Annotated in this window: 17 protein-coding genes and 1 pseudogene (2 of these 18 cut by a window edge); 4 read left to right on the top strand and 14 right to left on the bottom strand. The window is 74.2% G+C overall.

Annotated features, from left to right (window positions below):
• The 5 genes from GVV04_RS26605 to GVV04_RS26585 form a co-directional block, all read right to left on the bottom strand.
• Nucleotides 1–1515: the 5' end (the start) of a type I polyketide synthase gene (locus tag GVV04_RS26605; RefSeq protein WP_161691674.1), read on the bottom strand. It extends 13416 nt beyond the left edge of the window; 1515 of the gene's 14931 nt are visible here — the first part of the coding sequence; it begins with the start codon at nucleotides 1513–1515; its stop codon lies beyond the left edge, outside the window.
• 43 nt (nucleotides 1516–1558) lie between these two features.
• Nucleotides 1559–11794, bottom strand: a complete 10236-nt coding sequence (locus tag GVV04_RS26600; protein ID WP_407938839.1) for a type I polyketide synthase — start codon at nucleotides 11792–11794, stop codon at nucleotides 1559–1561.
• A 518-nt stretch (nucleotides 11795–12312) separates the two neighbouring features.
• Nucleotides 12313–13536, bottom strand: a complete 1224-nt coding sequence (locus GVV04_RS26595; protein WP_161691670.1) for a helix-turn-helix domain-containing protein — start codon at nucleotides 13534–13536, stop codon at nucleotides 12313–12315.
• On the bottom strand, nucleotides 13523–14017 hold the full coding sequence (locus tag GVV04_RS33535) for a hypothetical protein (protein ID WP_161691668.1): 495 nt from the start codon (nucleotides 14015–14017) through the stop codon (nucleotides 13523–13525). The genes GVV04_RS26595 and GVV04_RS33535 overlap by 14 nt, the downstream gene beginning before the upstream one ends.
• Nucleotides 14010–14441, bottom strand: a complete 432-nt coding sequence (locus GVV04_RS26585) for a DivIVA domain-containing protein (RefSeq protein WP_161691666.1) — start codon at nucleotides 14439–14441, stop codon at nucleotides 14010–14012. Before GVV04_RS26585 ends, GVV04_RS33535 begins: the two co-directional genes overlap by 8 nt.
• A 186-nt stretch (nucleotides 14442–14627) precedes the next feature.
• On the opposite strand from GVV04_RS26585, the gene GVV04_RS26580 reads away from it, so the two are divergent.
• Nucleotides 14628–14849: a FadR/GntR family transcriptional regulator gene (locus GVV04_RS26580; protein WP_161691664.1), complete on the top strand. Its 222-nt coding sequence runs from the start codon at nucleotides 14628–14630 to the stop codon at nucleotides 14847–14849.
• 1224 nt (nucleotides 14850–16073) lie between these two features.
• Here GVV04_RS26580 and GVV04_RS26575 read toward each other — a convergent pair.
• Both GVV04_RS26575 and GVV04_RS26570 read right to left on the bottom strand, forming a co-directional pair.
• Nucleotides 16074–16469 carry a hypothetical protein gene (locus GVV04_RS26575; RefSeq protein WP_161691662.1) on the bottom strand — a complete coding sequence of 132 codons (396 nt, stop codon included), beginning with the start codon at nucleotides 16467–16469 and terminating at the stop codon, nucleotides 16074–16076.
• A gap of 1 nt (nucleotide 16470) precedes the next feature.
• A complete protein-coding gene (locus GVV04_RS26570) occupies nucleotides 16471–17805 on the bottom strand; it encodes a transcriptional regulator (protein ID WP_161691660.1) in 1335 nt (444 codons plus the stop codon).
• A 450-nt stretch (nucleotides 17806–18255) separates the two neighbouring features.
• Here GVV04_RS26570 and GVV04_RS26565 point away from each other — a divergent pair, with 450 nt between their 5' ends.
• Entirely contained in the window at nucleotides 18256–18801 is a 546-nt protein-coding gene (locus GVV04_RS26565) for a GNAT family N-acetyltransferase (protein WP_161691658.1), read from the top strand.
• 126 nt (nucleotides 18802–18927) lie between these two features.
• Here the strand turns inward: GVV04_RS26565 and GVV04_RS26560 are convergent, their stop codons facing one another.
• The gene (locus GVV04_RS26560) at nucleotides 18928–20151 is read right to left on the bottom strand and encodes a glycosyltransferase (protein WP_161691656.1); all 1224 of its coding nucleotides are present in this window, start codon (nucleotides 20149–20151) and stop codon (nucleotides 18928–18930) included.
• Between the two features lie 709 nt (nucleotides 20152–20860).
• Here GVV04_RS26560 and GVV04_RS26555 point away from each other — a divergent pair.
• Both GVV04_RS26555 and GVV04_RS26550 read left to right on the top strand, forming a co-directional pair.
• Complete coding sequence (locus GVV04_RS26555) at nucleotides 20861–21196, top strand: SH3 domain-containing protein (RefSeq protein WP_161691654.1); 336 nt, start codon at nucleotides 20861–20863, stop codon at nucleotides 21194–21196.
• A 429-nt stretch (nucleotides 21197–21625) separates the two neighbouring features.
• Nucleotides 21626–22402 carry an alpha/beta fold hydrolase gene (locus GVV04_RS26550; RefSeq protein ID WP_161691652.1) on the top strand — a complete coding sequence of 259 codons (777 nt, stop codon included), beginning with the start codon at nucleotides 21626–21628 and terminating at the stop codon, nucleotides 22400–22402.
• Here GVV04_RS26550 and GVV04_RS26545 read toward each other — a convergent pair.
• The 6 genes and pseudogenes from GVV04_RS26545 to GVV04_RS33525 all read right to left on the bottom strand — a co-directional run.
• A complete protein-coding gene (locus GVV04_RS26545; RefSeq protein ID WP_328822586.1) occupies nucleotides 22366–24456 on the bottom strand; it encodes an iron ABC transporter permease in 2091 nt (696 codons plus the stop codon). The two genes, GVV04_RS26550 and GVV04_RS26545, sit on opposite strands and share 37 nt — an antisense overlap.
• Nucleotides 24453–25511 (bottom strand): ABC transporter substrate-binding protein, encoded by a 1059-nt coding sequence (locus GVV04_RS26540; protein WP_161691651.1) that lies wholly within the window; start codon nucleotides 25509–25511, stop codon nucleotides 24453–24455. The genes GVV04_RS26545 and GVV04_RS26540 overlap by 4 nt, the downstream gene beginning before the upstream one ends.
• Nucleotides 25508–26407, bottom strand: coding sequence for an ABC transporter ATP-binding protein (locus GVV04_RS26535; RefSeq protein ID WP_161691649.1), 900 nt, complete (start codon nucleotides 26405–26407; stop codon nucleotides 25508–25510). Before GVV04_RS26535 ends, GVV04_RS26540 begins: the two co-directional genes overlap by 4 nt.
• A gap of 875 nt (nucleotides 26408–27282) precedes the next feature.
• Complete coding sequence (locus GVV04_RS26530; RefSeq protein WP_161691647.1) at nucleotides 27283–27645, bottom strand: hypothetical protein; 363 nt, start codon at nucleotides 27643–27645, stop codon at nucleotides 27283–27285.
• 738 nt (nucleotides 27646–28383) lie between these two features.
• Entirely contained in the window at nucleotides 28384–55932 is a 27549-nt protein-coding gene (locus GVV04_RS33530) for a type I polyketide synthase (RefSeq protein WP_407938838.1), read from the bottom strand.
• 81 nt (nucleotides 55933–56013) lie between these two features.
• Nucleotides 56014–57671, bottom strand: a pseudogene (locus tag GVV04_RS33525) (type I polyketide synthase) (its annotated part continues 1148 nt past the right edge of the window); the annotation flags it as partial.

Here is a 57671-nt window from a genome sequence, read left to right as displayed (position 1 = left end):
GAGCAGCACCGGGGCCGGCGGAAGCACCACCGGTCCGCCTGCCCGAGCGGCGTCGGCGGGCGGGGCGGCGGCGGACGGAACGGCGACGCGCGGGGCGTCGGCGGGCGGAGCCGCGACGGGCGGGGCGTCGGCCGGGGCCTGCTCCAGGATGACGTGGGCGTTCGTACCGCTGATGCCGAAGGACGACACGGCGGCCCGGCGCGGCCGGTCGGACGCCGGCCACGGGCGGGCCTCGGTCAGCAGCGAGACCTGGCCGGCGGTCCAGTCGATGTGCGGGGACGGCTCGTCGACGTGCAGGGTGCGCGGCATCGACCCGTGCCGGATCGCCTCGATCATCTTGATCAGCCCGGCGGCGCCCGCCGCCGCCTGGGTGTGCCCGAGGTTCGACTTGATCGAGCCGAGCCACAGCGGCCCGCCCTCGCCCCGGTCCTGCCCGTACGTGGCGAGCAGCGCCTGCGCCTCGATCGGGTCGCCGAGGGTGGTGCCGGTGCCGTGCGCCTCGACCACGTCCACGTCCGCCGGGGAGAGCCGGGCGTTGGCCAGGGCCTGCCGGATCACCCGCTCCTGGGAGGGGCCGTTGGGGGCGGTGAGGCCGCTGCTGGCGCCGTCCTGGTTCACGGCGCTGCCGCGCACGACGGCGAGGATCCGGCGGCCGTCACGGCGGGCGTCGGAGAGCCGCTGGAGCAGCAGCACGCCGACGCCCTCGGACCACCCGGTGCCGTCGGCGGACGCCGCGAACGACTTGCACCGCCCGTCCGAGGCGAGGCCGCGCTGCCGGGAGAAGTCGGCGAAGGTGCCCGGGGTGGACATCACGGTCACGCCGCCGGCCAGCGCGTAGTCGCAGTCGCGCTGGCGCAGCGCCTGCACGGCGAGGTGCACGGCCACCAGCGACGACGAGCACGCGGTGTCGACGGTGACCGCCGGTCCCTCCCACCCGAAGGTGTACGCCACCCGCCCGGAGACGACGCTGCCGGAGTTGCCGGTGCCGATGTACCCCTCGACGCCGTCGGGCAGGTCCAGCACCCGGGACGCGTAGTCGTGGTACATCACCCCGGCGAAGACGCCGGTGCGGCTGCCGCGCAGCCGCTGCGGGTCGAGGTCGGCGTGCTCGATCGCCTCCCAGGACGTCTCCAGCAGCAGCCGCTGGTGCGGGTCCATGGCCAGCGCCTCGCGGGGGCTGATGCCGAAGAAGCCCGGGTCGAACTGCGCCGCGTCGTAGAGGAACCCACCCTGGCTGGTGTACGAGGTGCCCGGGTTGTCCGGGTCGACGTGGAACAGCCGCTCCAGGTCCCAGCCCCGGTCGGTGGGGAAGTCACCGACCCCGTCGCCGCCGGAGTCGACGAGGTCCCACAGCTCCGCCGGGCTGGACACCCCGCCCGGGAACCGGCACGCCATCCCGATGACGGCCATCGGCTCGCGGTCCTTGGCCTCCACCTCACGCACCCGCCGGCGCGCGTCGCGCAGGTCGGCGGTGGCGCGTCGGAGGTAGTCGAGGAACTCAGCCTCAGTGGGCATCGGGGCTACTCCGTATCGGGGATCGGGGTGCGGAACATGCCGGTCAGGCCGAGCCGAGTTCTTCGTCCAGGAAGCTGAAGATCTCCTCGGCGGACGCCGAGGACAGGCTCCCGCCGTCGTCGCCGGCGTCGTGGGCACCGGAGCCGGTGTAGGTCCACAGGGAGAGCAGTTCGCGCAGCCGGTCGCCGACGGCGACCCGGTCGGCGTCGCCGTCGGCCACGGTCCGCATGACGTGTTCCAGCTTGTTCAGCTCGCCGAGCACCGTCAGCGCGGACGTGCTCCGCTCGGCCAGCAGCTCGCCCCGCAGGTGCTCGACGAGGGCCGCCGTGGTGGGCCGGTCGTAGATCAGCGTGGACGGCAGGCGCAGGCCGGTGGCCGCGTTGAGGCGGTTGCGGAACTCGACGGCGGTGAGCGAGTCGAAGCCGAGTTCGACGAAGCCGCGCTCGACGTCGATGGACCGGATCGAGGCGTACCCGAGGACGGCGGCGGCGTGGGTGCGGACCAGGTCGGAGAGCACCTGGTCGCGGTCGGCCTCGGCGGTGGCGGCGAGGGTGTCGCGCAGCGCCGCCGCCGGGTCGCGCTCGGCGGCCCGGGCCGCGCCCGTGGTCGCCGGGCGGACCAGCGACCGCAGCACCGGCGGCACGGCGGCGGGCCCGTGCCGGCCGATCAGGGCGAGGTCGAGGTTCACCGGTACGACGACGGGATCGGCGAACCGCAGCGCCTCGCCGAAGAGGTCCATGCCCTCCTCGGCGGCGAGCGGGACGAAGCCGCCCCGGTTCATCCGGTCCTCGTCGACGTGCCCCGGCTGCCCGTCGCCGGTGTCGTTGGCCCACGGCCCCCAGGCCATGGACGTGGCGGGCAGCCCCCGGTCGTGCCGGTGCTGGGCGAGCGCGTCGAGGAAGCAGTTGGCGGCGGCGTGGTTGGCCTGCCCGGGGCCGCCGAACAGGCCGGCGGCGGAGGAGAACAGCACGAACGCGGCCAGGTCCAGCTTCTCGGTCAGCTCGTGCAGGTGCCAGGCGGCGTCGACCTTGGGCCGGAGCACAGCGTCGAACCGGTCCGGGGTGAGGGCGCCGAGGATGCCGTCGTCGAGCACGCCGGCCGCGTGCACCACGCCGGTGAGCGGCCGGTCGGCGGGGATCTGGTCGATCAGCAGGGCCAGCGCGTCGCGGTCGGTGACGTCGCAGGCGGCCACCCGGGCGGTCGTGCCCAGCTCGGCGAGTTCGTCGACGAGGGCCGCCACGCCGGGGGCGTCCCCGCCGGTGCGGCTGACCAGCAGCAGGTGGCGTACCCCGTGCCGGTCGGCCAGCCGGCGGGCGACCAGCCGGCCCAGCGCGCCGGTCGCGCCGGTCACCAGGACGGTGCCGGCGGCCAGGTCGGGCTCGGGCCGGTCGGCGGGCGGCGGGCCGAGCCGGGTCAGCCGGGGGACCCGGAGCTGGCCGGCGCGCACCGCGAGCTGCGGCTCGCCGGTGGCGAGCGCCGCCGGCAGCAGGTCGGCGGCGGCCCGGTCGTCGTCGACGTCGACGAGCACGATCCGGTCGGGGTTCTCCGACTGGGCGCTGCGCAGCAGCCCCCACGCGGTGGCGGCGGGCAGGTCGGCGATCCGGTCGCCCGCGTCGACCCGGACGGCGCCTCGGGTGACCACCACCAGCCGGGCGGTGGCGAGGGTGTCCTCGGCGAGCCACTGCTGGGCGAGCGCGAGGGTGCGGTGGCTGACCCGGTGGGCCAGCCGGGCCGGGTCCGGCTCGTCCGGGTCCGGCCCGCCGCAGGTGACGACCACCGCGTCGGGGACGGCGGCCCCGGCGCGCACCCCGGCGACCAGGGCGGCGAGGCCCGGGAACCGGTCGGCGGCGGGCCAGTCGTCGCCCAGGGCGGCGAGGTCCGGGGACCGGTCGGCGGCGGGCCGGTCGTCGCCCAGGGCGACCAGCCGGTACGGGCCGGCGGCGCGGGCCGCGTCGGGGGTGACCCAGTCGAGGCGGTGCAGGGACCGGGTGGCGGCGCGGCGGGCCGCGCTGAGCTGCTCGCCGGAGATGGGCCGCAGGACGAGGCCGGTGACGGAGGCGACCGGCGTCGCGCCGGTGTCGGTGACCGTCAGCGCGACCGCCCCGGAACCGGTGGCGGTGAGCCGGATCCGCAGCTCCCGGGCGCGGGTGGGCCGGATCGTCACGCCGGTCCAGGTGAACGGCAGGCCGGGCCGGATCTCGGGGCCACCCGTCGCGGGCGGCGGGGCTGCACCGCCGTCGGGGCCTGCTCCGGTTTTGGCGCCGGCTTGGGCTCCGGCACCGGCACCGGCACCGGCACCGGCGCCAGCGCCAGCTCCGGCATCGGCTCCGGCGACGCTGGCGCCGATGGCGTGCAGCGCCGCGTCCAGCAGCGCGGGGTGCACCGAGAAGGCGGTGGTGTCGGTCGCCGCGTCGGCGTCCAGGGCCACCTCGGCGAGGATGTCGGTGCCGGAGCGCCACGCGGCGCGCAGGGATCGGAACACCGGGCCGTAGTGGTAGCCCTGCTCAGCGAGGCGGGTGTAGAGCCCGTCGAGGGCGATCGGCTCGGCGTCGGCGGGCGGCCACACCGCCGCCGGGGCGTCGGCCGGGTCCTCGGTGGCGGTGAGCAGGCCGGAGGCGTGCCGCTGCCACTGCCGGGACCCGTCGGTGGCGTCGTCGGGCCGGGTGTGCACGGAGACCGGGCGGTGCCCGGTGTCGTCGGCCGGGCCGACCCGGACCCGCAGGTCGACGCCGCCCTCGGCGGGGATCGCCAGGGGCGCTTCCAGGTTCAGTTCGGCCACCGACGCGGCGTCGGCGTGCCGGCCCGCCCAGGACGCCAGCTCGACCAGCGCGGTGCCGGGCAGCAGCACGGTGCCCAGCACGGCGTGGTCGGCCAGCCACGGCTGGGCGGTCAGGGAGATCCGGCCGGTGAACAGCAGCCCCTCGTCGCCGGGCAGCTCGGCGACGGCGCTGAGCAGCGGGTGGTCGACGACGTCGAGGCCGACGGCGGGCAGGACGGCCCGGTGGGCGCCGGTGCGCTCCAGCCAGAACCGGTGCCGCTCGAACGCGTACGTGGGCAGGGCCACCGGGTCGGCCCCGGCGAGGATCCGGCGGTGGTCGACCGGCAGCCCGACGGCGTGGGCGGCGGCGAGGGCGGCCAGCAGCCGGGTCGGCGCGTCGCCGTCCCCGCGCAGGGTGTCCAGCACCTGACCGGCGACGCCGGCTGCGGCGAGCGCCCCGATCAGCTCGGCGGTCGACGCCGGGTCCGGCGACAGCGCCACGAAGGTGACGTGGCCGGCGGCGACGGCGGTCCGCAGGGCGGCGTCGAGGGAGCCCGGCCGGCGGACCCCGTCGGCCCAGTGGCCGGCGTCCAGGGACGCCGGGTCGACCCAGTCTCCGGTCACGGCCGACAGCAGGCGGGCGGTGCCCGGCTGCGGGGCAAAGCCGGTCAACTCAGCACGGAGGCGGTCGGCGACGGCATCGGCCGGGTCGGCGGCGGCGGTCCGGTCGGCGGCGTCGGTCCGGTCGTCGTTGGCGGCCGGGCCCGCGACGGCCCGGGCCCGCAGGGCGACCACGCGGGCCGCGTCGGGCAGGGACAGCACGCCGGCCACGCAGGCGGCGGTGACCTCCCCGTCGGCGTGGCCGAGCACGGCGGCGGGGGTGACCCCGGCGTGCCGCCACACGGCGGCCAGGGCGACGCCGACGGCGAAGGCGACGGGCTGGGCCAGCTCCGGCCGGTCCATCCAGGACCGGTCCGCGCCGGTCAGCAGGGCGGCCGGGTCGACGTCCAGCCAGGGGGCGAGGGCGGGACGGCAGTCGGCGAGCGCGTCGTCGAGGACCGCGCACCGGCCGACCAGCCCGGCCACCGCGTCGAGGGCGGCGCGGGCGTCCGGAAGGACGAACACGGGGCCCGACCCGTGGCCGGCGACGGCGCCGGTGAGCAGGTTGCCGGCCGGGGTGCCGGCGGCGAGCGCGTCCAGGCCGGCCAGCAGCTCCGGGGTGCCCGCGCCGAGCACCGCCGCCCGCCGGTCAAACGCCGACCGGGTGGTGGCCAGCGACCAGGCCACCGCCGCCGGGTCGAGCCCGGGGTGTTCCCGCACGTGCCGGGCCAGCCGGGCGGCCTGCGCGGCCAGGGCGGCCGGGGAGCGCGCCGACAGCGGCCACACCACCGTGTCGGCGGCGAGCAGGCAGGGGTCGGGCGCGGACGCGGGGGCCGCGTCGGCGTCGTCGGCGGCGGCGGGCAGCTCGACGACCACGTGGGCGTTGGTGCCGGAGATCCCGAACGAGGACACCGCGGCCCGGCGCGGCCGGTCCACGGCCGGCCAGGGGCGGGCCCGGGTGACCAGCTCCACCGCCCCGGACGACCAGTCGATGTGCGGCGACGGCTCGTCGGCGTGCAGGGACGCCGGGACGAGTCCCTCCCGCATCGCCAGCACCATCTTGATCACGCCGGCCACCCCGGCGGCGGCCTGGGAGTGCCCGATGTTCGACTTCACCGAGCCCAGCAGCAGCGGCTCGCCGCCGTCGCGGCCCTGCCCGTACGTGGCCAGCAGGGCCTGCGCCTCGATCGGGTCGCCCAGGACGGTGCCGGTGCCGTGCGCCTCGACGACGTCCACGTCGGCGGTGGTGAGCCGGGCGCTGGCCAGGGCCTGCCGGATCACCCGCTGCTGGGACGGCCCGTTCGGGGCGGTCAGCCCGTTGGACGCGCCGTCGGAGTTGACCGCCGAGCCCCGGACCACGGCAAGGATGCGCCGGCCCTCGCGCCGGGCGTCGGAGAGGCGCTGCACCAACAGCATGCCGACGCCCTCGGACCAGCCGGTCCCGTCGGCGGACGCGGCGAACGACTTGCACCGCCCGTCGGAGGCCAGCCCGCCCTGCCGGGAGAACTCCTGGAAGGCGGTGGGGGTGGCCATCACGGCCACGCCGCCGGCCAGGGCCAGGTCGCACTCGCCCCGGCGCAGCGCCGCCCCGGCCAGGTGCAGCGCCACCAGCGACGACGAGCAGGCGGTGTCGACGGTGACGGCCGGCCCCTCCAGCCCGAGGGCGTACGCGACCCGGCCGGAGATCACGCTGTGCGCGGCCCCGGTCATCAGGTACCCCTCGACGCCCTCGGGGACCTCGGTCAGCCCGGTGCCGTACCCGGAGGTGGACGCGCCGACGAAGACGCCGGTGCGGGTGCCGCGCAGCGCGGCGGGGTCGACCCCGGCCCCCTCCAGCGCCTCCCAGGACGCCTCCAGGGTGAGCCGCTGCTGCGGGTCCATGGCCAGCGCCTCGCGGGGCGAGATCTCGAAGAACGCGGGGTCGAAGTCGGGCACGTCGTAGAGGAAGCCGCCGGCCGGGGCCGATGCGCCGTCGGGGCCCTCGGGGATCTCCCAGCCCCGGTCGGTGGGGAACGCCGACACGGCGTCGACGCCGTCGGCGACGAGCCGCCACAACTCCTCCGGCCCGCCGACGCCGCCCGGGTACCGGCAGGCCATGCCGACGATCGCCACGGGCTCGTCGGCGTGCACGACGAGCGTCTCCCCCGCGTCGGCCGCGTCGCCCCCGAAGACCAGCTCGCGCAGGTGCGCGGCCAGCTCGGCGGGGGTGGGATAGTCGAAGACGACGGTGGTGGGCAGGCGCAGGCCGGTGGCGGTGTTCATCCGGCCCCGGAAGTCGACGGCGGTCAGCGAGTCGAAGCCGAGGTCCTTGAACGGTCGTCCGCGCAGCTCGTCGGGGGTGGCGTGGCCGAGGACGGCGGCGGTCTGCTCGTTGACCAGCCGCAGCAGGTCGCGTTCCTGGTCGGCGGCGGAAAGGCCGGCCAGGTGGCGCAGCGGTTCGGCGACGGCGCCCGGCGCGGGCGCGGCGGACTCCTCGGCGTCGAGCAGGGCCCGCACCTGGGGCAGGTCGCCGAGCAGCGGGCTGGGCCGGGCCACGGTGAACGCCGGGTGGAACCGGGCCCAGTCGACGTCGGCGACGGTGACGCATCCGGTGGGCCGGCGGGTCGCCCGGTCCAGCGCGACGAGCGCCCGTTCCGGGTCGATCGGGGGCAGGCCCATCCGGTTGAGCTGCGCGGTGGCCACGTTCTCGGCGGCCATCCCGCCCTCCCCGCCCCAGGCGGTCCAGGACACGGCGGTGGCCGGCAGTCCCCGGCCGCGCCGGTTGACCGCGAGGGCGTCCAGCAGCGAGTTTCCGGCCCCGTACGCGCACTGGCCGGCGCTGCCCCACACCCCGGAGATGGAGGAGAAGAGCACGAACGCGGCGAGGGGGCGGTCGGCGAGGCACTCATCGAGGTGCAGTGCGCCGAGCACTTTGCCGGCGACGACGTGGGAGAACTCGTCGAGGGTGGTCCCGGTCAGCGGGGTGAGCTGGTCGGTGCCGGCGGCGTGCACGACGGCGGTCAGCCCGGGCAGCGCGTCCAGCAGCGCGGCCACCGACGACCGGTCGGTCACGTCGCAGGTGGCGGCGGTGACCCGCCCGTCGGCGCCGTACCGTTCGAGCAGGTCGGCCACGGCGGGGGCGGCGGCGCCCCGGCGGCTGGCCAGCACCACCTGCCGGGCGCCCCGGTCCAGCAGCCAGCGGGTGACGTGGCCGCCGAGCCCACCGGTGCCGCCGGTGACCAGGACGGTGCCGCCGCTCCAGTCGACGGCGCGCGCGTCGTCCACGGCGGCGGGGGCCGGCACGAGCCGGCGGGCCCAGACGCCGCCCGAGCGGACGGCCACCTGGTCCTCGCCGCCGTCGGCGAGCACGGCGGCGAGTCGGCGGGCGACGGCGTCGTCCACGGTGGGCGGCAGGTCGACGAGGCCGCCCCACCGGTGCGGCTGCTCGACGGCGGCGGCGCGGCCGAGGCCCCAGACCTGGTTCTGCAACGGGTGCTCGACCTGGTCGGCGGGGGCGGCGGCGACCGCGCCGCTGGTGACGCACCACAGCGGCGCCACCAGGTCGAGGTCGGTCAGGGCCTGGACCAGCGCGAGGGCGGTGGCGGCGGCGAGCGTGACGCCCGGGTGCTCCGGCAGCAGCCGGTCCTGGCCGGCGACGACGAGCAGCACGCCGTCGACGGGCCGTTCGTCGGTGGCCTCCCGCAGCCGGGCGGCCAGCGCCGCCCGGTCCAGGTCGGCCCCGCCGACGGTGAGCGGTTCGGCGTCGGGCAGCAGGCCGGCCAGCCCGTCGGCCCAGGCGGGGGCGTCGGCGGCGGGCAGCACGACCAGCCAGCGGCCGGTGGGTGCGTCCCGGTCGGCGACCGGCACCGGCTTCCAGGTCACCTGGTACGACCACTCGTCGGCCAGCGTCCGCTCCCGGCGCGACCGGCGCAGCGAGCTGAGCACCGGCAGGGCCGGCAGCAGGGTACGCACGGCGTCGTCGTCGGGGTCGACGCCCAGCTCGCCGCCCAGCGTCTCGGCGTCGGCGCCCTCCAGGGCAGCCCAGAACCCGTCGTCGCCGCCCGAGGCGGTGGCCGTGGCGGCGGCGGGCGGCGGCTCGGGCCAGAACCGCTGGCGGTGGAACGCGTACCCGGGCAGTGGCACCCGCGCGATGTCGGCGCCCGCGAACAGGGCGGCCCAGTCCACGTCGACCCCGCCGCCGTGCAGCTCGGCGAGGGCGGCGAACGCGGAGCCGGGTTCGGCGCGGTCGCGGCGCAGCAGGGCGGTCGCGGCCCGGCCCTCGTCCCGGCCGGTGGCGGCGAGGATGTCGCGGGTGAGCGCGGTGAGCACCCCGCTCGGGCCCACCTCCAGGAAGGTACGCACGCCCATGGCGCACAGCCGGTCCACGCCGTCGGCGAACCGGACGGCCTCCCGCACGTGCCGTACCCAGTATTCGGGGGTGCGCAGGGCGTCGGGGTCGGCGACCTCGCCGGTCAGGTTCGACACGATCGGCAGCGTCGGCGGGCGCAGCTCGACCCCGCGCAGCACGGCGGCGAACTCGTCGAGCATCGGTTCCATCAGCGGGCTGTGGAAGGCATGGCTGACCCGCAGCGGGCGGGTCCGCACCCCCTGGTCGGCCCAGCGGCGTTCGAGTTCCTCCACGGCGTCGGCGGCACCGGAGACCACCACCGAGGCGGGGCCGTTCACGGCGGCGACGGCGATCCGGTCTTCGAGCCCGGCCAGGGCGGCCCGGACCGCCTCGGCGGGGAGCTGGACCGACAGCATCGCCCCGCCGGCCGGCAGGGCCTGCATCAGCCGGCCCCGGGCGGCGACGACGGCGGCGGCGTCCGGCAGGGTCAGCACGCTCGCGACGTGGGCCGCCGCCAGCTCGCCGATCGAGTGGCCGAGCAGGACGTCCGGGACGACCCCCCAGCTCTCCAGGAGCCGGAACAGCGCCACCTCGACGGCGAAGAGCCCGGCCTGGGTGAACAGGGTCTGGTTGAGCAGCGCGGCGGCCTCGCCGCCCTCGGGCGCGAAGATCACCGGGGCCAGCGGCCGGGGCAGGTGGCGGTCCAGCTCGGCGCAGACCTCGGCCAGCGCGCGGGCGAACACCGGGAAGGCGTCGGCCAGGTCGCGGCCCATGCCGCAGCGCTGCGCGCCCTGCCCGGAGAAGAGGAACGCGAGCTGGCCGCCGCGCGGCCCGCCCCCGGTGACCAGCCCGGGCGCGTCGTCCCCGGCGGCGAGCGCGCGCAGCCCGGCGAGCAGTTCGGCGTGGTCGGCGGCGAACAGTACGGCCCGGTGCTCCAGCCGGGCCCGGGTGGTGGCCGACGACCAGCCCACGTCGGTCAGCCGGAGTTCGGGGCGGGCGTCGAACAGGTCGGCCCAGCGGGTGGCCTGCCCGGCGAGGGCCGCCGCGTCGCGGGCGGAGAGCAGCACCGGCACGAGGCCGGCCCCGACGACCGGCGCGGACCCGTCGCCGGCCGACGTAGCCGCACCGGCCCCGGCGGTGGTGGCACCGGCGGTAGTGGCCCCGGCCGTGGTGGCCGCAGCCGTGGTGGCCGCAGTGCGACCGGCGTCGCCGTCCGCGCCGGGCTCCGCCGGCCCGGGGGCGGCCTCGGCCGGCGCCTCCTCGATGATCACGTGGGCGTTGGTGCCGCTCATCCCGAACGACGACACGCCGGCCCGGCGCGGCTGCTCCCCGGCCGCCCACGGCTGGGCCCGGGTCACCAGCGACACCGCGCCGGCCGTCCAGTCCACGTTGGGGGTCGGCTCGTCGACGTGCAGCGTCGCCGGCACCGTCTCGTGCCGCAACGCCATCACCATCTTGATCACCCCGGCGACGCCGGCGGCGGCCTGGGTGTGACCGATGTTCGACTTCACCGAGCCGAGCCACAGCGGCCGGTCCGCCGGCCGGCCCTGCCCGTACGTGGCGAGCAGCGCCTGCGCCTCGATCGGGTCGCCGAGGGTGGTGCCGGTCCCGTGCGCCTCCACCACGTCGACCTGCTCGGGCGAGAGGCGGGCGCTGGCCAGGGCCTGGAGGACGACGCGCTGCTGGGACGGGCCGTTGGGGGCGGTGAGCCCGTTGGACGCGCCATCCTGGTTGACGGCGCTGCCCCGGACCACGGCCAGCACGGGGTGCCCGTGCCGGCGGGCGTCGGAGAGCCGCTCGACGAGCAGCAGGCCGACGCCCTCCCCCCAGCCGGTGCCGTCGGCGGCGGCGGCGAACGACTTGACCCGCCCGTCGGCGGAGAGGCCACGCTGCCGGCTGAAGCCGATGAAGGCGGACGGGGTGGACATGACGGTGGCGCCGCCGGCCAGCGCCAGGGTGCACTCCCCCTGGCGCAGGGCCTGGCAGGCGAGGTGCAGGGCGACCAGCGACGAGGAGCAGGCGGTGTCGACGGTGACGGCGGGGCCCTCGATGCCGAGGGCGTACGAGATCCGGCCGGACACCACGCTCGCCGCCGTGCCGGTGAGGATGTATCCCTCGGTGCCGGGCGGCGGCGGCTGGAGCAGCGACACGTAGTCCTGGCCGGTGGTGCTGGCGAAGACGCCGACCTGGTGGCCGCGCAGCGCGGACGGGTCGATGCCGGCGTGCTCGAACGCCTCCCACGACGTCTCCAGCAGCAGGCGCTGCTGGGGGTCCATGGCGAGCGCTTCGCGCGGCGAGATGCCGAAGAAGCCTGCGTCGAAGTCGGTGGCCGAGTCGAGGAAGCCGCCCTCGGAGGCGTACGACGTGCCGGGGTGGTCGGGGTCGGGGTGGAACAGCCGGGTCAGGTCCCAGCCCCGGTCGGCGGGGAACCCGGAGATGGCGTCCTCGCCCGAGGCGACGAGCTCCCACAGGTCCTCCGGGGAGCGCACCCCGCCGGGGAAGCGGCAGGACATGCCGACGATCGCGATCGGCTCCCGGCTGGCGGCCTCAAGCTCGCCGAGCTTCCTCCTGGTCTGGTGGAGGTCGGCGGTCACCCATTTCAGGTACTCCCGAAGCGTATCTTCATTCGCCATTGCCGCCACCTCTTCGGGCCGGAACGACCAGTCGACCCAATACCGTCCACAGACGCCTCAAGCCGCGAAAACCAGAGCCCATTAAGCCGACCAGAAATTGCCAGACAAACAGCGCTGCAGCGCAAACCAGGTCCTACTTACCGGAGGAAGGTATTTGGCCCCGGACGGCGCTGCCAACCCCTAGCAGGCCCCTAGCACTGCCCCTAGGAGCAGGGCCGCAGGCTGGGACGGAGCGCCCCTCGGACGGGCACCGGCCGGTGCCCGTCGACCGGCCGCCGGGCGGGTGCGACACCCGCCCCGGCCGGCTTCGCCGACCCCGTCGACACCACGCGCCCGCCGGCCTTTTCCACTGCGGCACATTGCACCATTCCGCGCAACGATGCGTGACGTCGCGCAGTGAGCAACTCCGCTACGGAGTTGTTCCTCTCACAGACCACCACTGTCCGGTCCGGCGGGTGGAGGAGGGGGCCAGGCGGTCATTATCCGATGCCGAGGGCCGTGGCGAGCCCGGCTACGTCCGCCGGGACCGGTCCGTGGCGGGCCAGGTCGGTGAGCAGCGTACGGGCCACCGGCCGCAACCGGACCTCGGCCGGTGCGGTCCGGTCCGCGTCGACCAGCGCGCGCCCGGCCGCGAGCGGATCGCCGACCCGGAGGTACGCGCGGGTGGCGTCGAGCAGGTACGCCGCCCGATGCTCGGCCGGTAATCGTCGCCAGTCGTCCGCGCCGACGACCCGCTCGTGCAGCACCACCGCCTCGCCACCGGCACCCAGCGCGACGGCGGCAGCCACCCGGGCCAACTCCACCGCAGTGGGCCCGAAACTGGTCCAGTGCCGGTCGTGGCCCTCGCCGATCTCGTCGGCGATCCCGGCCGCCCGGTCGAGCAGTTCCCGTGCACTGCGCTCGTCGCCGAACCCGGCGGCAGCCAGGGCGGCCTGAATCAGCAGCGTTCCGTGTAGCGCCAGGTCCGCTGGCGGGCCGTCGCGCCACACCCGGGGGACGATGCGGTACGCGGCGGCGATCGTGACGGTCAGGGCCGGCCGGGGGCGGTCGAGGGCGCGCAGTGCCTGCCCCAGCGGCACGGTGGCCGCCGCCGTCAGCAGCGGATCGCCGATGGCCACGGACATGGCCCGGTCGGCGGCGAACCAGCCGAGGTCACCCTCGCCGAGCTTCACCAACACCGAAGACGTGATCCGGTACGCCTGCACCAGCAGCTCCGCCGCGCCGTCCCCGTCCCCGCCGCCGCCGTTGGCGTGGGTGGCGTGGGCGTGTTGGGCGTCGGCGAGTAGTTCTGGCAGCGTCCGTAGTAGTTGGGGGTAGTCGGCGTGCTGGTATGTGAGCCAGGCGTGCCGTGCCCGCCGGCTCAGCTCGCCGGCCGGCGGTGCCGCCGGGGGGTTGCCGGGCACGTTCAGGGCGGTGTCGTAGCGGGCGAGGGCGGCCCGTACCCCGTCGACGCCGCGCACGGCGGCGCGGGCGGCCTGCGACGGTGGGGCACCGCGGCCGAGCAGCGCCACCGGGTCGACGCGCAGCACGTCGGCGAGGTCCTGGATGACGGTGAACCGGTCGAGGGCGCGGACACCTCGCTCGACCTTGTCGACCCAGCTCTTCGACTTGCCGAGCCGGTCGGCGAGCATCTGTTGGGTCATCCGCCGTCGGGCCCGTAGCCGGGCGATCCGGCGTCCTACCGGCAGGTCATGGGTGGTCACGACGCCACCGCCGGTCGGGCACCGCCCTGGTCGTGTCGTCCGCCGGTATCCGGTCCGCCTCGGCCTGCTGGAGCAGGCGTTGCCTCGCGGCCTCCCGTTCGGCGGCCTCGGCCTGCTCACTGCGGCTCTGCGCCGGGCTGTTGTCCGTGTCGCCCATGTCTGCCTGCCTTTCGATTGGGTAGGTAACGTCGGTGCCGGTCTTGATCTCCCGAGTAGGCGCGTGCTCCTGGGCCGCCCACATCTCCAACGGTCGGCCGCACCATCCGACGATGCGTTCGGTGATGTCAGCGGTGCTCATGCCGGTGATTTCGGCCTGGGCGTCCGGCAGGTACGCGGTCAGGTAGCGGGCGAGCGTGCGAATGTTGCACTGGCACAGCTCCTTGAGCTGGCGTTTGCGGGTGGGGCAGGGCCAGGGGTCCCCGCAGGCGAGGCAGTTCCAGTCCGGTCTGGACGGGCCGTGGATCGCCGGGTAATCAGCCATCGCCGCCCCCGTTTCCCGGCTGACGGTGGCAGCCCTGTTGGCGAGGGGAGTACGACGGCCACATGGGCGGACGCCGGTACTCACCGCGGGGCCGCTGCGCCCACGCCTCGCGAGGACGCCAGCGCTCCGCTCGCAGCTCGGTCGCGGCGTCGCGGTGGTGGCGGGCCTCGTCCCGAGCGGCGACGATCTCCTGGTAAAGCGTGTCCAGGTCGGCCTCTACCCGGCGGAGGAACCTGCCGACTGCCTCCGGGTCGAGGCCCCGCCGACCGAACCTGGTCAGCGGGAAGTCCTGCCACCGGACGTCGGCCGGCGTCAGCAGGTTTCGGCGGGACTGGTAGACCGCGCCGCCCCCAGGGGTGCCGCCGACGCCGATAGCAGGCCCGCCCCCAACCGGCTCGGCGGGTTCGTCTGTGCTGGGCTCCATGTGCCTCCGTCCTGCGCTGTCGAGATCGCTTCGCGGCCCGGCCGCTGAAACGACCCGGGTCGGGGTGGCGGGTGGGTTGATCGGGTCCGGTTCCTGCTGCGACTGGGCAACGGAGAACAAGCGGGCAGACAGTTAATGTGGCCTTTTGCAGGTGATCTCCTCGGGGTGCAACCCGAGGAGTTGCAGATGACCGCGAAGTACGTGCGGGTGGCAGAGGGCATCCGCGAGCAGATCCGTACGGGCAGGCTGTCCGTTGGGGACAAACTGCCCTCGATCAGCGCGCTACAGACCCAGCACGACGTGTCCTACGGCTCGATCCGTGGAGCCATGCTGGTACTCAAGGCCGAGAGCCTGGTCGAGGGCCGCCAAGGCGAGGGCGTCTACGTCACGGCCAAGCCGGCGGGCTGAATCCAGGGTCCCGGCAAAGTCGCGGAGTGTCCGGTACCGCGCAGATCGGAGCCGCGTACGTGGATGCCGCCGGTGCGGCGATCATCGCGCAATTCGGCTACTTAGTCCCGTCGCCGGCACCACCCCACCGAAGCCGTCCTGCCGCGCTGTTCCCCGCCCCCGCCGAACCTGCCCGCAGCCGTCCATGTAACGGGACTTACGTTCCGCTGCTTGGGATGACTGAAGATCTTGGAGGGAAGTGGCCCCTGGAGGGGCCACTTCCCTCCAAGATCTTCCATGCGGTCAGCCGTGTCGGAAATGGCGCTCATAGGCGTGACGCACGGCATGAGGGGCCGGGGTCTCGGTTCGAGAACTTCGACGATCTGCTGAAACCGCTCTGCCTGCGCTGCTCCCGCCAGCAAGGGCGCGTCTCCGCCAACCACCCCAGGCCGGAGACCCGCCCGACTTTGCCGGGGCCCTGGGGCTGAATCGCCTCCGCCCAGCAGTACGCCAGCCGCCAGAACGGACGGCACGAACGGCGCGGCTGATGATGGCAATAAGCGTTGCGCTCGTGGCGTCCATGTCGCTCCTCCCGCAACTCGGATCGTCGAAGTCCGCCGCGAACCTGTCGCCGGTGACCCCACTCCAAGTCGTAGACACGTAGCTTGTGCTGCTTCCACGATCGCGGTTCTTGCATAGCCCGGGAACACCGACCTAGGGGGAGAGTTGCGGGGAGACTTAACGGTTGCCGCGCGCCTGACCTGATGTTTCTGCGCGCGCAGGTGGCAAGATCGGGACTGGCCGTGATCGACGGAACAAGGGTTACGCTCTCGTCGCCGGGGTCCAGGCAGGATGGATCGCCGGTCCATTCACGTTTCACGCCGGAGGGCGACAACTACGTCGAAGTCGCCTTCGCGCTCGTCAGCACCATAGGAATGTGGGACTCGAAGGGCCGGACCAGTGCTGGAGTTCACCTTCGGAGGAGTTAACGGCGTTCATCGGCGGCATCTGAGACGGCGAGTTTGACGCGTACTGAACTGCCGCCTCGTCGGCGTGCCCGGGATCCCCGGGCACGCCACGCCGCCCCCGCCGACTTAAGTATCACCGTTTACAAACGCAGGTCTTCAAGCTGGCCGGCGGAGTGCCCGCCCCCTTCCCGCCAATCTCGCGCCGACTCCGAGAGGAGCCGGAGGCGAGGCGGGCATCGAGTGAAACGCTGTAGGTACTGCCGGCTCGCACCCCTGTTCAGCGCATCGAGATGAGCGTCTGCTCGATATGCTCGAAGATGTCCGAGTCCGTCTCTTGTTGCCACTCCGGCATGTTCGACCAGTCGGCTACGTAGGAAGCCTTCGGGTTTGGAAAGTGTCTGAATATCTGTGCAATCCAGCACAAGGCGACGAAGCGACCTTTCTGTTCACGAGTCAGCTTTGCGGTCGCGCCCTCGGCCACCTCGATGAACTGGTGGACCTGCTCATACACTGCGGCGGCGCTTATCCGTTCCCATTCGGGCGTGGCTTCCCAGGGCGTGACATAGCCCGGCTTCGGTTCGCCGGGATAGTACTTACGGACTCCGGCGATCCACGCCTCGCGGAACACACGTCCCGGTTCTTCGACCTGCACGCTCGCCCTCCCTGTGGTCACATCAATCCCTTGCCCTCATCAGGGCATTGATCTGGCTGTTGAGATGCTGCACGTGCGTGTCAGCAAGGAACGGCTGCAGGTGGTGCTGTAGTCGGTTTAGCTTGGCACCGACCACACCCGAGCCGCTCTGACGGGCAGTATCAAGAGCGGCGCCACCGTAGAGCACGATCTGGTGTGCTTCGCTACGCTGAACTCCGACCATGGCGAGATCTGTCAGGACGGCTCCGCGTCGACGCACGGAGAGGCTTTGCGACAAGGCGCCGGACAGTACCGGCTCGGCCAAATCTGGGCGCCCCAACTCGACGTAGCAGGCTCCGCGTTCCTCGGCGATCCGGGAACCGTCAAAGCGCAACCATCCACCGTTGTGGACCCGTCCGGGCAGGCGGTTGACCTCTTCGGCCTGGTCGAGCGCCCGCCGGCATCCGCCGAGGTCACCGAGGCCCGCGAGGGCCTGCGCCCGCACGGTATGCGCCCAGTGCCGGGTCGACAGCGCGCTGTTCCCGTTGCTGGCCAGGCCAGCGGCAACTTCAAGCATCGGTGCGGCCTGCCGGAAGTCACGCTCGTAGACGCTGATGAAGGCGTGGCGAATCATCGCGCACGCCCAGAGGTCATAGGCTGCGGCTTCTCGCGCGGCTGTTGCTGCCAGGACGTAGCAGTGTGCGGCCTCGCTGTACGCGTTCGCGTCGAAGGCGACCTCGCCGGCGAGCTGGAGCAGGTCGGCGGTGATCCCGCAGAGCCTGCGGTGTACAGATGTCGTGTGGGAGCGGCGTAGGTTGGCCGTGAGCGTAGTGAGCTGACGGTTGACCAGCGGCGACACGGCCATCTTGGACTCGGCCGCGCCGAACGTTGCCCACAACTGGAGGTTGAGACCCTCGTACTCGTCGAGGGTGGCTGGGTCTAGTCGCTTGTCCCCATCGCTGGAGGATTCGATGCGCGCCCAGTCGAGCTGGCCGCCCGGGACAGGCGCGGCCAGGAGCGCCCCTGTCAGGCTCAGCAGGCGTAGCAACTCGCGGCGGTTCATGTCGCCAGTGTCCGTGATCTGCCTGCCGGTCAGCCACCCGCCGCCGTGATCATCACCAGCGGTGAGCGGCTGACCCGGTGGCATCCAGTGCAAAACGGGGTCAGTATGGCGTTGGCCACGGGTGATGTAGAAGCCTAGGTCAGCGTCGCGAGAGGCCTTCAACACCGCACGGAATGCCTCCCGGGTCGCGGGCTTGGGCCAGCGGTGTTCCCCTCGTTCAAGCTTCCCGACGTGGTTGGCATCCAGGCTGGTTCTCGTGCCGTAGGTCTCCCACAGATAGGTGTTGACCGCCTCGGCGACTTCCTGCCGGGACATCCGTCGGCCTGAACCACTTGAGGACAGAAGTCGGCGACGGGCGTCACTGAGCAGGGTGTTGGGGCCATCCGACCGCCCGGGCTTTGGAGCCATCCCATCGCCGCCCTTCGAGACTCTCTGGTAGTCCTCTTGGGCAGCCCGCAAAGATCTTCGCCACCCTTACCCCCGGTCTGCTGGAACTTGGTCTTCGTCTCGCTGAACGGGTTCACCTGACGGTCCGGTTCGCCGGAATGCCACGCCAGGATGCCGGCGTTGGCACCTGATCACAAGACGCATCGCCGACGGGAAAGCTGTGCACCATCCGTGCGTGATGCTCGCGTGATTGCTGATCAAGTCGGCTGGCCGTCGAGAGCTATCCGTACGAACGACGCCCACGAACTCATCGATAGCATCGAACACTTCACCCACACCCCGGCCAACGCCCTCACCCGATAGGGCACCATCGGGGACATGGACCCGATCACCATCCCCGGCCGCGTCATCACCCTGCGCGACATGCGCCCCGATGACGCGGCCGGCGCGTGGGCAATCGTCGGAGACGACCGCGTCACCCAATGGCTCTCCTTCGACAGCCGGGACCAGGCCGCCGCCGTCGCCATGGTCGAAGGCACGATCCAACGCGCCCAACTCATCCCCCGCACCGAGTACTACCTAGCCGTCGCTAACGCCGCAGACCGGATGATCGGGTTCGCGCGGCTCGGCCTCACCGGCCACCAAGCCGCCAAGCTCGGGTACGCCATCGGCGCGGACCACTGGGGCCACGGCTACGCCACCGACGCCGCGCGCACGATCATCGACTACGGCTTCAACGTGCTGAAGCTCCACCGCATCACCGCGGCCATCGGCCCCGACAACGCCGCCTCCGTCGCCGTCGCCGAGCGGCTCGGCATGCAGTACGAGGGTCGGCTACGCGACCACGTCCACACCAACGGCGCCTGGCGCGACTCCCTGCTCTACTCCGCCCTCGCCCCCGAGTGGAGCCCTGCCGCCAGTTGATCGCCACCCGCAGTCAGCAATCTCGCGCCGACTCTGAGAGGACCTACACGACCTACAGAAACGTGGCCCTTTCGACCCGGCTCCGGCGCTGCGGCGCTGCCACGCGGTGGCCGGTAGCCGCCCCGCTCAGGCCCCCAGAGCCACGGTCAACCGCTCCGCGGCGACCTGCGCCGCGTCGGTGCGTACGACGCTGGCGAACTCGCGGGCCCTGGCGGCCACCTCCGGCCGCAGCGCGGTGCCGAGAGCCTCGGTCAGCGACTCGACGGCCGGCACCGTGCCGGAATGCACGGTGCCGATGCCGAGCGTGGACACCCGGCGCGCGAAGTAGTGCTGGTCGTACACCTGCGGTATGACAACCTGCGGCGTCCCCGCCCGCGCGGCCGTGGTCGTGGTGCCCGAGCCGCCATGGTGGACCACCACGGCCACCTCTTTGAACAGCGACTGCTGGTTCACCTCGCCGACCACCAGGCAGTCGGGTGTCCGGTCTCGCGACGAGAGCGGTGCCCAGCCTCGCGAGACGACCAGCCGGCAGCCGACCGCGCGCACGGCCTGCACGGCCGTCTCCAGCAGGCCCGGGGGCGCGACGACACTGCCGAATCCGACGTAGACGCACGGCCCGTCGGCCTCCAGGAAGGTCGTCAACTCGGCGGGCAGGGCCCGCTCATCCGGCAGGAGCCAGGCGCCCGGCTGGTAGACGGTCGAATCGGCGGCGTCCGGCCAGGGTGCCAGGGTCGGGTCGGTGGCCAGCCACGGCTGGTCGGTGTGGATGTGGTCGGTGACGTCATCCACAGTGTCCAGCCCCACCGCCGACCGCAGCGCGTTGAGCGGCGCGGCGAAGGTGTCGTTGACGTGCCGCAGGTTGGCGGCCCACAGGTCGCGGTTGTCGGCCGACGCGGGCGCCGGCACCTCCCCGAGCATCGGCAGCGGCAGCGGGGGGTGGTGCGGTGAGGGCAGGACCGCCGGGCAGAGCGCCACGAAGACGTACGGGATGCCGCGCTTCTCCGCCACGGTGCGGGCGGCGATCTGGAGGCCGGTCGACGCGACGAGGACGTCACAGTCCCGGGCGGCGGCCGACAGCACCTCGAACTGGATGCCGATGGAGGACTCGGCCAGCTGGCGGACCTGGGCGGGCGAGGGTTTGGGTACGGCGGCCCGCGACCTGGGCTCCGCCGACCTGCGCCAGGGCGGGCCGATGGGTACGAAGGGAATCCTGAAGGTGGCCACCCAGCGGGCGAAGTCGGGCGGGGCGCAGAGGCGGACCTCAAGGCCGAGGGCCTTCAACCGCAACGCGAGCGCCACCAGTGGTTGGACGTCGCCACGCGACCCGAGAGTCGACAGCAGTACGCGCATGATACTCGTTTTTCCGTCTCTTGCGGGTGGATCCGGGCGTGGCGGGTCGGCATCACCACGCTCAGCGCCGGGGAGATGGTGGGCAATGACATGGCGATCGTCTCCGTCAGACGAACTTGCCGTCGGAGGTCAGCGACGTCGTCAGAGGATAACGCTCCGCAAAGGGGAATCTTACTCATGAATAGGGGTCGATAGGGGTGCACTGTCCCTTCACGAGTTGTCGCCTCGGCCGGACCCACACCCACGCTCACGCGAAACCACACCGGGCGGGAACCGGCCGTCCGGGAACCACATCCGTCGGCCCCGGCACCGACGTCGGGCCGCCCCCGGCACGCCCCGCAACACCACCACCGGTGAGCTGACCTTCCGCCGTCTGACTGCCCGCCAGCGCCGCCCGCGCCTACGCCGCCCTCGACAATGCCGAGCAGGCCAAGGCCGCTATCACTGAGGCCGAGGACGCCTGGTCCCGCATACGGCCCGGCCAACGCCCTACCCCGAAAGGGCACCAGCGGAGGCATGGACCCGATCACCATCCCGGCCGCCCTCCCCGCTCAACGCTTAGTGCCGGACTCCCGGCCGCCGGCCTCGCGGACCGTGTCGCAAAGGCGACTCTTCGCTACAGTAAATTCATGATCACGAATATTGTTCGGGACGGTTCCACAATCAGCGGGAGGGAACAATCATGCGGTTACCACGTTGGATCACGGCTGTGGCGATCACGGGTGCGCTCGGGGTCGCCGTCGCGTCCCCGGTCTCGGCGGCGCCATCCGCCGGCACGGCCGAGCGGCTGAGCGGCGCGACGGAGGCCGACATCAGTCCGCAGCTGTTCTGCAGCACCAAGTTCATCGTGGACGGCGTGCGTATCCGCGCCGCTGCGAACACCACCAGCACGGTCCTCGGCCTTGGCTACAAGGGGCAGTGGTTCGACATCGACAAGTTCAACAACCCGGCGTTGAGCTGGGCCTACGGCACCAACAGGGCGACCGGGGTGAAGGGGTGGGTCAGTAACACCTCGGGATTCCTCGATGTTTCCCTGTGCCCGTGAAGATGTAACCCAGTAGGTGCAGGGGCTTCGGGATGCGCGCTGCCGACATCATCGGCCCCTGCCGGGCCGGCCTTCGCCGGGCCGGCCCTGACCGGGTGCGGGGCGTATTCGCCAGGCCGCCGCCCGACTGCCCGGTGTACGGGGCGGCATGGGGCGGCGACCTCTCGGGGCATACGCGGGAGAGGGGACATGGCTGAGGACCCGTGAGACCGAGGCCCTGGCCAGAATCAGTGAACGAACTGCTCACCGCAGGCCTCGGATGCGTCGCCACCGGCCCGGCCGCCGGGCAACACCGCACGGGAGGCGTACTCTGACCAGGCGTTCACCGCGCCCGGCCGCCACTCCACCTGGCCTACGCCGCTGAGCGCGGTGCCGCGTGGGCGCCGAGTTGTGCCGAATTCAGAACTCGGAAAATGGTGACGGGCGCAGATGGGCTACCTCCGGATCGGCGATGTCGACCTGTATTCGGAGGTCGCCGGCGAGGGCGATCCCGTCCTGCTGCTGCACGGTGGCTTCTGCTCCCTTGAGTCGATGCGGGCGCAGTCCGACGCGCTCGTGCCGGAACACCGGGTGTTCGCCTTCGAGCGTCCCGGGCACGGTCGGTCGGCCGACATCGACGGGGAGTACGACTACGCGCGCGGGGTCGCCGACACCCTGGCCTACCTCGATGCCGTCGGCCTCGAATCGGCGCACGTCGTCGGCTACAGCGACGGCGCGATCATCGGGCTGCTGCTCGCCCTCGACCACCCGGGGCGGGTGCGCTCGCTGACCGCCATCAGCGCGAACCTCGACCCGTCGGCGTTCACGGATTCGGCCTCCCCCGTCCTCGATGCGCTCGAACGCGAACAGGGACCGGACGTCGAGCGGATGCACTACGAACGCCTGTCGCCGGACGGGCCGGAGCACACGGACGTCGTACTCGCCAAGCTGTTCCGCCTCTGGAGGAGCGAGCCGCACATCGACCCGGCCGAACTCGCCCGGATCGCGGCGCCGGTGCTCGTGATGTCGGGCGACCGCGACACGATCCCGCCCGGCCACAGCCTGCTCATCGCCGCGTCGATTCCCGGCGCGCAGTTGTGCATCGTGCCGGGCACCACGCATGGCCTCCTCGCCGAACGCCCCGAGCTGGTCGGCGCGCTCATCCGTGCCTTCGTGCGGCAGGCCGCCGGTCAACCGCGTGAGCGACGCAGCAGCCAGACGAAGTAGGGCGCTCCGACGAGGGCCATCATGAGCCCGGCGGGGATCTGCGAGGGGGCGATGAGCGTACGGCCGAGGGCGTCGGCGACGCAGACGAGCAGGCCGCCGAGCAGCATGGCGACCGGGACGATGCGCCCGTGCCGAACGCCGACGAGGCTGCGGGCGATGTGGGGGGCGACGAGCCCGACGAAGCCGACCACGCCGACCGCGATCACGCTCACCGCCGCCACGACCGCCGCGATCGTCAGCAGGGTGAGTCGCGCGCCTTCCCGGCGGACGCCGAAGATCCGGGGGGTGTCCTCGTCGATCGCCAGGAGGTCGAGTTGGCGGCGCATGCCCAGCACCGCGGGGGTCGCGAGGAGCAGCACGAGCGCGACCGGCAGCACGTCGGCGAAGGACCGGCCGTAGGTCGTGCCCGAGAGCCAGGTGAGGATCCTCGGCGTGTCCCACGGATCGGCGCGCAGGAGCAGGAAGGTGCTGATGTCGCTGAGCGCGTAGCCGCAGCCGATGCCGATGAGCAGGAAGCGGTCGGGGAGCAGCCCTCCGCGCCACGCCAGCAGGGCGATGAGCGCGAAGGTGCCGAGTCCCATCGCGACGGCCGTGACGATGAGCGCGGGACGTCCGCCGGCCACGCCCGAGGTCACCACGATCACCGCGCCGAGGCCGGCACCGGCGGTGATACCGAGCACGCCCGGCTCGGCCAGCGGATTGCGTACCGTTCCCTGCACGACGGTTCCGGCCAGCGCGAGCGCCGCACCGGCGACGACGGCCGCCGCGACCCTCGGGGCGCGGTCGTCGAGTGCCCGGCCGATCAGGTCCGGCGCGGAGCCCTGGAGCCAGAGCGCGATGTCGCCGGCGCGGAGCCACAGGCTGCCGGCCAGCAGGCCGACCAGCACCGCCGCGACGAGCAGACCGGCCGCGACGACCACGACGGTACGGAAGCGGCGGCGCGAGCGGATGGCGACGAGGGCCCGGGGCGCATTCCGCGCCGCTCCCGAATCGCGCAGCCGGAGCGCCAGGATCACGATGACGATGGCACCGAGCAACGAGGTCGGGATTCCGGTGGGAATCGAGGCGGCCGCCTGGGCGCCGAGAACCGCCCGGAGCACGTCGTCCGCGAGGAGCACCAGAAGTGCCCCGACCAGTCCGCAGGCCGGGACCAGGAAGACGTGCCGGCTCAGCACACCGATGCGGCTGGCCACGAGGCGCACCACGACCGGCGCGGCGAGGCCGACGAAGGCGATGGGACCGGCCAGCGTCACCGAGAGGCTCGTCAGCAGGACGGCGCAGAGCACCGCGACGACCCGGGTCGAGCGGATCGGCACGCCGAGCGAAGCGGCCGTGTCGTCGCCGAGGCCGAGCACGTCGAGTCGCCGGGCCAGCAGCACGGCGACGGTGAGCACGACGACGATGACCGGGACGGCACGCATGGCGGCGTCTATGTTCAGCTGGGCGAGAGAGCCGCTGCCCCAGGCGTACAGGCCGGTGGTGCTCTCCTTGAACAGGATCAGCAGCATGGCGGTGGCCGCGTCGAGAGCCATCGCGACCGCCGAGCCGGCCAGGATCAGCCGCGTCGACCCGGCGCCCGAGGCGGTGCCGACGAGGCCGAGCACGAGTCCCGCGGCGAGCAGACCACCGGCGAAGGCCACGGCCCCCGAGGCCCACAACGGCACCGCGAGGCCGAACGCGGCGACTGCGCACAGCGCGAAGTAGGACCCGGCGGTGACGGCGAGCGTGTCCGGAGCCGCCAGCGCGTTCCGGGTGACCGACTGGAGCAGCGCCCCGGCCGCGCCGAGCGCCACGCCGACCGCGATCCCGGCGAGCATCCGAGGCAGGCGGGACCCGGTCAGTACGTCGGTGACCGGTACGCCGCCGACATCCTCGCGCGCCCCGAAGAGATAGCGCAGCAGGTCCCAGAAGCCCACCCCGGAGGTGCCCTGCGTCATGTGCCACAGCCCGGCCACGACGACCACGACGAGCAGGACGGCCAGTACGGCCGCCCCGCTCGCGCCGCGACCGAGCCCGACGCGGGGCATCGGCCGTGGCGCGGGGGTGTCGCTCACTTCCCGGTCAGGATCTTCACGTAGGCGTCGATCGCTTCCTCGTTCGACTTCGGGCCGCCGGCTCCCCAGACGCCTGCGGGGAAGGCGTACGCCCGGCCCTCCTTGACGGCCGGGAGCGCGGTCCAGATCGAGCTCTTGCGCAGTTCCTTGACGTAGCTGTCCGGGGTGTCGTCGTCGGAGTAGAACAGGGTCGCGCTCCCGACGGCGGTGAGTCCCTCGATGTCGGTCTGCGCGAGACCGTACGAGGGGTCGACGCCGCCGCTGCCGTATGCCGCGTTGATCTTGTCGGTCCAGGCCGGAACCAGGCCGAGCTGCTCGCCGAGCTCCGTGAAGAGGGCACCCTTGCCGTACGGGCGGATGACGACGTTGCCGCCTTCGATCCAGCCGTCGAAGAACAGGAAGTCCTTGGACTTGACGTTCGCGGCCTCGGCCGCCTTCTTGGCTTCGGCGAGGTGTTCGTCGAACTGCCGCAACACCAGATCGGCGCGCTCGGTGCGGCCGGTGGCCTGACCGATCATCGAGAACACCTTCTTCATGTTCTCGATCTGGCCCGAGGCGTCGGCCCCGACCGTGGCGAGCACGGGGACACCGCGCTTCTCGAGCTTGGCGATCTGCTCATCGTCGGCCTTGAACGCCTCCACGATGATCAAATCGGGGTTCGTGGCGTACAGCGCGTCGAGGTCAGGCTCGCCGCGCTCGCCGGTGTTGACGACGCTCGACGGGAGCGGCTCCGCCTTCACATAGGTTCCGTACCCCTTCGTGTCGGCCGCCGCGACCGGAGTGAGGCAGAGCGTGAGCAGGTCCTCGGTCTGCTGCCATTCCAGCACCGCGACCCGCTGGGCGGGCTTGGCCAGCTCGACCTTGCGGCCGACGCCGTCGGTCATCGACACCGGGCCGGTCGATGTTGTCGTCTTGTCGTCGGCGCAGGTCTGCGACGAGGGGGCGGTCGGGGTGGCGGCGGGTTCGTCGACCTTCGTGGTGCCGCAGGCCGTGACCGTCACGGCGATCGCGGTGAGCGTCGCGGCGGTGGCCGCGAGGCGGGTGGCAAGGATCATGCGAGTTCTTCTCCTGAGTTGACGTTCCGGTTCCGGGCGGGGTGCCGCCCGACCGGGTCGATGCGAAGGCGGCCGGTGCGGGGGTCGACCTCGACCTCCACGCGCAGCTGGTAGACCTCGCCGATGTGCTCGGCGGTGAGCACCTCGATCGGGTCGCCTGCGGCGTGAATGCGCCCGGCGTGCATGAGGACCAGCGTGTCCGCGACGCGTGCGGCGTGGTCGAGATCGTGCAGCACGACGCCGACGGCGACGCCGTGCTCGTCGACGAGATCCCGGACCAGGTCGAGCGTCTCGATCTGGTAGCGCAGGTCAAGATGGTTCGTCGGCTCGTCGAGGAGCACGACGCCGGTCTCCTGCGCCAGGCAGGCAGCCAGCCACACGCGCTGCATCTCGCCACCGGACAGCTCGCCGACCGGCCGCTCGGCCATGTCCTGCACGCCGGTGACCTTCATCGCGCGCCCGACCGCCTCCCGGTCCGCCACGCACGGGCCGGCGAAGCGGCGCCGGTGCGGATGACGCCCGAACGAGACGACCTCGTGCACCGTGAGCCCGTGGGGGGCCTGACGCGACTGCGCGAACAGCGTGACCTCCCGCGCGAACTGACGCACGCTGAGCAGCGACACCGGGCGCTCCGGCTGCCCGTCACGGCTGCCGAGCAGCACCTCGCCGCCATCCACGCGATGCAACCGGGCAAGGGCTCGCAGCAGCGTCGACTTCCCGCTGCCGTTCGGCCCGACCAGCGCCGTCACGCGACCGGGCGCCAGCACCACCGAGACGCCGTGGACCACCGCCGTCTTTCCGTAGCGCAGCACCAGCTGTTCACCACGCAGGACGGCCCCCGCCGCCGAGCTGGCGGCCCCTCGCCGAGCGGCGAGGGGCGCAATGGTCACGGGCATCGATCGGCTCCGAATCACGGGGGTGGCAGGCGCAGCATGCCCGGGTCGAGGCAGGCAAGGTTAGGGTTGCCTTGCCTAACGGAGGCTAGGTGATGTTCGGGGTGTCGGCAATCTTGCACCCAGGACAGGCCATCCGGATTCCGGACATCAAGCGCGATACAAGGGCAGCGGGCAGCCCGGGAGTCATCTTGATCACTCGCCGGAAAGCGGCGACGAACGTGCTCGGCTGGGAGCAGCCGGGCCCGACCCAGAGCCTCGGCACAGTCTTGAGGGCCTCCGGCTTGGCAGGTCCGGGGGGATACGTGCGCTACCGACATCGCCGGCCCCTGCCGGGTCGGCCTTCGCCGGGTCGGCCTTCGCCGGGTCGGCCCCGGCGGCGGCGAGCCGGTCGAGGGTGGCGTGCGCGGCCGGGGTGTGCGGCCGGGGGTGGGCGCGGCCGGGGTGCGCGGCCGGCGTATGCGCGGCCGGCGTATGCGCGGCCGGCGTATGCGCGGCCGGCGTATGCGCGGCCGGCGTATGCGCGGCCGGCGTATGCGCGGCCGGCGTATGCGCGGCCGGCGTATGCGCGGCCGGCGTGCGCGCCGCCGGGTCGGTCCACCCTCCGTCGATCCTTTGGAGCTGCCCCGTTTGTGCTACCGGCGGAGCGGGCGCGTAAACGGGGCAGCTCCAAAGGGGCCGACAGGCAGGTCCCCGACCGGATGCGGGGGCAATCGGCCGGCCGCCACCCGGACTGCCCGATGCACGAGGCGGCATGGGGCGTCAGGCGCCGGATCGGAACTCCGCCGTGGAAGGAGCTCGCATCTGAACGGGGTGCACGCTCATGCCGCTGACCGGGCGAGAATGGCGCGATCGTGCTCGGGCTGGTTTGCCGCCCGTCACGCACCGGGAACGATGTTGCTCTGTCTCTCCTCGCCGGTGTCGAAGAACCTTGTCAGGTAGGCCGGCGGCTCCAGCTCGCTCGCCCGAACCAATGAGAAGACCTCCGCCCCGTGCCCCGGCTCATCGAACAGCCAATACGCCTGGGCAAGTCCCACAAAGTCAATGCCGGGTTGCTCGGCCGCGTACCTGAGCGCTTCGTCCTCCGCCAGGGCAATCGCTTGGTCGAAACCCTGGGCTCGCCATAGTGTCAGCCGGTCCTCGTACAACTGGCTCGTCGGGTCAACTCCCAGTCGGAAAACGCATCGGACAGAGAACCAGTGGACCTCGTCCTGCAGCGCCCCATCGCGCAATCCTGCCATCCATACATCGTCCCGCTCTGGCCTGGTCCGCAGCGAACCGATTACGACGAGACAAGGCCTGCACTCGCCTGCCGTGGTGGGCGTGTCCCAGACCGTGAGGGCCTCCGCGACACCGCTTGAGGATCATGTCGCACATCAAGGTGGGACGTAAGCGTTGTCCCCGTCCCGCCGGCCGAACGGCTCGCCCGCGAGGTCACGCACGCGTGGACCACCTTCCAGCGCGCCCGCTACCCGCAGGCGATCAACCTGCTGCCGCAACCACTGACCGACGTGCAACGCACCGATCGGGGAGATCTTGGAAGATTTTGGCCCCTGGAGGGGCCGTTTGCTTCCAAGATCTACCGATTCCGGGGTCGGTCGGCCTCCCGGGGACCGGTGCCGGTTTGGGTGGGCGCGCGAAGCCGTTCGATCGTGGTCGCTGTGCGGACCAGGAACATGTCAGGGGTTCGCCGGGGCTCCTCCGCCCAGGGAGCAGACCTGACAGCCCGCAGCGGGCGGGCCCGGCGAACCCCGCGCGCCGAGCCGAGGTAGGCCGACTTCGACACAGGCCCCAACAGGCCGGAACGCCTCGGACGACGCCCGATCCGGCACGCTCGCCGCCGGCTCGGCACGAACTGCTCATCGCCATGGCCGACCTCGCGGGCCTGCCTACATCGCCCGAGACCGGCGCGCACGCCAGCGCCGCCGAGTACACGCGAGTCGCGCTGTCCGTTTCCCGCCGCAGACTGCTCTCCGTGCTCAGGGCGTCTCCCCGAAAGGCACCTCACCGCCGGGGCCGCCGAGTTCGCGCCGGATGAAGTCGAAGATCTCGGCGTCCGTCGCGTCGTCGAGGGTCTGGGTGACCGGTTTCTCCTCGGCCGGCGCGCGGTCGTCGCCCCACCGGGCGACGAACGCCTGCAACTGGACCAGCAGCTTCTGCCGGGTCAGCCGGTCCGGCGCGTCGGCCGCGAAGGCGGCGTCCATGCGCTCCAGCTCGGCCAGCAGCGGCGCGGACGTCGCGGTGCCGTCGTCGACGAGCTGGTCGCGCAGGTGCCGGGCCAGCGCCACCGGCGTCGGGTAGTCGAACACCACGCTGGGGGGCAGTTGCACGCCGCTGGCGGCGCGGAGCCGGTTGCGCAGCTCCACGGCCGTCATCGAGTCGAACCCGACCTCCCGGAACGCGCGGTCGGGTTCCAGCCCCCCGCCGTCGGCGTGGCCCAGCACGCTGGACGCCTGCGCGCACACCAGGTCGACGAGGATCACCTCGCGCTCCCCCGTACCGAGTGGGCGCAGCCGCTCCCGCAGTGCGGCAACCGCCTCGTCGTCCGCCGGCTGGCGGGCGTCGTCGGCGGGCAGCGCCTCGCGCGCCTCGGGGATCTCGGTCAGCAGCGGGCACGGGCGCATGGCGGCGAACGTCGGCACGAACCGTTCCCAGCGCACGTCCGCCACGACGACGGTCGCCTCGTCGCGGACCGCCCGGGCGAGCGCCTCGACGGCCAGCTCCGGGGGCAGGGCCGGCAGCCCGCGCCGGCGAAGCTGCTCCAGCTCCGGCGACGCCGGGTCGTCCTGCCACGGCCCCCACGCCACGTCGGTGGCCGGCAGCCCGGCGTGCCGGCGGTTCGCAGCCAGCGCGTGCAGCAGCGCGTCGCCGGCCGCCTGACCTGCCCGACCACCCGCGCCCCACACCCCCGAGATGGAGGTGCACAGCACGAAGGCGTCGACCCGCCGGTGGGCCAGCTCGTCGGCGTACCGGGGGATGTCACCCACGGTCGCGACGAGGTCCGCGGCCAGGGCCGCGACGGTGAGCTCGGCCAGTGGCACCGACCCGGTCTCCGCCGGGACGTGCACCAGCCCGGTGACCGGCCGGCTCTCGGCGGCGAGCTGCTCCATCAGGTCGGTGAGCTTGCCCGCCGCCGGCTCCTCCAGCGGCAGCACCTCGGCGCCCTGCCGGGCCAGCCACGCGCCGGTGTGCCGGGCCAGTTCGCCCGCCCCGCCGGTGAGCACGACGGTCCCATGCGGCGTGTACGCCCGGCCGGTGTCCGCCGGCCGGGCGGTGTCCCGCACGAGGCGTCGGGTGTGCACCTCAGCACCCCGGATTGCGAGCTGGTCCTCCCCCTCGACGTTGGTGAGCGCGGTGACCAGCGCGGCGTACGCCGCCTCGTCGGGGCGGCCGGGCAGGTCCACGACGCCCCCGAGGTGCCTCGGGTGTTCCAGCGCCGCGACCAGGCCGAGACCCCAGGTGGTCGCCTGCGTGGGGCGCGCGACCGGCTCGTCGTCGACGGCGACTGCGCCGGTGGTGGCCAGCCACAGCGGCACGGCCGGGCCGGGCCGCAGGGTGTGCGCCTGCACCAGCAGCAGGTTCGCCGCGAGGCCGGTCGGCAGGGCGGTCTGCCCGGGGTGCGGGGCGTCGTCCAGCGCCAGCAGGGACAGCAGCCCCGTCGGCAGGTGCTCCGCGCCGAGCCGGTCGAGGTCGGCGGCGAGGGCCTCGCGGGTGACGGTGGCCGGGTCGACCGGCAGCACGTGCACGGTCGCCCCGGCGGCGGTGAGCGCGGCCACGATCCCGCCCGGGTCCTGCTGCCTCGGGGTCACCACCAGCCAGGTGCCCGGGTCGCCGACGGTCATCGGCCGCCGCCGCCAGGTGACCCGGTACCGCCACCCGTCGAGGGTGCCGTCCCGGTGCTGGCGTCGCCGCCACGAGTCGAGTTCCGGCAGCACCTGGCGGATCGGCTGGTCCGGGTCGATGCCCAGCCGGCCGAGGTCGCCGTCGGTGACCGCCCGCCAGAACTCGTCGTCGACCGGGTCGGCGGCCGTGGCCGGGGCCACAGTCAGCGTCGGCCAGTAGCGCTGCGGCTGGAACGCGTACGTGGGCAGGTCGGGCAGGTCGCGGGGGGCCGGGCGGGGGCCGGCCAGCGCGCCGAGCACCGCCGCCCAGTCCACGTCCCGCCCGCCGGCGTGCAGGGCGGCGAGGGCGGCGAGCAGTGCGGCCGGCTCGGCCGCGCCGGCCCGCAGGGCCGCCACGGCCGCCCCGTCGGAGTCGGTGGGCAGCAGGCCGGCGGTGAGCGCGGTCAGCACGCCCTGCGGCCCGAGCTCCAGGAACGTGTCCACCCCGGCCGCCCGCAGGGCCGTGACCCCGTCGGCGAACCGGACGGCCTCCCGGACGTGCCGCACCCAATAGTCCGGCGTGCGCAGCTCGTCGCCCTCGGCGACCGCGCCGGTCAGGTTCGACACCACCGGCAGGAGCGGGGCGGAGAAGGTCAACCCCGCCAACACGGTACGGAACTCGGTGAGCATCGGCTCCATCAGCGGACTGTGGAACGCGTGACTCACCGTCAACCGGCGGGTGCGAACGCCCCGGCCCTGCCACGCCATCTCGATCTGGTCGAGGACGTCCACCGCACCGGACACGACGACGGCCAACGGGCCGTTGACGGCCGCGATCCCCACCCGCTCGGTGAAGCCGTCCAGGCTGGACAGGACATCCACTTCCGACGCGTTGACGGCCAGCATTCCGCCGCCGGCCGGCAGCGCCTGCATCAGCCTGCCCCGCGCCGCCACCAGGGCGCACGCGTCGGCCAGGGACAGCACGCCGGCCACGTGCGCGGCCGTGATCTCGCCGATCGAGTGGCCGCCGACCAGGTCCGGCGCGACCCCGAACGACTCGACCAGCCGGAACAGCGCCACCTCGACGGCGAACAGACCGGCCTGGGTGAACACGGTCCGGTCCAGCAGGCCCGCCTCGGCGGTGCCCTCCTCGGCGAACAGCACCGGCTTCAGCGGCTGCGGCAACAGCGGGTCCAGCCCGGCGCACACCTCGTCCAGCGCCGCCGCGAACACCCCGAACGCGGCGTACAGCTCCCGGCCCATGCCGGCGAGCTGGGCGCCCTGGCCGGAGAAGAGGACGGCGAGGCCGCCGGAGCGGCGGCGGGCCGTGGTGAGCGCGGGATGCGGCTCACCGGCGGCCAGCGCCCGCAGCGCCGCCGACCGGGTCGGCCCGTCGGCCGCGACGACGACCGCGCGGTGGCCGAGGTGGGCCCGTCCCGCCGCGAGGCCCCAGGCGATCCGGCCGGGGTCGCCCGCACCGGTCGCCACCAGGCCGGCCAGCCGGCCCGCCTGGCCGCGCAGCCCGGCCGGGTCCGCCCCGGAGAGCAGCCACGGCAGGGGCGTCGGGTCCGCCGACCGGCCAGCCTGGTCGCGCAGCCCGGCCGGGTCCGCCCCGGAGAGCAGGGGCGTCGGGTCCGCCGACCGGCCGGCGGCCGGGTTCGGGTCGACCCGGTGCCCGTCCGGCACGGCCGGCGCGGTCCCCCGGTTCGGGTCGACCCGGTGCCCGTCCGGCGCGGCGTGGTCGGTCCCCCGGTCCGGTTCGACGGCCGGCTGCGGCGCGGGGGCCTCCTCGATGATGACGTGGGCGTTGGTGCCGCTGATCCCGAACGAGGAGACGCCGGCCCGGCGGGGGCGGTCCGTCCCGGTCCACGGCCGGGCCTCGGTGAGCAGCGCCAGCGCGCCCGACGACCAGTCCACGTGCGGGGTCGGCGCGTCGACGTGCAGCGTCGCCGGCAGCAGCTCGTGCTGGAGGGCGAGCACCATCTTGATCAGGCTGGCGGCACCCGCCGCGGCCTGGGTGTGCCCGATGTTCGACTTGACCGAGCCCAGCCACAGCGGCCGGTCCGCCGGCCGCTGGTGCCCGTACGTGGCCAGCAGCGCCTGTGCCTCGATCGGGTCGCCGAGGGTGGTGCCGGTGCCGTGCGCCTCGACGGCGTCGACGTCACCGGGCGTCAGTCCGGCGACGTCCAGCGCCTGCCGGATCACCCGCTGCTGCGCCGGCCCGTTCGGGGCGGTCAGGCCGTTGCTGGCGCCGTCCTGGTTGACCGCGCTGCCGCGCACCACAGCGAGGATCCGGTTGCCGTCGCGCTGCGCGTCGGAGAGCCGTTGCAGCAGCAGGATGCCGACGCCCTCACCCCAGCCGGTGCCGTCCGCGCCGGCGGCGAACGCCTTGACCCGGCCGTCCTCGGCGAGGCCGCGCTGCCGGGAGAACTCCAGGAACGCCCCCGGCGTCGACATCACCGTCACGCCGCCGGCCAGGGCCATGTCGCACTCGCCGGAGCGCAGCGCCTGGGCGGCCAGGTGCAGGGCGACCAGCGCCGACGAGCAGGCCGTGTCGACGGTGACCGCCGGCCCGTGCAGGCCGAACGAGTACGCCAGCCGGCCGGAAACGACGGAGGCGCCGTTGCCGGTGGCCTGGTAGCCCTCCACCTGGGACCGGGCGCCGAGCAGCAGGGTGGCGTAGTCCTGGCCGTTGGTGCCCATGAACACGCCGGTGGCGGTGCCGCGTACCCGCTGCGGGTCGATGCCGGCGGACTCGAACACCTCCCAGGTGGCGTGCAGCAGCAGCCGCTGCTGCGGGTCCATGGCCAGGGCCTCGCGCGGGTTGATGCCGAAGAACGCGGCGTCGAACCCGGCCACGTCGGTCAGGAAGCCGCCGCTGCGGGTGTAGCTGGTGCCGACCCGATCCGGGTCGCTGTCGAACAGGGAGCCCAGGTCCCAGCCCCGGTCGGTGGGCATCGGCGTCACCGCGTCCGTCCCCTCGGCCAGCAGCCGCCACAGCTCCTGCGGGGACGACACCCTGCCGGGGAAGCGGCAGGCCATCGACACGATCGCGATCGGCTCGTCGGCCGCCGGCCGGACCACGGTGCCGCCGGCCGCCGGGCCGTCGGCCGCGCCGGCCACCAGTCCGGTACGCAGGAAGCGGGCCAGCTCCAGCGCCGACGGGTGGTCGAAGACCACGGTCGACGGCAGGGTCAGCCCGGTGACCCGGCCGAGCCGGTCCCGTAGCTGCACGGCCGCGAGGGAGTCGAAGCCCAGCTCCCGGAAGGCACGACCGGCCGGCACCTGGTCGGTGGAGCCGTGACCGAGGACCGCCGCCGCCTCCGCCCGGACGAGGTCGACCAGCAGCGTCTCCTGGCCGGTCGCCGGCAGCCCGGCGAGCCGGGATCGCAGGGCGGCGGTGACGTCGGTCTCCTCGGGCTGCGGCTCCGGCTGTTCGACGCCGACCGGGGCGACCCGGTCGAACAGGCCGCTCGGCCGCGCCGCGGTAAACGCGGCGAGGAACCGGGACCAGTCCACGTCCGCGATCACCGGCGCCGCCTCCGGGGCGTTGACCCACCGGCCCAGCGCCGCCACGGCGGCCTCGGGCGCGAGCGGGGCGAACCCGCGGCGGCGCAGACCGTCGGCGGTCTCCCCGGCGGCCATGCCGTCGGACGCCCACGGCCCGTACGCGAGGGCGGTGGCGGGCAGGCCGGCGGCCCGGCGGGCGGCGACGAGCACGTCGAGCAGGGCGTTGCCGGCCGCGTACCCGGCCTGGCCGCCGCCGCCCCAGACACCGGCGACGGAGGAGAACACGACGAACGCGTCGAGGTCCCGGCCCCAGCAGGCGGTGTCCAGGTGTACGGCCCCGAGCACCTTGCCGGCCAGGGTCTCCGACAGCTCGCCGTCGGTCAGCCCGTACGCCGGGGTGGTGCCGCCGGACGCGCCGGCGGTGTGCACGACGGCGGTCAGGTCCGGCAGGCCGGCGACCAGCGCGGCCACGGCCTCGGCGTCGGTGACGTCGCAGGCGACGACCCGCACCGTGCCGAGGTCGGCGAGGTCGCCCACCATCTCGGCGGCGCCGGGGGCGTCGGGGCCCCGCCGGGAGGCGAGGACCACCTCGGCGGCCCCGTTGGCCAGCAGCCACCGGGCGGTGTGCCGACCCAGCGCACCGGTACCGCCGGTGACCAGCACCGTGCCCGACGGCCGCCAACCCGGCCCGACGGGCGGGGCGGCGGGCACGAGGCGACGGGCGAAGACGCCGGTGCGGCGCACCGCCACCTGGTCGAGGGCGCCGTCGGCGAGCACCGCGACGAGGGCGGCGCGGGTGCCACGATCGGCGCGGGCGGGCAGGTCCACCAGCCCGCCCCAGCGGTCCGGCTGTTCCAGGGCGACGGACCGGCCGAGGCCCCAGGCGAGCGCCGCCCAGACGTCGCCGGCCCGCTCCGCCGCCGAGACCGGCAGGGCGGCCCGGCTGAGCGCCCACACCCGGCCGGGCAGGCCCGTGTCGGTCAGCGCCTGGGTGAGGATGAGCAGCGCCGCCGTGCCGGCGGGGACCCCGGGCGCGTTGGGGAGCGGCCGGTCCTGCCGGGGCAGGACGCACAGCACCCCCGCCCAGCCCTCGTCGCCGATCCGGCGCAGCCGCCCGGCCAGCTCGGCCCTGGTCTGGGCCGGCTGCACGGTCAGGGTGTCGACGCGGGCGCCGGCCTCGGCCAGCGTCTTCGCCACGCCCGCGTCGGCGCCGCTGCCGACGGTGACGACCAGCCACCGCCCGGGCAGTCCGGTCGCCGGGGCCGGCCGGACCGGCTCCCAGCCGACCCGGTACGACCACCCGTCCAGCGCGGTGTCCCGGGTCCGGGCCCGGCGCCACTGCGACAGCACGGGCAGGGCCGGGGTGAGGGCGTCCACGGCGGCGTCGTCGCCGAGTTGGCTGGCGAGGGCGGTGAGGTCGCCGCGCTCGACGGCGGCCCAGAAGTCGGCGTCGCGTCCGTCCTCGACGGTCAGCGGCCGGGGCGCGGCCTCGGGCCAGTACCGCTGGTGCTGGAACGCGTACGTGGGCAGGTCGACGCGCTGCGCTCCGCTGTCGGCGAACCACTGCGCCCAGGTCACCGGCACCCCGTGCACATGCAGCTCCGCCAGGGCGGCGACCAGCGAGTGGGCCTCGGGCCGGTCCTTGCGCTGGGCGGCGACGGTGAGTACGCCATCGCCGGCCGGCAAAATGTCGCCGGCCATCGCGGTCAGCACGCTCTGCGGGCCGATCTCCAGGAACGTGTCCACCCCGGCGGTCTTCAGGGCGGTGACCCCGTCGGCGAACCGAACCGCCTCCCGCACATGCCGCACCCAGTACTCCGGGGTACGCAGCTCATCGCCGTCGGCCAGCGCACCGGTCAGGTTCGACACCACCGGCAGGAGCGGAGCGGCGAACGTCAACCCGGCCAGCACGGCGCGGAACTCGTCGAGCATCGGCTCCATCAGCGGGCTGTGGAACGCGTGGCTGACGGTCAACCGGCGGGTTCGCACGCCCCGGCCCCGCCACGCCTGCTCGACCTCGTCGAGGGCGTCGACCGCCCCGGACACCACCACGGACGTCGGGCCGTTGACGGCCGCGATCCCCACCCGGCCGGCGAATCCGTCCAGGCTGGACAGGACATCCGCCTCGGCTGCGGCGACGGCGAGCATCCCGCCGCCGGCCGGCAGCGCCTGCATCAACCGACCGCGTGCCGCCACCAGGGCGCAGGCGTCGGCCAGGGACAGCACCCCGGCGACGTGCGCGGCCGTGATCTCGCCGACCGAGTGACCGGCCACGAAGTCCGGCACGATCCCGAACGACTCCACCAGACGGAACAACGCCACCTCTACGGCGAACAAACCCGCCTGGGTGAACACGGTCTGGTCGAGCAGGCCCGCCGCCTCGGACCCCGGTGCGGCGAACAGCGCCTCCCGGAGGGGGCGCGGCAGCCGGCCGTCCAGTTCGGCGCACACCTCGTCGAGCGCGGCGGCGAACACGGGGAACGCCTCCGCCAGGTCCCGGCCCATGCCGGCACGCTGTGCGCCCTGACCGGAGAACAGCAGCGCGAGCCGGCCCCGCTCGGTGGCGGCGCCCGTGACGGCCGCGCCGGAGGGCTCGCCCGCGTCGAGGGCTCGAAGGGCGGACAGCAGGCCGTCCCGGTCGGTCGCCAGGAGCACCGCCCGCTGTTCTAGGGCGGGTCGGGTGGTGATCGACGACCAGGCCACGTCCACCGGACGCAGGGCCTCGTCGGCCGACAGCCAGCGCGCCCACCGGCCCGCCTGCGCCACCAACGCACCATCACGCCCCGACAACACCACCGGCACCACCGAAGGCACCACCCGACCGACAACCACACCCTCAACCACCGCAGGCTGCTCGATGATCACATGGGCATTCGTGCCCGAAATCCCGAACGACGACACCGCCGCCCGACGCGGCCGGTTCACGGCTGGCCACGGCGTCGCCTCGGTGGCCAGAGTGACCGCACCGGCCGTCCAGTCGATGTGCGGGGACGGCTCGTCCACGTGCAGGGTCGCCGGCACCACACCATGCCGCATCGCCATGATCATCTTGATGATGCCCGCCACACCAGCCGCCGCCTGCGTATGACCGATGTTCGACTTGACCGACCCAAGGAGCAGCGGCCGGTCCGCCTGACGGTCCTGCCCGTACGTCGCGAGTAGGGCCTGCGCCTCGATCGGGTCACCCAAGGTGGTGCCCGTGCCGTGCGCCTCGACGGCGTCCACGTCGGTCGTGGTCAGACGGGCATTCGCCAAAGCCTGCCGGATCACCCGCTGCTGCGACGGACCATTCGGCGCGGTAAGACCGTTCGACGCACCATCCTGGTTCACGGCCGTACCCCGCACCACGGCCAGGATGTTCCGCCCCTCACGCTGCGCATCCGACAGCCGCTGCACGAGAAGGACCCCGACACCCTCGGACCAGCCCGTGCCGTCGGCGGCGGCGGCGAACGACTTGCACCGCCCGTCCTGCGACAGGCCACGCTGACGCGAGAACTCGATGAACGTCCCCGGCGTGGCCATCACCGTCACACCACCGGCAAGAGCCAGATCACACTCACCGGAGCGCAACGCCTGCGCCGCCAGATGCAACGCCACCAACGAGGACGAACAGGCGGTGTCCACGGTGACGGCCGGCCCTTCCAGGCCGAACGTGTACGCCACCCGACCCGACAGCACACTGCCCGACGTGCCGGTCCCCACGTATCCCTCGACCTCGCCCGGCACGTCCATCAGCCGCGACGCGTAGTCGTGGTACATCACGCCCGCGAACACACCCGTTCGGCTGCCCCGCAACCACTGCGGATCCACCCCCGCCGACTCGAACGACTCCCACGACGCCTCCAGCAACAACCGCTGCTGCGGATCCATCGCCAGAGCCTCACGCGGCGAGATCCCGAAGAAGGCCGGATCGAAGTCCGCCGCCCCGTACAGGAATCCACCGTGCCGGGTGTACGACGTGCCACTGCTGCTCGGATCCGGATCGAACAGCGACTCCAGGTCCCAGCCCCGGTCCGCCGGGAACTCCGAGATGCCGTCTCCGCCGCCGGCCAGCAGCTCCCACAGTTGGTCAGGGCTGTCGACCCCGCCCGGGTACCGGCAGGCCATGCCCACGATCGCGATCGGCTCGTCGAGGCCGGCGACCGCGCTGGCGGTCGGCTGCGCCGTTGACCGGCGTACGCCGGCCAGCTCGGACCACAGGTGCTCGGCGAGCACGGCCGGGGTCGGGTAGTCGAACACCAGCGTCGAGGCCAACCGCAGCCCCGTCGCAGCGTTCAACCGGTTCCGCAGGTCCACCGCCGTCAACGAGTCGAAGCCCAACTCCCGGAACGCCCGGTCCGCCGGCACCGACTCCGCCCCACCATGCCCGAGCACCTGGGCAACCAAGCCCCGGACGAGCAGGGCGACCTGCGCCCGGCCCTCGTCCTCGGTGAGCCCGGCGAGCCGTCCGGCCCAACCGTCTCCGCCCTGTCCCGCCTGGCGGCGCGTCGTGGACGTGCCGACCAGCGCCCGCAACATCGGCGGCACCACACCACCGGTGGCAGCAGCCCGCAAGGCCGACACGTCGACCACCACCGGCACCAGGGTCGGCCGGTATGCGGCCATCGCCGCGTCGAACAGCTCAAGCCCAGTCTCGACGCTCATCGGCGGCAGACCCGACCGCACCGAACGCACCCGATCCACCTCACCGATCGACGCCCCCATACCCGCCGTGTCCCACATCCCCCACGCCAGGCTGACCGCCGACAGACCCACCTGCCGCCGCCACACCGCCAACGCGTCCAAGAACGCGTTACCCGCCGCATACGCCGCCTGACCAGGCGAACCCAACACCCCCGCCACCGACGAGAACACCACAAACAGATCCAGATCCAGACCCGCCGTCGCCTCATGCAGGAACCAACCCGCCGACACCTTCGGCGCCAACACCCCCGCCAACCGCTCCGCCGACAGCCCTTCCACCACACCGTCGTCCAACACACCCGCCGTGTGCACCACACCCGCCAACCGACCCCCCGCGACGACGTCGGCGACCAGCCCCAACACCTGCTCCCGGTCCGTCACGTCACACGCCACCACCCGAGCGGCTGCGCCCAAGCCGGCCAACCGCTCCACCAGCCCGGCCGCACCCGCAGCATTCGCACCCCGCCGCGACACCAACACCAACGACCGCACCCCGTGCGCCCGGACGAGGTGCTCCGCGACGAGGGCACCCAGTGCACCCGTACCGCCCGTCACCAGCACCGAACCCTCACCCACCACAAGCGAGGAACCCGACGACGACGCCCGCACCAGACGCGGCACGAACACCCGACCCGCCCGAACGGCCACCTGACCGCCCGCGCCCGTGGCACCGGCGAGCACGGTGAGCAGCTCGGGTTCCACGCCGCCGGCTTCCAGGTCAGCGAGGACGATCCGGCCGGGGTGCTCCGACTGCGCCGACCGCAGCAGACCCCACACCGCCGCACCCGCCAAATCGGCAACCGCGTCGCCGTCCCGGGCCACCACCGCACCCCGGGTCACCACCACCAGCCTCGAACCCGCGAGGGCGTCGGCGGCCAGCCACGACCGCACAACCGACAACACACCCGACGTCACCTCACGCACCGACTCCGGCACCGCCACACCGGAGACGGCCGACACCGGCGGCACCAACGCCGACGAGACCGCCACACCGGGAACACCCGACACCGGCGGCACCAACGCCGACGGGACCGCCACGCCGGGAACGGCCGACACCGGCAACACCAGCGCCGAGGGTGCCGCCACGCCCGCCGCGACCGCGTCCACCACCGCAGCCACATCCGGGTACGACGCCAGCCCGCCCCGGGTCGTCAGCTCGCCGGCCAGCCCGGCGACGCCCTCGTCGCCGACACCCTCTTCGCCGACACCCTCTTCGCCGGCACCCTCTTCGCCGGCACTACGGAGCTGCCCCGTCTGCGCTACCAGCAGCGCCCAACCGGACACGTCGCCGGCGGAAACGGTTTCCTCCGCCCGCCACGCCACCTCGAAAAGCGACCGCGCTGCCGCACCCGGGGCAACGACCCCGGTCATCTCCCGCAGCACGAGCGAGTCCACCGACACCACGGCGGCGCCCGAGGAGTCCACCGCGACCAGCCGCACCCCGGAGCCGACCGGCGTGAGCCGCACCCGCAGCACCGACGCCCCAGTGGCGTGCACCTGCACGCCCTCGAACGCGAACGGCACCCGGGGGCCGTCCGACTCCGCGCCGGAAAGCAGCCCGATCGGGTGCAGGGCGGCGTCCAGCAGCGCCGGGTGGACGCCGAACCGCGCCGCGTCGCCCGCCGCGTCGTCCGGCAACGCCACCTCGGCGTACGCCGCACCGTCGGCCGTCCAGGCGCGTCGCAGGCCCCGGAACACCGGCCCGTACGCCAGTCCGTGCCCAGCCAAGGCGGCGTACCAGTCGGTCAGGTCCACCTCGGACGCGCCTGCCGGCGGCCAGGCACCGATGCCCGGCTCCTCCGGGTAGGAGGCTTCGAGCACGCCGTCCGCGTGCCGGGTCCAGCCCGCCTCGGCATCGTCGTCGCGGCGCGAGTAGATGGCCACGGCGCGCTCCGGGGAGCCGGCGGACCCGTCGACCCGGACCTGGATCCGCACGCCGCCGGAGGCGGGAACCATCAGCGGGGCGGCCACGGTCAGCTCCCGCAGCCGGGAGAGGCCGACCTCGTCGCCGGCGCGTACCGCAAGTTCGACGAGGGCTGCCCCGGGGACGAGCGTCACGCCGGAGACCGCGTGGTCCGCCAGCCACGGGTGGGTGGCCAGCGACAGCCGGCCGGTCAGCACGATCTCGTCGTCGCCGGCCAGGTCCACCGCCGCGCCCAGCATCGGGTGTTCGGCGTCGCCCAGGCCGGCCCGGGAGACGTCACCGGACCTCGGGCGGCCGGCCGCCGGCCAGTACCGCTCCCGCTGGAACGCGTACGTGGGCAGGTCGACCCGGGTCGCTCCGGTGTCGGCAAACCACTGCGCCCAGGTCACCGGCACCCCGTGCACGTGCAGCTCCGCCAGGGCCGCGACCAGCCCGTGAGCCTCGGGCCGGTCCCGACGCTGGGCGGCGACAGCCAACACACCCTCGCCCGCCGGCAGGACGTCGGCGGCCATCGCGGTCAGCACACTCTGCGGGCCGATCTCCAGGAACGTGTCCACCCCGGCACTGCGTAGGGCCGTGACCCCGTCGGCGAACCGCACCGCCTCCCGCACATGCCGCACCCAGTACTCCGGGGTACGCAACTCATCACCCTCGGCCAGCGCACCGGTCAGGTTCGACACCACCGGCAGCAACGGGGCGGCGAACGTCAACCCCGCCAACACCGCACGGAACTCGTCGAGCACCGGCTCCATCAACGGACTGTGAAACGCATGACTCACCGCCAACCGGCGCGTCCGGACGCCCTGGCCCCGCCAGGTTCGCTCCACCTCGTCGAGGGCGTCGACCGCACCGGACACCACGACGGCCGACGGACCGTTCACGGCCGCGACACCAACCCGGTCGGTCAACCCGTCCAACGACGGCAACACATCCGCCTCCGACGCGGCCACCGCCAGCATCCCGCCGCCCGCCGGCAACGCCTGCATCAGGCGACCACGGGCGGCGACGAGAGCAGCCGCGTCCGCCAGCGACAACACACCGGCGACGTGCGCGGCCGTAATCTCGCCGACCGAGTGACCGGCCACAAAGTCCGGCACGACCCCGAACGACTCCACCAGACGGAACAACGCCACCTCTACGGCGAACAAACCCGCCTGGGTGAACACAGTCTGATCCAGCAGCCCAGCCTCCACCGAACCCTCGGCGGCGAACAGCACCTCACGAAGCGGCCGGGGCAGCAGCGGGTCCACATGCCCGCACACCTCGTCCAACGCGGCGGCGAACACGGGGAACGCCTCCGCCAACTCCCGACCCATGCCGGCACGCTGTGCGCCCTGACCGGAGAACAACAGGGCCAGCTGACCCCGCTGGCCGGCGGCGCCGGTGACCACCGCGCCGGAGGGGTCCCCGGCGGCGAGGGCGGTCAGCGCCGCGAGCAGGTCTTCGCGTCCGGTGGCCGTGACCACGGCACGGTGCTCCAGGGCGGGTCGGGTGGTGATCGACGACCAGCCCACGTCCACCGGACGCAGGGCCTCACCGGCCGACAGCCAGCGCGCCCACCGGCCCGCCTGCGCCGCCAACGCACCATCCGTACGACCCGACAACACCACCGGCACCACCACCGGCACCACCGAACCAACAACCACACCCTCGATCACCGCAGCCGCCGGCTGCTCGATGATCACATGCGCATTCGTGCCCGAAATCCCGAACGACGACACCGCCGCCCGACGCGGCCGGTTCACGACCGGCCACGGCGTCGCCTCCGTGGCCAGGGCGACCGCACCCGCCGTCCAGTCGATGTGCGGCGACGGCTCGTCCACGTGCAACGTCGCCGGCACCACCCCGTGCCGCATCGCCATGACCATCTTGATGATGCCCGCCACCCCTGCGGCGGCCTGGGTGTGCCCGATGTTCGACTTGATCGACCCAAGGAGCAGCGGCCGATCCGCCTGACGGTCCTGCCCGTAGGTGGCGAGCAGCGCCTGCGCCTCGATCGGGTCACCCAGCGTCGTGCCCGTGCCGTGCGCCTCCACCGCGTCCACGTCGGCCGGCGTGAGGCGGGCGTTGGCGAGGGCCTGCCGGATCACCCGCTGCTGCGACGGACCATTCGGCGCGGTGAGCCCGTTCGACGCGCCGTCCTGGTTCACCGCCGTGCCCCGCACCACCGCCAAGACCCGCCGGCCCTCCCGGCGGGCGTCCGAGAGCCGCTGCACCAGCAGCACCCCCACACCCTCCGACCAGCCCGTGCCGTCGGCCGACCCGGCGAAAGACTTGCACCGGCCGTCCTGCGACAGACCACGCTGACGCGAGAACTCGATGAACGTCCCCGGCGTCGCCATCACCGTCACACCACCAGCCAACGCCAGATCACACTCACCCGACCGCAGCGCCTGCGCCGCCAAATGCAACGCCACCAACGACGACGAACACGCCGTATCCACCGTCACCGCCGGGCCCTCCAGCCCGAACGTGTACGCCACCCGACCCGACAGCACACTGCCCGACGTGCCGGTCCCCACGTATCCCTCGGCGTCCTGCGGAAGGTCCTCCAACCGGGAGGCGTAGTCGTGGTACATGACGCCCGCGAACACACCCGTCCGGCTGCCCCGCAACCACTGCGGATCCACCCCCGCCGACTCGAACGACTCCCACGACGCCTCCAGCAGCAACCGCTGCTGCGGGTCCATGGCGATCGCCTCGCGGGGGCTGATCCCGAAGAAGGCCGGGTCGAAGTCCGCCGCGCCGTGCAGGAACCCGCCGTGCCGGGTGTACGAGGTGCCGCTGCGGTCCGGGTCCGGGTCGAAGAGGCCGTCGAGGTCCCAGCCACGGTCGGTCGGAAACTCGGAGATGCCGTCGCCTCCGGCGGACAGCAGGGTCCACAGCTGCTCCGGCGTCTCCACCCCACCCGGGTACCGGCAGGCCATGCCCACGATCGCGATCGGCTCGTCGGTGCCCGCGGTCACCACCGCCGACCGCCGGGCGGTGATCTGACCGGAGACCAGTTCGTAGAGGTGGTCGGCGAGCACGGCCGGGGTCGGGTAGTCGAACACCAGCGTCGAGGCCAACCGCAGCCCCGTCGCCGCGTTCAACCGGTTCCGCAGGTCCACCGCCGTCAACGAGTCGAACCCGAGCTCCCGAAACGCCCGATCCGCCGGCACCGACTCCGCCCCACCATGACCGAGCACCTGGGCAACCAAGCCCCTGATCAGCACGTCGATCTGGGTGCGGGCCTCCTCGGGGGTCAGACTCGCCAACTGGTTGGCCCAGTCGCCACCCTGTCCCGCCTGGCGGCGCGTCACCGCCTGGCCGACCAGCGCCCGCAGCATCGGCGGCACCACACCACCCGACACCGCAGCCCGCAACGCCGGCACATCCACCACCACCGGCACCAACACCGAACGCCCCGCCACCACCGCCGCATCGAACAACTCAAGACCAATCTCAGCACTCATCGGCGGCAGCCCCGACCGCACCGAACGCACCCGATCCACCTCACCGATCGACGCCCCCATACCCGCCGTGTCCCACATCCCCCACGCCAGGCTGACCGCCGACAGACCCACCTGCCGCCGCCACACCGCCAACGCATCCAGGAACGCATTACCCGCCGCATACGCCGCCTGACCAGGCGAACCCAACACCCCAGCCACCGACGAGAACAGCACGAACAGATCCAGGTCCAGCCCGGCCGTCGCCTCGTGCAACCACCAACCCGCCGACACCTTCGGCGCCAACACCCCCGCCAACCGCTCCGCACTGATCCCCGAAACGACACCGTCGTCCAACACACCCGCCGTGTGCACCACACCCGCCAGCCGACCCGCCGACGCGATTTCCGCGACCAGCCCGGTGACCTGCTCCCGGTCGGTGACGTCGCACGCCACCACCCGCGCCGACGCACCCAGCCCCGCCAACCGCCCCACCAGCTCGGCCGCGCCCGCAGCGTCAGGGCCACGCCGCGACACCAGCACCAACGACCGCACCCCGTGCGACACCACCAGATGCTCCGCCACCAGCGCGCCCAGCGAGCCGGTGCCGCCGGTCACCAGCACCGAACCCTCGCCCACCACGAGCGAGGAACCCGACGACGACGCCCGCACCAGACGCGGCACGAACACCCGACCCCCCCGAACGGCCACCTGGGCACCCACGGCATCCTCGGCGACCCGCGCCAGGACCGCCACCACCCCCGCGTCCACCTCACCGTCGACATCCGCGAGGACGATCCGGCCGGGGTGCTCCGACTGCGCCGACCGCAGCAGACCCCACACCGCCGCACCCGCCAAATCGGCAACCGCGTCGCCGTCCCGGGCCACCACCGCACCCCGGGTCACCACCACCAGCCTCGAACCCGCGAGGGCGTCGGCGGCCAGCCACGACCGCACAACCGACAACACACCCGACGTCACCTCACGCACCGACTCCGGCACCGCCACACCGGAGACGGCCGACACCGGCGGCACCAACGCCGACGAGACCGCCACACCGGGAACACCCGACACCGGCGGCACCAACGCCGACGGGACCGCCACGCCGGGAACGGCCGACACCGGCAACACCAGCGCGGGCGGCACCGCCGCACCCGACGCAACCGCCTCCGTCACCGCAGCCACACCCGGGTACGAGACCAGCCCACCCCAGGCCGCCAACTCGCCGGCCAACCCGGCGACACCCTCGTCGCCGGCACCCTCGTCGCCGGCACTGTGGAGCTGCCCCGGCTGCGCTACCAGCAGCGCCCACCCCGCCGCGTCGCCAGCGGAAACGACCTCCTCCGCCCGCCACGCCACCTCGAACAGCGACCGCGCTGCCGCACCCGGGGCAACGACCCCGGTCATCTCCCGCAGCACCACCGAGTCCACCGACACCACGGCCGCGCCCGAGGAGTCCACCGCGACCAGCCGCACCCCGGAACCCTCGCGGGTCAGCCGCACCCGCAGCACCGACGCCCCCGAGGCGTGCACCTGCACACCCTCGAACACCCACGGCACCCGGGGACCACCGGCCTCACCCGCCAGCAGCAACCCGACCGGGTGCAGGGCCGCGTCCAGCAGCGCCGGGTGCACCCCGAACGCCGCCGCCTCCCCCGCCGCGTCGTCCGGCAACGCCACCTCGGCGAACACCTCACCGCCGGAGGCCCAGGCACGCCGCAACCCCTGGAACACCGGCCCGTACGCCAGGCCGTGCGTGCCGAGCACGCCGTACCAGTCGGTCAGGTCCACCTCGTCGGCGCCGGCCGGCGGCCAGGCACCGATGCCCGGCTCCGCCGCGCCGGGCGCTTCGAGCACGCCCTCGGCGTGCCGGACCCACTCCGACTCCGGGTCGCCCTCGGTCTGGGAGTGCACCGTCACGGCCCGGGAGCCGGAGGCGTCGGCCGCGCCGACCCGCGCCTGCACCCGCACCCCACCCGAGGCGGGCAGCACCAGCGGCGCCGCCACCGTCAACTCCCGCACCCGCGACGCGCCCACCTCGTCACCGGCCCGCACCGCCAACTCCACCAACGCCGTCCCCGGCACCACCACGGAACCGGCAACCACATGATCGGCCAGCCACGCGTGCGTCGACACCGACAGCCGACCGGTCAACACCACCACGTCCTCGCCGGCCACCGACACGGCCGCGCCGAGCAGCGGGTGCCCGGCGACGCCCAGCCCTGCCCCGGAGACGTCCCCGGCGCGCGGGCGCCCGGCGCCGAGCCAGTACCGCTCGTGCTGGAAGGCGTACGTGGGCAGGTCGACCAGCGTCGGGCGGGCCCCGGCGTACCACTGCTGCCAGGTCACCGGCACGCCGTTGACGTGCAGCTCCGCCAGCGCGTGCAGCAGCGCCTGCGGGGCGGGGCGGTCCCGCCGCTGGGTTGCGAGCGTCAGCGTTCCCTCGGCCAGCAGGTCGGCGTTCAGGGCGGTCAGCACGCTCTGCGGGCCGACCTCCAGGAACGTGTCCACCCCGGCGTCGCGCAGCGCGGTGATCCCGTCGGCGTACCGGACGGTTGCGCGGACGTGCCGCACCCAGTAGTCGGGGCGGGTGATCTCCTGCGGGTCGGCGACCGTCCCGGTCAGGTTCGACACCACCGGCAGCAGCGGCGCGCGGAACGTCAGCGCCTCCAGGACCGCCCGGAAGTCGTCGAGCATCGGTTCCATCAGCGGGCTGTGGAACGCATGGCTGACCGTGAGCCGGCGGGTGCGTACGCCTCGGCCCGTCCAGACCTGCTCCAGCTCGTCGAGGGCGTCGACGGCACCGGAGACGACGACGGCCGACGGGCCGTTCACGGCGGCGACGCCGACCCGGTCGGTCAGCCCGTCCAGCGTCGGCAGAACCTCGGCCTCCGACGCGTTGACGGCCAGCATCCCGCCGCCGGCCGGCAGCGCCTGCATCAACCGACCGCGCGCCGCCACCAGGGCGCACGCGTCCGCCAGGGACAGCACCCCGGCCACGTACGCGGCCGTGATCTCGCCGACGGAGTGACCGGCCACGAAGTCCGGCACGATCCCGAACGACTCGACCAGCCGGAACAGCGCCACCTCGACGGCGAACAGCCCGGCCTGGGTGAACACGGTCTGGTCGAGCAGCTCCGCATCAGCCGAACCCTCGGGGGCGTTCAGCGCCTCACGAAGCGGCCGGGGAAGCAGCGGGTCCAGGTGCCCGCACACCTCGTCCAACGCGGCGGCGAACGCGGGGAACGCCTCCGCCAGTTCCCGGCCCATGCCGGCGCGCTGCGCGCCCTGGCCGGAGAACAGCACGGCGAGGGGGCCGCGCGCCGCACCCGTACCGGTGACGACCGCACCGGTCGGCGAGCCGGCGGCGAGGGCGCGCAGCCCGGCCAGCAGCTCGTCCCTGTCGGTGGCCGTGACGACCGCGCGGTGTTCCAGCGTCGACCGGCTGACCAGCGAGGACCAGGCGACGTCCGCCGGGCGCGGGGTCTCGTCGGCGGCGAGCCAGTGGGCCCACCGGTCGGCCTGGGCCGCCACGGCGGCCTCGGTCCGGGCCGAGAGCAGCACCGGCACCAGCGGCGGTACGGCGTCGTCGTCCGCCGGTGCCGTCCGGGTCTCGGCGGGCGGCTGCTCGATGATCACGTGGGCGTTCGTGCCGCTGACCCCGAAGGAGGAGACGGCGGCGCGGCGCGGGCGGCCCGGGGCGGGCCACTCGCGGGCCTCGGTGAGCAGCTCGACCGCGCCCGCCGACCAGTCGATGTGCGGCGACGGCTCGTCCACGTGCAGGGTGCGCGGCATCGTCCCGTGCCGCATCGCCATGATCATCTTGATCACGCCGGCCACCCCGGCGGCGGCCTGGGTGTGCCCGATGTTCGACTTGATCGACCCCAACCAGAGCGGACTGCCCGCCGGACGGTCCTGCCCGTAGGTGGCCAGCAGCGCCTGCGCCTCGATCGGATCACCCAACGTCGTACCCGTGCCATGCGCCTCGACGGCGTCCACATCGGCCGTGGTCAGGCGGGCGTTGGCCAGGGCCTGCCGGATCACCCGCTGCTGCGACGGACCATTCGGCGCCGTCAACCCATTCGACGCACCATCCTGATTCACCGCCGTGCCCCTGACAACGGCCAGAACCCGCCGGCCCTCCCGGCGGGCGTCCGAGAGCCGCTGCACCAGCAGCACCCCCACACCCTCCGACCAACCCGTACCATCGGCCGACCCAGCGAAAGACCTACACCGCCCGTCCTGCGACAGACCACGCTGACGCGAGAACTCAATGAACGTCCCCGGCGTAGCCATCACCGTCACACCACCAGCAAGCGCCAGATCACACTCACCCGACCGCAACGCCTGCACCGCCAAATGCAACGCCACCAGCGACGACGAGCAGGCGGTGTCCACGGTGACGGCCGGCCCCTCCAGGCCGAACGTGTACGCCACCCGACCCGACAACACACTGCCCGACGTGCCGGTGCCGATGTAGCCGCCCACCCCCTCGGGCAGCTCCTGCACCTGCGAGGCGTAGTCGTGGTACATCAGGCCGGCGAACACGCCCGTCCGGCTGCCCCGCAACCGCACCGGGTCCAGCCCCGCCGACTCGAACGTCTCCCACGACGCCTCCAGCAGCAGCCGCTGCTGCGGATCCATCGCGACCGCCTCGCGGGGGCTGATGCCGAAGAAGGCGGGGTCGAACTCGGCCGCCCCGTACAGGAATCCGCCATGCCGGGTGTACGACGTCCCGGGGTTGTCCGGGTCGGGGTGGAAGATCCGGTCGAGGTCCCAGCCCCGGTCGACCGGGAACTCCCCGATCCCGTCGGCGCCGGTGGCGACCAACTGCCAGAGCTGCTCCGGGCTCGTCACGCCGCCCGGGTACCGGCACGCCATGCCCACGATCGCGATCGGCTCGTCGACGTTCGCGTTCGCCACGGCGTCGCGCTGCTCGGCGACCTGCCCGGAGAGCTGCTCGTAGAGGTGGTCCGACAGCGCGCCGGGGGTCGGGTAGTCGAAGACGAGGGTGGAGGTCAGCCGCAGCCCGGTCGCGGTGTTGATCCGGTTCCGCAGCTCCACGGCGGTCAGCGAGTCGAAGCCCAGCTCCCGGAACGCCCGGTCGGCGGGCACCTGGTCGGCGCCGCTGTGCCCGAGGACCTGCGCGATCAGGCCCCGGACCAACAGGGCGACCTGGGCGCGCGCCTCCTGCGGGTCGAGGCCGGCGAGCCGGTCGGCCCAGCCTCCGGCGGCGGGCCGCCTGCGGCCGGCGGTCGAGCCGATCAGGGTCCGCAGCATCGGCGGCACCCGGCCGGCGGTGGTCTGCGCCCGCATGGCCGGCAGGTCGACCACGGCCGGCACCAGCGCGGCGCCGCCGTGGGCCAGCGCGGCGTCCCACAGCCCGAGGCCGACGGGGGCGGCCATCGGGGTGAGGCCGGCCCGGCTGACCCGGGCCCGGTCGGTGTCGTTGATCGAGCCGGCCATGCCGTCGGTGTCCCACATGCCCCACGCGAGGCTCACCGCCGGCAGGCCCCGCTGGGCGCGGAGCTGGGCGAGGGCGTCCAGGAAGGCGTTGCCGGCGGCGTACGCGGCCTGGCCGGGGGAACCGAGCACGCCGGCGATGGACGAGAACAGCACGAACAGGTCGAGATCCAGCTCCGCCGTCGCCTCGTGCAGCCACCAGCCCGCGGTGACCTTGGGTGCCAGCACGTTTGCCAGCCCGTCGGCGGTGATCCCGGTGACGATGCCGTCGTCGAGGACGCCGGCGGTGTGCACCACGCCGGCCAGCCGCCCGTCGGCGGTGATCCGGCGGACCAGCGCGTCGACCTGCGTCCGGTCGGTCACGTCGGCCGTGGCGATCTCGACGGCGGCGCCGAGGCCGGTCAGCCGCTCCACCAGGTCGGCCGCGCCCCGGGCCGCCGGGCCCTGGCGGGAGGCCAGCACCAGCGACCGCACCCCGTACGCCGTGACGAGGTGCTCGGCCACCAGTGCGCCCAGCGAGCCGGTCCCGCCGGTCACCAGGACGGTGCCCGCGCCGACCACCGGCGCGGCCTGCGCGCCACCGGCCGCGCGGGCCAGCCGTGGGACGTACGCCGTGCCGGCGCGCACCGCGAGCTGCCCGCCCGCGCCCGGGTCGGCGGCGAACCCGGCCAGCAGGGCCAGCAGCTCCGGGCCGAGGTCGGCGTCGGGTTCGAGGTCGGCCAGCACGATCCGGCCGGGGTGCTCCGACTGCGCGGACCGCAGCAGGCCCCAGACGGCCGCCCCCGCCAGGTCGGTGACCCGGTCGTCGGGGTGGGCGGCGACCGCCCCACGGGTGACGACGACCAGGCGGCTGTCCGCGAGGGCGTCGGCGGCCAGCCAGCCCTGCGCCTCGCGCAGCACGGCCACGGTCGCGGCGGCCACCGCGTCGGGCACGCCGTCGGGCTTGGCGGCGTCGGGCCTGGCGGCGTCGGGCCTGGCGACGTCGGGCCTGGCGACGTCGGGCCTGGCGGCGTCGGGCCTGGCGGCGTCGGGCATGGCGGCCTCTGTCGCCGTGGGCACGGGCAGCAGCAGCGCCGCCGGGGCCGGGGCCGTCGCGCCCGTCACGGCCTCGACCACGGCCGCCACGTCCGGGTACGCCGACGTCAGCGCCGCGCCGTCGGTGGCGGCGCCGCCGAGCACCGCCCAGCCGTAACCGGCCTCGGCCGGGGCGACCTGCTCGGGCTGCCACGACACCTCGAACAGCGAGCGGTTCGCCTGGTTCGGCGTGCCCGCCGTGGTCATCTCCCGCAGCGTCAGAGAGTCCACCGACACCACCGGCGTGTCGGCCTCGTCGACGGCGACCAGCCGCACCGAGGACCCGCTCGCGGTCAGGCGCACCCGGAGGGTCCGCGCGCCGATCGTGTGGACCTGCACGCCCTCGAAGGAGAACGGCACCCGGGGGCCGTCGCCGGCGGCCTCGGCGGGCAGCAGCCCGACGGGGTGCAGCGCGGCGTCCAGCAGCGCCGGGTGCACGCCGTATCCGGCCGGGTCCCCGACCACCGTGTCGGGGAGGGCCACCTCGGCGTACACCGTGCCGTCGGCGGTCCACGCGCGCCGCAGGCCCTGGAAGACCGGCCCGTAGGCGAGCCCGTGCCCGGCGACGGCCGGGTACCAGCCGGTGAGGTCCACCTCGGCCGCGCCGACCGGGGGCCAGGTGCCCACGGTGGGCTCCTCGGCGGTGGGGAGACCGACGACGCCGTCGGCGTGCCGGGTCCAGCCGGCCTCCGGGTCCTCCTCGGACTGGGAGTGCACGGTGACCGGCCGGGCGCCCGTCGCGTCGACCGGGCCGACCCGGACCTGCACCCGCATTCCGCCGCCGCCTGCGGGCAGCACCAGCGGGGCGAGCACGGTGAGGTCGCGGACGCGGGACGCGCCCACCTCGTCGCCGGCCCGGACGACGAGGTCGAGCAGGGCGGTGCCCGGCACCACCACGGCGCCGGAGACGACGTGGTCTGCCAACCACGGGTGGGACGACAGCGACAGCCGGCCGGTCAGCACCACCATGTCCTCGCCGGCCACCGACACCGTCGCGCCGAGCAGCGGGTGGCGGGCCACGCCGAGGCCGGCGCCGGACACGTCGGCGGCCTGCCCGACGGGCGACAGCCAGTACCGCTGGTGCTGGAACGCGTACGTGGGCAGGTCGACGCGCTGCGCTCCGCTGTCGGCGAACCACTGCGCCCAGGTCACCGGCACCCCGTGCACGTGCAGCTCCGCCAGGGCGGCGACCAGCGAGTGGGCCTCGGGCCGGTCCTTGCGCTGGGCGGCGACGGTGAGTACGCCGTCGCCGGCCGGCAGGACGTCGCCGGCCATCGCGGTGAGCACGCTCTGCGGGCCGATCTCCAGGAACGTGTCCACCCCGGCACTGCGTAGGGCCGTGACCCCGTCGGCGAACCGCACCGCCTCCCGCACATGCCGCACCCAGTACTCCGGGGTACGCAACTCATCACCCTCGGCCAGCGCACCGGTCAGGTTCGACACCACCGGCAGCAACGGGGCGGCGAACGTCAACCCCGCCAACACCGCACGGAACTCGTCGAGCACCGGCTCCATCAACGGACTGTGAAACGCATGACTCACCGCCAACCGGCGCGTCCGCACACCCCGACCCCGCCAGACCCGCTCCACCTCATCGAGGACATCGACCGCACCGGACACCACGACGGCCGACGGACCGTTCACGGCCGCGACACCAACCCGGTCGGTCAACCCGTCCAACGACGGCAACACATCCGCCTCCGACGCGGCCACCGCCAACATCCCGCCACCCGCAGGCAACGCCTGCATCAACCGGCCCCGCGCCGCCACCAGGACACACGCGTCCGCCAGCGACAACACCCCCGCCACGTGCGCGGCCGTAATCTCGCCGACCGAGTGACCGGCCACAAAGTCCGGCACGACCCCGAACGACTCCACCAGACGGAACAACGCCACCTCTACGGCGAACAAACCCGCCTGGGTGAACACGGTCTGATCGAGGAGGTCGGCCTCCACCGAACCCTCGGCGGCGAACAGCACCTCACGAAGCGGCCGGGGCAGCAACGGGTCCACATGCCCGCACACCTCGTCCAACGCGGCGGCGAAAACGGGGAATTCGGCGTACAGATGCCGACCCATGCCGGCGCGCTGCGCGCCCTGACCGGAGAACAACAGCGCGAGCTGGCCCCGCGAGCCCGCTGCACCGGTGACCACCACGCCGGAGGGGTCCCCGGCGGCGAGGGCGGTCAGCGCCGCGAGCAGGTCGTCCCGGTCGGTCGCGGCGATGACCGCGCGCTCGTCCAGCGTCGCGCGGGACACCACCGAGGAGAGGGCCACGTCGAGCGGGCGGAGGTCCTCGTCGGCCGTGAGCCAGGCCGCCCAGCGGTCCGCCTGGGCCGCCAGGGCCGCGCCGTCGCGGGCGGACAGGAGCACCGGGGCCAGCGACCGCGTGGCGGTGGGAGTCGACTCCTGCGCGTCCGCCTCGTCCCCGGCCGGCGGGGCGGGGGGCTGTTCGAGGATCAGGTGGACGTTGGTGCCGCTGATGCCGAAGGAGGACACGGCGGCCCGGCGGGGGCGGTCCACCTCTGGCCAGGGGCGCGCCTCGGTCAGCAGCGAGACGGCTCCGGCCGACCAGTCCACGTGGGGGGTGGGCTCGTCGAGGTGCAGGGTCGACGGGAGCAGCCCGTGCCGCATCGCCATGATCATCTTGATGATGCCGGCGACCCCGGCGGCGGCCTGCGCGTGCCCGATGTTCGACTTGATCGACCCGAGGAACAGCGGCCGGTCCGCCGGCCGGTCCTGCCCGTACGTGGCCAGCACGGCCTGCGCCTCGATCGGGTCGCCCAGGACGGTGCCCGTGCCGTGCGCCTCGACGGCGTCCACGTCGGCGACGGTGAGCCGGGCGTTGGCCAGGGCGGCCCGGATGACCCGCTGCTGCGCGGGGCCGTTCGGCGCGGTGAGGCCGTTGGACGCGCCGTCGGAGTTCACGGCGCTGCCGGCGAGCACGGCGAGCACCTGCCGGCCCTGCCGCCGCGCGTCGGACAGGCGCTGGACCAGCAGCACGCCGACGCCCTCGGACCAGCCGGTGCCGTCGGCGGACGCGGCGAACGACTTGCACCGCCCGTCGGGGGCGAGGCCGCCCTGCCGGGAGAACTCGACGAACGCGCCGGGGGTGACCATGACGGTCACGCCGCCGGCCAGGGCCAGGTCGCACTCCCCGCCGCGCAGCGCCTGGGCGGCGAGGTGCACCGCCACGAGCGACGACGAGCAGGCGGTGTCGACGGTGACCGCGGGGCCCTCCAGCCCGAGGGTGTAGGAGACCCGGCCGGAGATGACGCTGTGCGCTCCCCCGGTGAGCTGGTAGCCGGCCAGCTCCTCCGGGGCGTCGGTGCTGCCGTAGCCCGACGGGGAGGCGCCGACGAAGACGCCGGTGCGGCTGCCTCGCAGCCGGTCCGGGTCGACGCCCGCCTGCTCCAGGGCCTCCCAGGACGCCTCCAGCAGCAGCCGCTGCTGCGGGTCCATGGCCAGGGCCTCGCGCGGCGAGATGCCGAAGAAGCCCGGGTCGAAGCCCGTGGCACCGGGGACGAAGCCGCCCTCGCGGGTGTGCGACACCGGCCGGCCCTCGGCGTCGGCGGCCAGCAGCCGGGCGATGTCCCAGTCGCGGTCCTCGGGGAAGCCGCCGATGCCGTCGCGGCCGGTGGCGACGAGGTCCCACAGCTCGCCGGGGCTGCTCACGCCGCCGGGATACCGGCAGCTCATGCCCACGATGACGATCGGGTCGTCGTCGACCGGCCCGGCGGGGCCCCAGGTGCTCACGGTGTCGACCTCGTGCAGGCGCAGCGCGGACGACAGGTGGTCGGCGAGGGCGGCCGGGTTCGGGTAGTCGAAGACGAGGGTGGTGGGCAGGGAGAGGCCGGTGGCGGCGCTGAGCCGGTTGCGCAGCTCCACCGCGGTCAGCGAGTCGAAGCCCAGCTCCTTGAACGCCCGGCTCGCCTTGACCAGCTCGGGGCCGGTGTGCCCGAGGACGGTGGCGGCGACGGTGCGGACCAGGTCGGTGAGGTGCCGGTCCTGCTCGGCGCGGGGCAGGGTCAGCAGTTGCTGCCGCAGGCCGCCGTCGGCCCCGCCGGCCGGTTCCTCGTCGGCGGTCCGCAGGGCGTCCCGGGCCTCGGCGATGTCGTCGAGCAGCGGCCGGGGCCGCGCGGCGGCGAACGCCGGGGTGAACAGGGACCAGTCGACGTCCGCCACGGTCAGCGACGGCGCGGATCGGCCGACGGCGCTGCGCAGGGCGTACACGGCCTGGGCCGGGGACATCGCGGTGAGGCCGCGCCGGGCCAGCAGTTCCTGGCCCTCCCCGCTGGCCATGCCGCCGTCGGCCCAGGGGCCCCAGGCGACCGCCGTGGCGGCGAGACCCCGGGCGCGGCGCCGCTCCGCGAGCGCGTCCAGGAAGGCGTTGCCGGCGGCGTAGGCAGCCTGGCCGCCGCTGCCCCAGATCCCGGCGATCGAGGAGAACAGCACAAACGCGTCCAGCGGCCGGTCGCCCAGCAGCTCGTCCAGGTGGACCGCGCCGGCGATCTTGCCGTCGAGGACGGCGGCGAGCGCGGCCAGGTCGGTGTCCACCAGCCTGGCGAGCTGACCCACCCCGGCGGCGTGCACGACCGCCGTCAGCGGGGCGTCGTCCGCGTCGATGTCGCGCAGCACCGCCTCGACCTGCGCCCGGTCGGCCGCGTCGCAGGCGACCAGCGACACCCGCGCGCCGAGCCCGGCCAGCTCGTCCCGCAGCTCCGCCGCGCCCGGCGCACGCTCGCCACGGCGGCTGGTCAGCACGACGTGCGCGGCGCCGCCGGCCGCCACCCAGCGGGCCACGTGGGCGCCGAGCGCCCCGGTGCCGCCGGTGATCAGCACCGTCCCCGAGGGCTGCCAGCGTTCGACGGTTCCCACGCCGGCGGGGTCGGCGCGGACCAGCCGGCGCACGAAGACGCCGGACGGGCGTACGGCGATCTGGTCCTCGTCGCCGGCACCGGCCAGCACGCCCACGAGCCGGTCCCAGCCGGCCGCGTCGGGACGCTCCGGCAGGTCGGCCAGGCCGCCCCAGAGCTGGGGGTGTTCCAGCCCGGCGACCCGGGCCAGGCCCCACAGGCCGCCCTGGGCGACGCTGCGGACGCCCTCGGCGTCGCCGGTGCCGACCGCGCCCCGGGTGAGGGTCCACACCGGCAGCGCGACGTCGGCGTCGTGCAGGGCTTGGATCAGGGTCGCCGTCGCGGCGGTGCCGGTCGACACCGCCGGGTGGCCGGGGTGCGGCCGGTCCAGCAGGCCGAGCAGGGAGACCGCCGCCGCGAACCGGCGGTCCGCCGGCAGCTCGGCCAGCCGGGCCGCCAGCTCGTCCCGGGCGGTCAGCGGGTCCACCGGCAGGCGGTGGACCGTCCCGCCGGCGGTGCCGAGCGCCGCCGTCAGCGCGTCGGCCCACTGCGCCACCGCCGGGTCGCCGGCCGGTTCGAGCAGCAGCCAGTCGCCGATCGGCGCGGCGGCGGCGGGCGTCGCCGCGCGCTTCCACACCACCCGGTACGACCAGCCGTCGACGACGGCGTCGCGCAGCCGCGCCCGGCGCCAGGACGACAGGACCGGCAGCGCCGGGGCGAGGACGTCCGCGCCGTCGTCGCCGAGCTGCGCGGCCAGCGCCGCCACGTCGGAGCGTTCCACGGCGGACCAGAACTCGACGTCGATGACGTCGGGGCTGACCGGGCCGGTGCCGGTCGCCGGGAGCTGCTCCGGCCAGTAGCGCTTGCCGCTGGAACGCGTACGTGGGCAGGCCGACCGTGGTCGCGCCGGTGTCCGCGAACATGCGGGGCCAGTCGACGGCCGCGCCGTTGACGTGCAGTTCGGCGAGGGCGGCCAGCAGCGCCCGGGGCTCGGGGCGGTCGGCGCGCAGCGCGGGCACCGCGACGACCGGGGTCGCGCCGTCGGCGGCCGGGTCGATCGGGGTCGCATCGGCGGTGGCCGGCTGCGGGCCGAGGACGTCCTGGGTCATCGCGGTGAGGACGCTGCGGGGCCCGATCTCCAGGAACGTGTCCACCCCGACGGCCCTGAGCGCGGTGATCCCGTCGGCGAACCGCACCGCCTCCCGGACGTGCCGCACCCAGTACCCCGGGGTACGCAACTCGTCGCCGCCGGCCAGCGCGCCGGTCACGTTCGACACCACCGGCAACCGGGGTGCGGCGAACGTGAGCCCGGCCAGCACCGACCGGAACTCGTCGAGCATCGGCTCCATCAGCGGGCTGTGGAACGCGTGACTCACCGTCAACCGGCGGGTCCGGACGCCCCGGCCCCGCCAGGTTTGCTCGATCTCGTCGAGGGCGTCCACCACGCCGGAGACCACCACGGACGACGGGCCGTTCACCGCCGCGATCCCGACCCGGTCGGCGAGACCGTCCAGGCTGGGCAGCACGTCCGCCTCGGAGGCACCCACCGCCAGCATCCCTCCACCGGCCGGCAGCGCCTGCATCAACCGACCCCGCGCCGCGACGAGAGCACACGCGTCCGCCAGCGACAACACCCCCGCCACATGTGCGGCCGTGATCTCGCCGATCGAATGCCCACCCACGAAGTCCGGCACCACACCGAACGACTCGACGAGGCGGAACAACGCCACCTCGACGGCGAACAGACCCGCCTGCGTGAACACGGTCCGGTCCAGCAGGCCCGACTCGGCCGTGCCCTCCGCCGCGAACAGCACCGGCCTCAACGGCTGCGGCAACAGCCCATCCAGCAGCCCACACACCTCGTCGAGTGCGGCGGCGAAGACCGGGAACTCCCCGTACAACTCGCGGCCCATCCCGGCGCGCTGCGCGCCCTGACCCGAGAACAACACCGCCAGCGGACCCCGGTCCGCCGCCCGACCCGCCACCACCGCACCCGACGACCCACCCGCCGCCAGGGCACGCAGCCCGGCCAGCAGGTCGTCGCGGTCGGTCGCGGCCAGCACGGCCCGGCTGTCCAGTGCCGACCGCGACACCGCCGACGACCAGCCGACGTCCAGGGGACGCAGGTCCTCGTCGGCGGCCAGCCACCTGGCCCAGCGGCCGGCCTGGCCGGCGAGCGCCGCGTCGGAGCGGGCGGACAGCAGCACCGGCACCACCGGGAGGGCGACGGCCGGTTCGGGGGCGTCGGCGTCGGCCTCCGGGGCGGGGGGTTCCTCGATGATGGTGTGCGCGTTGGTCCCGGAGATGCCGAACGACGAGACGGCGGCCCGCCGGGGCCGCCCGGTCGCCGGCCAGGGCCGCGCCTCGGTCACCAGCGACACGGCGCCCGCCGACCAGTCGACCTTCGGCGTCGGGGAGTCCACGTGCAGGGTCGACGGGACGACGCCGTGCCGCATCGCCATCACCATCTTGATGATCCCGGCGACGCCCGCCGCCGACTGGCTG

Source organism: Micromonospora rubida (assembly GCF_009908295.1).
Lineage (GTDB): Bacteria > Actinomycetota > Actinomycetes > Mycobacteriales > Micromonosporaceae > Micromonospora > Micromonospora rubida.
This window is presented reverse-complemented; position numbering and strand designations above follow the sequence as displayed.

Excerpts from the sequence above, each read along its gene's own strand:
- GVV04_RS26530 (WP_161691647.1), bottom strand. The coding sequence starts at position 27,645 with ATGGCAGGATTGCGCGATGGGGCGCTGCAGGACGAGGTCCACTGGTTC.
- GVV04_RS26560 (WP_161691656.1), bottom strand. The coding sequence starts at position 20,151 with ATGCGCGTACTGCTGTCGACTCTCGGGTCGCGTGGCGACGTCCAACCA.
- GVV04_RS26540 (WP_161691651.1), bottom strand. The coding sequence starts at position 25,511 with ATGATCCTTGCCACCCGCCTCGCGGCCACCGCCGCGACGCTCACCGCG.
- GVV04_RS26565 (WP_161691658.1), top strand. The coding sequence starts at position 18,256 with ATGGACCCGATCACCATCCCCGGCCGCGTCATCACCCTGCGCGACATG.
- GVV04_RS26580 (WP_161691664.1), top strand. The coding sequence starts at position 14,628 with ATGACCGCGAAGTACGTGCGGGTGGCAGAGGGCATCCGCGAGCAGATC.
- GVV04_RS26585 (WP_161691666.1), bottom strand. The coding sequence starts at position 14,441 with ATGGAGCCCAGCACAGACGAACCCGCCGAGCCGGTTGGGGGCGGGCCT.
- GVV04_RS33535 (WP_161691668.1), bottom strand. The coding sequence starts at position 14,017 with ATGGCTGATTACCCGGCGATCCACGGCCCGTCCAGACCGGACTGGAAC.
- GVV04_RS26550 (WP_161691652.1), top strand. The coding sequence starts at position 21,626 with ATGGGCTACCTCCGGATCGGCGATGTCGACCTGTATTCGGAGGTCGCC.
- GVV04_RS26535 (WP_161691649.1), bottom strand. The coding sequence starts at position 26,407 with ATGCCCGTGACCATTGCGCCCCTCGCCGCTCGGCGAGGGGCCGCCAGC.
- GVV04_RS26570 (WP_161691660.1), bottom strand. The coding sequence starts at position 17,805 with ATGTCCCGGCAGGAAGTCGCCGAGGCGGTCAACACCTATCTGTGGGAG.